At 65.1% G+C, this 57,671-nt stretch carries 46 protein-coding genes (1 of these 46 running past the window's edge); 23 read left to right on the top strand and 23 right to left on the bottom strand.

The window, feature by feature from the left end; genetic code table 11:
• Positions 1 to 612 precede the first annotated feature (612 nt).
• The 5 genes from C9F12_RS19905 to C9F12_RS19925 form a co-directional block, all read right to left on the bottom strand.
• Positions 613 to 3,528: an FAD-binding and (Fe-S)-binding domain-containing protein gene (locus C9F12_RS19905; RefSeq protein ID WP_108449984.1), complete on the bottom strand. Its 2,916-nt coding sequence runs from the start codon at positions 3,526 to 3,528 to the stop codon at positions 613 to 615.
• Between the two features lie 85 nt (positions 3,529 to 3,613).
• Positions 3,614 to 5,677, bottom strand: coding sequence for a hypothetical protein (locus C9F12_RS19910; protein WP_108449985.1), 2,064 nt, complete (start codon positions 5,675 to 5,677; stop codon positions 3,614 to 3,616).
• Positions 5,678 to 5,818: 141 nt separating this feature from the next.
• Complete coding sequence (locus tag C9F12_RS19915; protein ID WP_108449986.1) at positions 5,819 to 6,475, bottom strand: lactate utilization protein C; 657 nt, start codon at positions 6,473 to 6,475, stop codon at positions 5,819 to 5,821.
• Complete coding sequence (locus C9F12_RS19920) at positions 6,472 to 7,902, bottom strand: LutB/LldF family L-lactate oxidation iron-sulfur protein (protein WP_108449987.1); 1,431 nt, start codon at positions 7,900 to 7,902, stop codon at positions 6,472 to 6,474. The genes C9F12_RS19915 and C9F12_RS19920 overlap by 4 nt, the downstream gene beginning before the upstream one ends.
• Complete coding sequence (locus tag C9F12_RS19925) at positions 7,899 to 8,654, bottom strand: (Fe-S)-binding protein (protein ID WP_045992224.1); 756 nt, start codon at positions 8,652 to 8,654, stop codon at positions 7,899 to 7,901. The genes C9F12_RS19920 and C9F12_RS19925 overlap by 4 nt, the downstream gene beginning before the upstream one ends.
• A 428-nt stretch (positions 8,655 to 9,082) precedes the next feature.
• Here C9F12_RS19925 and C9F12_RS19930 point away from each other — a divergent pair, with 428 nt between their 5' ends.
• The 3 genes from C9F12_RS19930 to C9F12_RS19940 are packed head-to-tail and all read left to right on the top strand — an operon-like array spanning position 9,083 to position 13,143.
• Positions 9,083 to 9,859 (top strand): GntR family transcriptional regulator, encoded by a 777-nt coding sequence (locus C9F12_RS19930; protein WP_045992225.1) that lies wholly within the window; start codon positions 9,083 to 9,085, stop codon positions 9,857 to 9,859.
• Positions 9,860 to 9,862: 3 nt separating this feature from the next.
• Positions 9,863 to 11,758, top strand: a complete 1,896-nt coding sequence (locus tag C9F12_RS19935) for an ATP-binding protein (protein WP_108449988.1) — start codon at positions 9,863 to 9,865, stop codon at positions 11,756 to 11,758.
• Positions 11,755 to 13,143: a sigma-54 dependent transcriptional regulator gene (locus C9F12_RS19940; RefSeq protein ID WP_045992227.1), complete on the top strand. Its 1,389-nt coding sequence runs from the start codon at positions 11,755 to 11,757 to the stop codon at positions 13,141 to 13,143. Before C9F12_RS19935 ends, C9F12_RS19940 begins: the two co-directional genes overlap by 4 nt.
• Here C9F12_RS19940 and C9F12_RS19945 read toward each other — a convergent pair.
• The 3 genes from C9F12_RS19945 to C9F12_RS19955 all read right to left on the bottom strand — a co-directional run bounded on the left by C9F12_RS19945 (position 13,107) and on the right by C9F12_RS19955 (position 15,912).
• Positions 13,107 to 13,790 (bottom strand): metal-dependent hydrolase, encoded by a 684-nt coding sequence (locus tag C9F12_RS19945; RefSeq protein WP_045992228.1) that lies wholly within the window; start codon positions 13,788 to 13,790, stop codon positions 13,107 to 13,109. The genes C9F12_RS19940 and C9F12_RS19945 overlap by 37 nt on opposite strands.
• A gap of 152 nt (positions 13,791 to 13,942) precedes the next feature.
• Positions 13,943 to 14,530 carry a gamma carbonic anhydrase family protein gene (locus C9F12_RS19950; protein WP_108449989.1) on the bottom strand — a complete coding sequence of 196 codons (588 nt, stop codon included), beginning with the start codon at positions 14,528 to 14,530 and terminating at the stop codon, positions 13,943 to 13,945.
• 41 nt (positions 14,531 to 14,571) lie between these two features.
• Positions 14,572 to 15,912, bottom strand: coding sequence for a sodium-dependent transporter (locus C9F12_RS19955; protein ID WP_045992230.1), 1,341 nt, complete (start codon positions 15,910 to 15,912; stop codon positions 14,572 to 14,574).
• A gap of 111 nt (positions 15,913 to 16,023) precedes the next feature.
• Here C9F12_RS19955 and prlC point away from each other — a divergent pair, with 111 nt between their 5' ends.
• The 4 genes from prlC (at position 16,024) to C9F12_RS19975 (ending at position 21,911) form a co-directional block, all read left to right on the top strand.
• On the top strand, positions 16,024 to 18,072 hold the full coding sequence (prlC, locus tag C9F12_RS19960; RefSeq protein ID WP_108449990.1) for an oligopeptidase A: 2,049 nt from the start codon (positions 16,024 to 16,026) through the stop codon (positions 18,070 to 18,072).
• Positions 18,073 to 18,132: 60 nt separating this feature from the next.
• Positions 18,133 to 18,381 carry a YheV family putative zinc ribbon protein gene (locus C9F12_RS19965; protein ID WP_108449991.1) on the top strand — a complete coding sequence of 83 codons (249 nt, stop codon included), beginning with the start codon at positions 18,133 to 18,135 and terminating at the stop codon, positions 18,379 to 18,381.
• Between the two features lie 277 nt (positions 18,382 to 18,658).
• A complete protein-coding gene (locus C9F12_RS19970) occupies positions 18,659 to 19,651 on the top strand; it encodes a TAXI family TRAP transporter solute-binding subunit (protein WP_045992233.1) in 993 nt (330 codons plus the stop codon).
• A 73-nt stretch (positions 19,652 to 19,724) separates the two neighbouring features.
• Positions 19,725 to 21,911 (top strand): TRAP transporter permease, encoded by a 2,187-nt coding sequence (locus C9F12_RS19975; RefSeq protein ID WP_108449992.1) that lies wholly within the window; start codon positions 19,725 to 19,727, stop codon positions 21,909 to 21,911.
• Positions 21,912 to 22,157: 246 nt separating this feature from the next.
• Here the strand turns inward: C9F12_RS19975 and metF are convergent, their stop codons facing one another.
• The gene (gene metF, locus C9F12_RS19980) at positions 22,158 to 23,006 is read right to left on the bottom strand and encodes a methylenetetrahydrofolate reductase [NAD(P)H] (protein ID WP_045992235.1); all 849 of its coding nucleotides are present in this window, start codon (positions 23,004 to 23,006) and stop codon (positions 22,158 to 22,160) included.
• A 248-nt stretch (positions 23,007 to 23,254) separates the two neighbouring features.
• Between metF and C9F12_RS19985 the strand changes: the two genes are divergently transcribed.
• Positions 23,255 to 24,184 carry an AEC family transporter gene (locus tag C9F12_RS19985; RefSeq protein ID WP_108131759.1) on the top strand — a complete coding sequence of 310 codons (930 nt, stop codon included), beginning with the start codon at positions 23,255 to 23,257 and terminating at the stop codon, positions 24,182 to 24,184.
• A gap of 35 nt (positions 24,185 to 24,219) precedes the next feature.
• Here the strand turns inward: C9F12_RS19985 and C9F12_RS19990 are convergent, their stop codons facing one another.
• The 6 genes from C9F12_RS19990 to metK form a co-directional block, all read right to left on the bottom strand.
• Positions 24,220 to 24,873 carry a glutathione S-transferase family protein gene (locus tag C9F12_RS19990; RefSeq protein ID WP_045992237.1) on the bottom strand — a complete coding sequence of 218 codons (654 nt, stop codon included), beginning with the start codon at positions 24,871 to 24,873 and terminating at the stop codon, positions 24,220 to 24,222.
• A gap of 270 nt (positions 24,874 to 25,143) precedes the next feature.
• Positions 25,144 to 25,947 carry a UDP-2,3-diacylglucosamine diphosphatase gene (locus C9F12_RS19995; RefSeq protein WP_108449993.1) on the bottom strand — a complete coding sequence of 268 codons (804 nt, stop codon included), beginning with the start codon at positions 25,945 to 25,947 and terminating at the stop codon, positions 25,144 to 25,146.
• A 193-nt stretch (positions 25,948 to 26,140) separates the two neighbouring features.
• On the bottom strand, positions 26,141 to 27,568 hold the full coding sequence (gene ahcY / locus C9F12_RS20000) for an adenosylhomocysteinase (RefSeq protein WP_108449994.1): 1,428 nt from the start codon (positions 27,566 to 27,568) through the stop codon (positions 26,141 to 26,143).
• Between the two features lie 97 nt (positions 27,569 to 27,665).
• Positions 27,666 to 29,636 (bottom strand): NAD-dependent DNA ligase LigB, encoded by a 1,971-nt coding sequence (gene ligB, locus C9F12_RS20005; RefSeq protein ID WP_205254739.1) that lies wholly within the window; start codon positions 29,634 to 29,636, stop codon positions 27,666 to 27,668.
• Positions 29,637 to 29,894: 258 nt separating this feature from the next.
• Positions 29,895 to 30,362: a hypothetical protein gene (locus tag C9F12_RS20010; RefSeq protein ID WP_108449996.1), complete on the bottom strand. Its 468-nt coding sequence runs from the start codon at positions 30,360 to 30,362 to the stop codon at positions 29,895 to 29,897.
• Positions 30,363 to 31,264: 902 nt separating this feature from the next.
• Positions 31,265 to 32,485, bottom strand: a complete 1,221-nt coding sequence (metK, locus tag C9F12_RS20015) for a methionine adenosyltransferase (protein WP_045992242.1) — start codon at positions 32,483 to 32,485, stop codon at positions 31,265 to 31,267.
• Positions 32,486 to 32,856: 371 nt separating this feature from the next.
• On the opposite strand from metK, the gene tkt reads away from it, so the two are divergent.
• Positions 32,857 to 34,848 (top strand): transketolase, encoded by a 1,992-nt coding sequence (gene tkt, locus C9F12_RS20020; RefSeq protein ID WP_108131765.1) that lies wholly within the window; start codon positions 32,857 to 32,859, stop codon positions 34,846 to 34,848.
• A gap of 165 nt (positions 34,849 to 35,013) precedes the next feature.
• On the opposite strand, the gene C9F12_RS20025 is transcribed toward tkt, so the two are convergent.
• Positions 35,014 to 36,066, bottom strand: a complete 1,053-nt coding sequence (locus C9F12_RS20025; RefSeq protein ID WP_045992244.1) for a class I fructose-bisphosphate aldolase — start codon at positions 36,064 to 36,066, stop codon at positions 35,014 to 35,016.
• A 174-nt stretch (positions 36,067 to 36,240) separates the two neighbouring features.
• Between C9F12_RS20025 and C9F12_RS20030 the strand changes: the two genes are divergently transcribed.
• From C9F12_RS20030 to fba, 5 genes are all read left to right on the top strand, one after another.
• A complete protein-coding gene (locus C9F12_RS20030; protein ID WP_045992245.1) occupies positions 36,241 to 36,624 on the top strand; it encodes a CidA/LrgA family protein in 384 nt (127 codons plus the stop codon).
• Positions 36,621 to 37,337 (top strand): LrgB family protein, encoded by a 717-nt coding sequence (locus tag C9F12_RS20035; RefSeq protein WP_045992246.1) that lies wholly within the window; start codon positions 36,621 to 36,623, stop codon positions 37,335 to 37,337. The genes C9F12_RS20030 and C9F12_RS20035 overlap by 4 nt, the downstream gene beginning before the upstream one ends.
• Positions 37,338 to 37,473: 136 nt before the next feature.
• Positions 37,474 to 38,502: a glyceraldehyde 3-phosphate dehydrogenase NAD-binding domain-containing protein gene (locus C9F12_RS20040; protein ID WP_108449997.1), complete on the top strand. Its 1,029-nt coding sequence runs from the start codon at positions 37,474 to 37,476 to the stop codon at positions 38,500 to 38,502.
• A gap of 67 nt (positions 38,503 to 38,569) precedes the next feature.
• Positions 38,570 to 39,733, top strand: coding sequence for a phosphoglycerate kinase (locus tag C9F12_RS20045; RefSeq protein WP_045992248.1), 1,164 nt, complete (start codon positions 38,570 to 38,572; stop codon positions 39,731 to 39,733).
• Positions 39,734 to 39,878: 145 nt separating this feature from the next.
• Positions 39,879 to 40,943, top strand: coding sequence for a class II fructose-bisphosphate aldolase (gene fba / locus C9F12_RS20050; protein ID WP_045992249.1), 1,065 nt, complete (start codon positions 39,879 to 39,881; stop codon positions 40,941 to 40,943).
• Between the two features lie 106 nt (positions 40,944 to 41,049).
• Here fba and C9F12_RS20055 read toward each other — a convergent pair whose 3' ends face one another.
• Both C9F12_RS20055 and C9F12_RS20060 read right to left on the bottom strand, forming a co-directional pair.
• A complete protein-coding gene (locus tag C9F12_RS20055; protein ID WP_108449998.1) occupies positions 41,050 to 42,138 on the bottom strand; it encodes a hypothetical protein in 1,089 nt (362 codons plus the stop codon).
• A gap of 268 nt (positions 42,139 to 42,406) precedes the next feature.
• Entirely contained in the window at positions 42,407 to 43,426 is a 1,020-nt protein-coding gene (locus C9F12_RS20060) for an AraC family transcriptional regulator (RefSeq protein WP_108131769.1), read from the bottom strand.
• Between the two features lie 419 nt (positions 43,427 to 43,845).
• On the opposite strand from C9F12_RS20060, the gene C9F12_RS20070 reads away from it, so the two are divergent.
• The 3 genes from C9F12_RS20070 to C9F12_RS20080 all read left to right on the top strand — a co-directional run bounded on the left by C9F12_RS20070 (position 43,846) and on the right by C9F12_RS20080 (position 46,564).
• Complete coding sequence (locus C9F12_RS20070) at positions 43,846 to 44,367, top strand: 2,4'-dihydroxyacetophenone dioxygenase family protein (protein WP_108449999.1); 522 nt, start codon at positions 43,846 to 43,848, stop codon at positions 44,365 to 44,367.
• A 122-nt stretch (positions 44,368 to 44,489) separates the two neighbouring features.
• Complete coding sequence (locus C9F12_RS20075; protein WP_108450000.1) at positions 44,490 to 45,581, top strand: zinc-binding dehydrogenase; 1,092 nt, start codon at positions 44,490 to 44,492, stop codon at positions 45,579 to 45,581.
• Positions 45,578 to 46,564, top strand: a complete 987-nt coding sequence (locus tag C9F12_RS20080; RefSeq protein ID WP_108450001.1) for a 3-hydroxyacyl-CoA dehydrogenase — start codon at positions 45,578 to 45,580, stop codon at positions 46,562 to 46,564. The genes C9F12_RS20075 and C9F12_RS20080 overlap by 4 nt, the downstream gene beginning before the upstream one ends.
• 42 nt (positions 46,565 to 46,606) lie before the next feature.
• Here the strand turns inward: C9F12_RS20080 and C9F12_RS22675 are convergent, their stop codons facing one another.
• The gene (locus C9F12_RS22675) at positions 46,607 to 46,894 is read right to left on the bottom strand and encodes a DUF4235 domain-containing protein (RefSeq protein WP_162816540.1); all 288 of its coding nucleotides are present in this window, start codon (positions 46,892 to 46,894) and stop codon (positions 46,607 to 46,609) included.
• Between the two features lie 250 nt (positions 46,895 to 47,144).
• Between C9F12_RS22675 and C9F12_RS20090 the strand changes: the two genes are divergently transcribed.
• The 6 genes from C9F12_RS20090 to C9F12_RS20115 all read left to right on the top strand — a co-directional run bounded on the left by C9F12_RS20090 (position 47,145) and on the right by C9F12_RS20115 (position 53,470).
• On the top strand, positions 47,145 to 47,837 hold the full coding sequence (locus tag C9F12_RS20090; protein WP_045992255.1) for an HAD-IA family hydrolase: 693 nt from the start codon (positions 47,145 to 47,147) through the stop codon (positions 47,835 to 47,837).
• A 261-nt stretch (positions 47,838 to 48,098) separates the two neighbouring features.
• Positions 48,099 to 49,169 (top strand): LacI family DNA-binding transcriptional regulator, encoded by a 1,071-nt coding sequence (locus C9F12_RS20095; protein WP_108450003.1) that lies wholly within the window; start codon positions 48,099 to 48,101, stop codon positions 49,167 to 49,169.
• 11 nt (positions 49,170 to 49,180) lie between these two features.
• A complete protein-coding gene (locus C9F12_RS20100; protein WP_108450004.1) occupies positions 49,181 to 50,143 on the top strand; it encodes a sugar kinase in 963 nt (320 codons plus the stop codon).
• Positions 50,144 to 50,343: 200 nt separating this feature from the next.
• Positions 50,344 to 51,321 (top strand): D-glycerate dehydrogenase, encoded by a 978-nt coding sequence (locus tag C9F12_RS20105; protein ID WP_108450005.1) that lies wholly within the window; start codon positions 50,344 to 50,346, stop codon positions 51,319 to 51,321.
• 25 nt (positions 51,322 to 51,346) lie between these two features.
• Entirely contained in the window at positions 51,347 to 52,054 is a 708-nt protein-coding gene (locus C9F12_RS20110) for an HAD-IA family hydrolase (RefSeq protein WP_108450006.1), read from the top strand.
• Positions 52,055 to 52,294: 240 nt separating this feature from the next.
• Positions 52,295 to 53,470 (top strand): acetyl-CoA C-acetyltransferase, encoded by a 1,176-nt coding sequence (locus tag C9F12_RS20115; RefSeq protein WP_108450007.1) that lies wholly within the window; start codon positions 52,295 to 52,297, stop codon positions 53,468 to 53,470.
• Between the two features lie 161 nt (positions 53,471 to 53,631).
• Here C9F12_RS20115 and C9F12_RS20120 read toward each other — a convergent pair whose 3' ends face one another.
• From C9F12_RS20120 to pnp, 4 genes are all read right to left on the bottom strand, one after another.
• Positions 53,632 to 55,173 (bottom strand): sodium:solute symporter family protein, encoded by a 1,542-nt coding sequence (locus C9F12_RS20120; RefSeq protein ID WP_108450008.1) that lies wholly within the window; start codon positions 55,171 to 55,173, stop codon positions 53,632 to 53,634.
• Positions 55,166 to 55,468: a hypothetical protein gene (locus C9F12_RS20125; protein WP_205254740.1), complete on the bottom strand. Its 303-nt coding sequence runs from the start codon at positions 55,466 to 55,468 to the stop codon at positions 55,166 to 55,168. Before C9F12_RS20125 ends, C9F12_RS20120 begins: the two co-directional genes overlap by 8 nt.
• Before the next feature lie 115 nt (positions 55,469 to 55,583).
• Complete coding sequence (locus C9F12_RS20130; protein ID WP_108450009.1) at positions 55,584 to 56,816, bottom strand: MFS transporter; 1,233 nt, start codon at positions 56,814 to 56,816, stop codon at positions 55,584 to 55,586.
• 109 nt (positions 56,817 to 56,925) lie between these two features.
• Positions 56,926 to 57,671, bottom strand: the 3' portion of a protein-coding gene (gene pnp / locus C9F12_RS20135; RefSeq protein ID WP_045992263.1) for a polyribonucleotide nucleotidyltransferase. It continues 1,387 nt past the right edge of the window; only the last 746 of its 2,133 coding nucleotides appear in the window; its start codon lies off the right edge, out of view; the stop codon is at positions 56,926 to 56,928.

Genomic DNA, 57,671 nt, shown 5'->3' on the forward strand with positions numbered 1-57,671 from the left:
ACTTGGCTCAAGGTTCAAACGTCTCGTTTGACGAGTCGCTTGCCTTGATATTTCAGTGACAGTGTCACTGACTCATCGGCAAGCGCCCACATGAATTACCTGATCAAATTATTAAAGAGCGTGCTCTGGGCTCTATAGAGAGCTTAAAGAGCTGCTCTTGCGGCACCCGGCCGGAAGAGCGTCTCGCTTTGCAGCGCCTGCTGGCGCAGCGCCCTGCGAGGAAGGCGTATTCTACAGAATCGAAGCGTTTCGTCAAGGCTTTCTTTTTTTCGCCGTGCAAGCGACGCCTGCAGGACCCAAGAGAAAGCGAAGCGAGCCTGACGCGCATCCTGCGATACCGTCTTGACAACTCCGATCGAGTGGCGAGCATTTTACCGATTTCTCGCTGCCCGTCAAGTGGAGAATTTTTTCGAAGACTTGAAAAAGCCTTTTCAAAACAATCACTTTACCACCCTTCACCGCCTGTGACGTTTGCTCGTCGCCGGCAGCGGATGCGTACTTTACGCATCCCCTCCGCCCTTGGCAATACCCTTATGCAAAAAAGTTCATCGAGCTGTCTTCGGGGCGTCATCGACAGCGGTTCAGGCTTCAGTCACGATCTGGAGCAGGGCCTTACAGCGAGACGGTGCGCTCTTCCGATACGCCCCCTTGAGCAGTCGGCTGACTCGCGCGGTCCAGCAACTCCAGTATGGAGTGATAGGTAAGGCCGGAGTGCTGGGTCATTCCCATCTCGCAGGTTCTCGAATTGGAGACACCAAAGTCACAGCCCGCCACCTGCCCCGACAGATCGCGCAGCGATGAAGCCGTCAGTTCCGGTACGCGCAAGCCCTTGTCGCCGGCAAATCCGCAGCAACTGATACCATCCGGCACCACCACCTCCCTGGCACACGCACGCGCCAGCTCCACGAAGGAGTCGGTCAGCCCCTTGCGATGGCTGGAGCAGGTCACGTGCACCGCCACCTTGCAGTCCAGCGGCGTCACCTCCAGGCGCGGCAACAGGTGGTCATGGGCGAAGGCCACCGGCTCCTGCACCTTCAAGCGCTCATCCAGATGCCCCTCGACCTGCAAGCTGCAAGGACTGGTATCGAACAGCACCGGGAAACGACCGTTCTGGCTCGCGACCAGCAACTCCCGGTTGAGTTCGCGCGCCTTGTGCGTCGCCTCGTTATCCATCCCTTTGGAGGAAAACGCCATCCCGCAACACAGGTGGCCTGGCATTTCGGGAATGATGACGTCATACCCGGCTCTGTCGAGCAGACTCAGTACGATCTCCATCACCGCACGCGCCGAGTCGTCCCGCTTGTCGGCGCCAAACACCCGAGTGGCGCAGGAAGGGAAGTACACCACCGAATCGCGCGGCCCCTCGGGGGACGATGCGCCCGCCGATGGCCGCGACGACTTGAGCACCCGAATCGGGGCGGCGGCAGGTATCGCCGGTATCCACTGTGGGACACGCTTGCCGCTGGCCTTGTGAACACCCTGACTGGCTCGGGCCATCAAAGCGTCGCCGATGATCCCACGCCCCAGGCTGGCCGCACGCAGGCCGCCCCGGGCAATCTTGGTAGCCCCGGAGAAGTGACGCCCGATTCGCCTTGCCAATTCCTGCTTGCCGACATGACGTTCCTGGCGCATGGCGAGCACCATCTCGCCGGTATTGATACCGACCGGGCAGCGCGTCCCGCACATGCCATCGGCGGCGCAGGTGACATCGATATCGTAAAGCGCACTCTGCTCGAAGGCATCGCGACGCTCTCGCTCTTCATCGCTCAACTCATCCAGGGCTGCCAGGCGAACTCGCTCGCGGGTCAGCACGATGCGCTGGCGAGGCGTCAGCGTCAGCTCGCGTGAAGGACACACGGCTTCGCAGAAGCCACACTCGATGCAGCGATCGACGATGGGGTCGGCCTCGGGCAATGGCTTCAGATTTTCGAGGTGCAGCGTCGGGTTGCGCGTCAGCATCACATCGGGGTTGAGCAGATGGCCCGGATCGAACAACGCCTTGATCTGCCACATCAGAGCATAGGCCTCTTCGCCCCACTCCAGCTCCACAAAGGGTGCCATATTGCGGCCGGTGCCGTGCTCGGCCTTGAGCGAGCCACCGAAGTCCACGGCTACCAACTGGGCGACATCTGCCATCAGCGCCTGGTAGCGCTCCTTCTCCCCCGGACGCTCAAAGCCCTGAGGGAAGACGAAATGCAGATTGCCTTCCAGGGCGTGACCAAACAGCAGGGCGTCGTCGTAGCCATGGCGCTTGAACGCCTCGGTCAGGGCGGCGACACCCTCCTCCAGCCGTTCGATGGGAAAGGCCACGTCCTCGATCACCACGGTAGTTCCAAGATCACGCACAGCACCGACGGCGGGGAACAGTCCCTTGCGTACCTTCCAGTAGAGCGCGTAGCTGACCGGGTCTTCGGTGAAGGCGATGGGCTCGAGGGTGGTGATGCCTTCCAGCGCCTGGCCGACCTCCTCGATACGCGCCTCCAGCCGAGGCCCATCCTCCTCGCGGACATCCACCAGCAATGCCGTGGCGCCGTCCGGTAGCTCACGCAGCTGCTCCGGCATGCCCGGCTGCCGCTCCACCGAACGCAGCCCCGCACGATCCATCAGTTCCACCGCCGCCACGCCGGTGCCACGCAAGGCGATGGTGGCACGGCAGGCGCTGCCGAGATCCGGGAAGAAGATCAGGGCGGCGGCCTTGCGTGGCGGCTCCGGCACCGACTGATAGGTAATCCGCGTGATACAGCCCAGGGTACCCTCGGAGCCGATCATCAGGTGGGCCAGGATGTCCACACCGTCACGGAAATCCACCAGGCTGTTGAGCGCGTAGCCGGTGGTGTTTTTCAGGCGATACTTGTGGCGAATGCGCTTGGCCAGCTCGAGATCGGTGCGCACATTGGTCGACAGTCGCTCCAGCCCATCGAGCAGGGCCGCATGGCTTTGACGAAAGGCTGCCACGCTGTCGGCATCGGCGGTATCCAGTACCGTGCCATCGAGCAGCACCATGCGCAGGCTGTCCAGGGTCCGATAAGTATTCTGGGCGGTGCCACAGCACATGCCCGATGCATTGTTGGCGGCGATGCCGCCGATCATGCAACTGGCGATGGACGCCGGGTCCGGCCCGATCTTGCGCCCAAAGGGCGCCAGCAGCTCGTTGGCCCTGGCGCCGATAACGCCTGGCTGCAGGTCAATTCTGGCACCGTCATCGAGCACACGAGCATCGCGCCAGCCACGTCCCAGCTGAATCAGCACCCCATCGGTGATGGCCTGACCGGACAGCGAGGTACCTGCGGCGCGAAAGGTCATCGGCCAGTTGCCCTCGCGGCAGGCGCCAATGACTTCGACAAGCTCCTGTTCGGTCTCCGGCCTCACCACCAGGCTCGGCACCAGCCGATAGAAGCTGGCATCGGTACCGTAGGCCAGCCGGCGCAGCGGATCCTGGACCAATCGCTCGGTGGACAGGCGTTCGGTCAGCATCGCCGTCAACTCGTCGATGGAAATGCTGGGCTTGGTGGTGGTGATGGCCGTCATGGTGCGCTCCCTGTCTGATTATTCGCTATTGCAGCCGTTCAGATACTAAAACGCCACTCCGAAGAGTGGCGTTTGGCGCTAGGGGTTAGCCCCTGACGTCGATCTGGACGATGCCGCCGCCCCCGCCATAGCCGCTGACGGTAACGTCATAGACACCTGGCTCCAGACGGGTTTCGATCAGCGACCCGAGTTGGGTACTGCCACCGTCGTCGTCCTGGAAGAACACGCCCTCACCCTCGAGCTCCAACAGCGTATCCACGGCGTCGGACTGAGTCTCGATGCTGATGACGCCAGCCTCTTCGACCACCAGCTGGTAGTTGAGCCTGCCGCTGGCATCGAGCTGACCGTAGAGGGTCTCGCCGGTGCGAATCTCACCCTCGGAGCGCAGTTCGCCGCTGAAGGGCGTCTGCGACAGGCTCAGCGAGTAGGTGCCGGAGCCACTGAAGCTCCGCGCATCGACACTGTAGGTACCAGCCTCGAGGATCGCGCTGATACGCGAATTGGTACGCGAGCCACCATCGTCATCGCTGGTGTCAATTCCTTCGCCGCGCAGGCCGAGCATGGCGTCGAAGGCGCTGGAGTTCATCTCCAGGGTCACCTCTGCGGCATCTTCCAGGGTGAAGCTGTATTGATTGACACCGCTGGCCCCCACCATGCCGCGCACCGTCTCTCCCTGCTGCAGCTCACCGCTGTTGCGCATTTCGCCATCGAAGGCAGTGACGTCGGTCTCCAGCCGGAACATGCCGGAAGCGACACCCGAGTAGCTCGCCACCTCGATGCGATAGCTACCGGGCTCGAGCACCTCGCTCAGCCGCGAATTGGTACCACCGCCGCCGTCATCGTCGCTGAGCGACACACCGTTGCCCTCAAGATAGAGCTGGGTGTCGAAGGCAGAGGACGACAGTGCAATCGTCACCTCGGAGGGCTGCTCGATGTCCAGTGTGTAGGCATTGGGTTGAAACCCGCCGGCCATGCCCTGCACAGACTCACCTGGCTCGATGGCCCCTTCGTTCTTCAACTCGCCGTCGAAGGGCGAGGTCGAAAGCTCCAGCGAATAGCCGCCGGACTCGCCCCCGTAGCCGCTGACCACCACCCGGTAGTCGCCCGGCATCAGCACGCTGTCGAGATGAGAGTCGGTACCGCTGCCCGAATCATCGACCTCGATATTGGTCTGGCCGCCGCGTACCCGCAGCACGGTGTCGAAATCGCTGGAGGCGAGCGCCAGATTGACGCTGGTGGGCTCGTCGATCTTGAGGCTGTAGGTGTTGCTGGAGGAGGCGTCGGCCAGGGTACCGGTGATGCTGTCACCGGCGCGCAGTGGTCCGGCATTACGCTCGCCGCTGGAAAGATCGGCTTGCTGCATCGACAGACGATAGCCGTCACCGACGCTGACGAAGTCATCCTGGCATTCCACGTCCACGCGTTCCTTGACCGGCTGACCAGGCGTCACACGCACCTCATAGTCACCAGGATCGAGGAACGCCTTCAGGGTCTGCTGGTCATCACCGCAGCGCGCGGCCTTATGCTCGACACCATTGCCACTGAGCACCAGCGATGCGTCAGACGCACCGGCAAGCACCAGAGAGACCTGGCGAGCCTGCTCGAGCGAGAAGCTGTAGCTCGCCGCCTCGCCTCCCAGCGCCCCGACGACGTCCTGGTCGTCGCCCAGCGTCTCGGATGCCTGGGCCTCACTCGGCTTCAGCGAGTAGGGGCCAAAGCCTGCCATGTCGTCGCTGCTGACGACCACCAGCGAGCACCCCTCGGCGGAAGACAGCAACAGCGATGCCGGCGCCTCCTGGGTGCTGCTCGCACCTCCCTGCCACTTGCCGTCTTCGGAATACACCGAGAGGCTGGCGGCAAAGGGTGAATCGAGCCGGTACAGCACACCAGATTCGGCCTCGCCGCAGACCCAGCGACGGTCGTGGCGCGAGCCATCCTTGAGGTTGATCCCGCTTTGCGAGGTCAATTCGCCCTCAATCGCTTCGCCCAGCGCAACATCCGGCGCCTCGACAAACCGCCCGCCCTGGCTACCGCCGTCGTCCTGGCATCCGCTCAGCAAGACCGCCATGGACACCCCGCTGATCACCAGCAACGGGGAAATGGCCTTGCAAAGTGGGCGTTTCGACCCCGGACACTGCTGCTTGGACATGCCTGCCTCCATCAGTTGAATTTCGCTTCCTGCGCCGACAACAGAACATCGTCGGGAACGCACACTATAGCCAACTTGCATGACGCGCGTCAGGACGCAAACCACTCCGATGTCGCAGGTGTCGCACGCGAGCACGGTGAATCAGGCGTCGCGCAGGATGACCACCAGTTCTCTTGGACCGTGTACGCCGTAAGCCAGCGTCTGCTCGATATCCGAGGTCTTGCTCGGCCCCGAGATCAGCAGCGCATTGGTCGGCATGGCGCTCGCCCAGCCTTGCCCGGTGACGACATCGAAGAAGGTGTCTTCGACGCTGTCGGCATCGAGCACGGCGATATGCAAAGGCGGCACCAGGCTCAGCAGACGCGGTTCATCCGGGGTCGGCCACAGCCACAGACTGCCGGTCTCGGCGATGGCGCCACGGGTGGACGTAAGGCCAGCCTCGACGCCGTCGAACAGCTCACGCTTCCAGCCCTCGATGTCACGGTCGGCGTCGACCAGCTCGACCTCATGATCCGCCAGGGCCTCACGGGCCTGCTGCGCTACCGGATGCTCCCGGCCCAGCGCCAGGCGCTTGACGCCTTTGTCCGCCAGCACCCTGGCGAGGGTCTCGGTCCAGCCGGCAGAGTCACAGTGAATCACCTCGCCATGCACCGAGGAGATCCAGTGCTCGAAGCGCTCGAGTCGTTCGTGGCGCGACCACTGGCGCCCGGTGACCACGCCGAAGTCGCTGTCGGGGGCCGACAGCGGTCCGCCCTGGCGATCGCGCAGGCGACCCAGAATGTTGTCTCTGGCACTCATTCGCCCTTCTCCTTGCGATGACGCTTGATCAGCGTGTGAAGTGACGTCTTGGCCGGCTTCGGGGCGCTGCGGTACTGCGTCCAGGGCCCCAGGTGGGACGGCGCCAGCGCACGGAAGCTGCCGGCGACCAGGGTAGCGCCTCGCCAGGCTCCGGGATGGGTAGCCAGCCACTGCCAGCTCTTCCATGCGGCGACCTCCTTGCGCGAGCGCTTGACCCCGGCACCGGGCACATTGCCGACGCCGTCGCCCACGGCCTCACGCCGCAGACGCACCAGCAGGTCCGGAATCGGGATCTTGACCGGGCACACCTCACCACAGGCGCCGCACAGGCTCGACGCCGACGGTAGATCCTTGGTCGCTTCAAGCCCCATGAGGTGCGGCATCAGGATGGCGCCGATCGGCCCCGGGTAGGTGGTGCCGTAGGTGTGACCGCCGACCCGGGTGTACACCGGGCAGTGGTTCATGCAAGCGCCGCAACGGATGCAGCGCAGGGTGTCGAGCAGTTCATCGTCCTGGTAGACCCGCGAGCGACCGCTGTCGACCAGCACCAGATGCACCTCTTCGGGACCGTCGTGTTCGTCGGCCTTGCGTGGCGAGCTGATCATGTTGAAGTAGGTGGTCACGTGCTGGCCGGTGGCAGAGCGCGTCAGCAGGGCGTAGAGCGGCGGCACGTCGGCCAGGTGCTCGACCACCTTCTCGATGCCGGTCACGGCGATGTGCACCGGCGGCGCGGTGGTGGTCAGGCGCCCGTTGCCCTCGTTCTCCACCAGGCACAGGGTACCGGTCTCGGCCACCGCGAAATTGACCCCGGACACCCCGACATCCGCCGTCATGAAACGCTCGCGCAGCTGGGCCCTGGCCGCTGCGGTCATCGCGTCCACGTCGGTGGTGCGCTCGGTCCCGGTGCGCTCGTGCATGATGTCGGAGATTTCGCCAGTATTGAGGTGAATCGCCGGCATGATGATATGAGACGGCGTCTGCTCGTTGAGCTGCACCAGGTACTCGCCCAGATCCGACTCCAGGGCATCGATGCCAGCCTTCTCCAGGTGGGCGTTCAGGTGCATTTCCTCGGACACCATGGACTTGCCCTTGATCACCGAGGACGCACCATGACGCTGACAGATCTCGGTGATCAGCTCGCAGGCCTGCTCGCCATTCTCGGCCCAGTGCACGCGGATGCCATTGGCCTCGCAGTTGGCCTCGAGCTGCTCCAGCAGGTCGGGCAGCTTCGACAGCGCACGTAGCCGGATATTGGCCCCCAGCTCACGCAGGGTCTCCAGGTCCCAGTCGTCGAAGGCCTTGCGCCGCTTGCCCATCAGGCCGTCCATCGCCTTGCGGAAGTTGGCACGGATCTGCGGATTCTCCAGCGCCTCGTGGGCCTGACGATGGAACGCCTGGGGGGTAAAGGTCTGAACAGGCTGGCTCATGAGGTCCTCCGCCACAGATAGGAAGCGATGTGCTCGCCTTCGAGCGTGCTGTCGCGGTGGGCCAGACGCCCGGCGATGTTCATCAGACAGCCACAGTCGGAGGTCACGAAACGCTCGGCGCCGGCGGCTTCGATGGCACGACTCTTGTCTTCGACCATGGCACCGGACACCTCCGGATGGCGCACCGCAAAGGTCCCGCCGAATCCACAGCATTCGCTGGCCCGCTCCTGCTCCACCAGCTCGACCTGGCCGAGCTTGGCCAGCAGCGCGGGGCCGGTCTCGGCGAGGCCCATTTCGCGACGGGCGCTGCACGAGGTATGCATGGCGACCTTCTCCGGCGCGCCTCGATCCTCAAGCGTCAGGTGGCAGACGTGCACCAGGAATTCGGTCAGTTCGAACACCCGATCGGCGACCTCCCTGGCCCTTGCCTCCTCGGGGGTGCCGGCAAACAGCGAGGGATAGTGGGTACGCATCATGCCGCCGCAGGAGCCGGACGGCACGATGATCGGCCAGGGCTCGGGGAACAGATCGAGCTGGGCCCTGGCCACCGCCCTGGCCTCGGTGTGATAGCCCGAGGTGTAGGCAGGCTGGCCGCAGCAGGTCTGGTCGTCGGGGAAGATCACCTCGATCCCTTCACGCTCGAGCAGCCGAACGGCATCGAGGCCAGCCTCGGGATAGAGCATGTCGATCAGACAGGTTCCGAACAGGTAGACCTTGTCGGGGCGAGGGGGATAAAGCTTGACGGCGGTCATCGCGGGGTCCTCAGGGTCAGGCACGGCAGGACGTTGTCGTTGTTCCCGGTATCAATAGCGGCACAACAGAGGCGAGCAGGCTACCGCTGCACGCCTCGTCTGCACCGCCGGAACCGAGGCCCCCGGAGCATCATCGGTCTTGCCAACGACCGCCAGGGATAGAGTTGGAGTAAATTGGTAAAACCAATTGACAACGCCGAATCTAGGCACAGTAGGTTCGCTCTTCCAGAGTGTCAAACCAGACGCCGATTTTTGCTCGGACTTTGCGCTATACTTTGGTCTATGTCTCGACGACCGTGAACGTAACAGGTTGATAATCTGGGAAGAACGAGGATCAGGACAGGCAACAGGACAACCCCGTTTATTGGTAATACCAATTAGTTGTCGTTACACTGGCGGCCTCGTTCCCACGTCGATGATAAACCGCCATGGCCTACCAGCCCGTGCGCCAGCCTCGCCTGGCCGATGTGATCACCGAGCGCCTCGAGGCGCTGATTCTGGAAGGCAGCCTGACCCCCGGCCAGCGCCTGCCCCCCGAACGCGAACTGGCCGAGCGCTTCGGTGTCTCGCGCCCGTCGTTGCGCGAAGCGATCCAGAAACTGGCCGCCCGCGGCCTGCTGGTCAGCCGCCAGGGCGGTGGCACCTATATCACCGAGGCCCTCAACAGCGGCTACAGCGACCCGCTGCTGGAGATGCTGTCTCGCCACGGCGAGTTCCACCTGGACCTGCTCGAATTCCGTGACGCCATGGAAGGCCTGTCAGCCTACTATGCGGCGCTGCGCTCGACACCCACCGACAGGGCGCTGTTGATTCAGCGCTTCGAAGAGCTCGAGACGTCCTTTCTCGGCGAGGACCCCCAGGGTGAGGCCAAGGCCGACGCCGCCTTCCACCTGGCGATCGCCGAGTCCGCCCACAACGTCCTTCTGCTGCACACCATTCGCGGCATCTTCCACCTGCTGGAACGCAGCATCGTCGACAATCTCGCCCATCTGTTCGAGAAGCCGGAGGCACGCCCCCGCCTGATGCAGCAGCACCGGGCACTGCTCGACGCCATCCTCGAGGGGCGCGCCGAAGACGCCCAGGCGCTGGCCCACGAACACCTGGTCTACGTCGAAGAGGGTCTACTCGAGATGGAGCGCGCCGAGACCCGCTCGCAGCGAGCGCTGCGGCGTGCCCAGGTCATGCCGCCGCGCCGGTCGCGCTAGTCGATGCGACGCTGGTCACGCTGGCTGAATCGCCGCACCCTGGCGCTGGCGCTGGCGCTGGGTCTCGCCCTGGTGCTGTGGCAGAGCGCCACCCTGGCCCGCGAGCAGGCGCTGGCCTCGCTCAAGCGTGATGCCGATACCGAACTCAGGCTTTCCGCCACTGGCCTGACCGGTTACCTGTCACGCCACGAATACCTGCCGGAACTGCTTGCCACCCGGGAAACCGTCAAGCGATACCTGAGCGCCCCGGACGGCCAGGACGTGATGCCGCTCAACCGACTGCTCAACCGTTTCCGGAGTACCACCGGCGTCTCCGACATCTACCTGCTCGACGCCGAGGGCACCACCCTGGCGGCCAGCAACTGGCACCGCCCCGACAACTTCATCGGCCAGAACTATCGTTTTCGCCCCTACTACCAGGACGCCATCGCCGGGCACTACGGCCGCTTCCACGGCCTCGGCGTGGTATCGATGGATCGCGGCTACTACTTCTCGGCACCGGTCTGGCTCGACGAGGTCAATCCCGACGCCACCCCGGCCGGGGTGATGGTGGTCAAGGTCCGCGTCGATACGCTGGAGGCGAGCTGGCAGAGTCCGGGGACCAGCCTGCTGGTGGTGGATCAGAACGGTATCGTGTTCATGGCCAGCCAACCCGAGCTGCGCCTGACCTCTCTCACCCCGCTGGCGCCACCGCGCCTGGCCGAGCTGCGCGACTCGCGGCGTTACGCCGATGAAGCGCTGAAACCGAGCGGCCTCGAGGTCCTCGATCACCTCGCCAACGACGCCAGACTGGTGGGCTTCGACAGCGGCCCGCTGGCGTCCGGGCACTACCTTGGCGTCACTCGGGACTTTCCCACCCTGGGCTGGCAGATGCATATCCTCAAGCCCATGGCCCCGGTGATCGAGGCCCAGTGGCAGGCGATGCTGATGGGGGGTGGTCTATACGGCCTGCTGGCACTGGCCGGAGGCATCGGCTGGCAGCGCCACCGACTGCGCCGGGAGCGCGAAGCCTTCGCCGAGCGTGAGCGCACCACCCTGGCGCAAGCCCGCGACGAACTCGAGCGCAACGTGGCCAGCCGGACCCGCGACCTGCTCGCCACCAATCGCCGGCTATCCGACGAAATCGAGGAGCGCCGGCGCACCGAGGCGACTCTGCGCCAGACCCGTGACGAGCTGACCCAGGCCGCCAAGCTGGCGGTGCTCGGCCAGCTCGCCGCCGGCATCAACCACGAGCTCAATCAGCCACTGGCGGCCATCCGCGCCTACGCCGAGAACGCCCGGGGCTTTCTCGCCCGACAGCGCCACGACACCGTCGACGCCAACCTCGGCGAGATCATCGAACTCACCGGCCGCATGGCCGAGATCAGCGCCCAGCTACGCCAGTTCTCGCGCAAGAGCGGTGAGCCGCCAAGCCCGGTGTCGACCCGCGCCTGCCTCGACTACGCCCTGCGCCTGTTCAAGGCACGCCTCGGCGAGCAACAGGTCGAGGTGGTGTTCGACACCCCGGAGGAAGCGCCCTGGGTACTGGCCGACCTGGTCAGACTCGAGCAGGTGCTGGTCAACCTGATCGGCAATGCGCTCCAGGCCATGGCACAGACGCCGTCGCCACGCCTGATACTGGGCGTGGCCGCCGCCGATGGCCGCGTCAGGCTATGGGTCGACGACAACGGCCCCGGCGTCCCCGAGGACCAGCGCCGCCAGGTGTTCGAGCCCTTCTACACCACCAAGGCCCCCGGCGCCGGACTGGGGCTCGGGCTTTCCATCTCCGCACGGATCATCGATGATCTCGGCGGCCGCCTCCAGGCCGGTGTCTCGCCTCTGGGCGGAGCACGCTTTACCATCGAGCTGCCCCAGGCCGAGCACGTCCTCCCGCCCCACGATGAGAGCCACGCCACATGACCGACGAAGCCCCCGTGATGATCATCGACGACGAAGAGCACCTGAGGGTCACCCTGGGCCAGACGCTGGAACTGGCAGGCTATCGACCGCTGCCCTTTCCCAGCGCCGAACAGGCCTTGGCCACCCTGGACCGGGACTTCAGCGGGGTGGTGATCAGCGATATCCGCATGCCCGGCATGGACGGCATGAGCCTGCTCAGAGAGATTCGTCAGCGCGACCCGGACCTGCCGGTGGTACTGATTACCGGTCATGGCGATGTATCCACAGCGGTGGAGGCCATGCGGGAAGGCGCCTGGGACTTTCTCGAGAAGCCGTTTCCCGGTGAACGCCTGGGCGAGGTCGTGCGGCGAGGCGTGGAGAAGCGTCGACTGAGCCTGGAAAACCGCTTCCTCAAGGCCGAGCTCGAGGCCCAGCAGACCGCGCCAGGCCCACGTCTGGTAGGGCGCACCCCGGCGATCAAGCGGCTGTCGTCGATGGTCCAGCGCATCAGTCAGGTCGAGGCCGACGTGCTGCTGTTCGGCGAGACCGGCGCCGGCAAGGACCTGGTGGCCCGCGCGATCCACGAGCGCAGCGCCCGCGGCGGCAAGCCCTTCGTCGCCATCAACTGCGGTGCGGTGCCCGAGAGCACCATCGAATCCGAGCTGTTCGGCCACGAGAAAGGCGCCTTTACCGGCGCGGTGGAGCGGCGCATCGGCAAGTTCGAGCATGCCGCCGGCGGCACCGTCTTCCTCGACGAGATCGAATCCATGCCGCTGGCGCTGCAGGTCAAGCTACTGCGGGTACTGCAGGAGCGCCAGGTCGAGCGCCTGGGCAGCAATACCCCGGTGACACTCGACATTCGGGTGATCGCCGCCACCAAGATCGACCTCAAGACGGCCGCCGAGGCCGGCGAGTTCCGCGAGGACCTGTACTACCGCCTCAACGTGGTGACCCTGATGATTCCGCCGCTGCGCGAGCGCCGCGAGGACATCCCGCTGCTGTTTCACCACTTCGCCGCGGTGGCCGCCAGCCGCAGCGGCATGGAAGCGCCGCCGCTGGATGCGGCCGGCGTCACCGCGCTGCTGGCCCACGACTGGCCCGGCAACGCCCGTGAACTACGCAACCTGGCAGAGCGCTACGTGCTGCTCGGCAGCACCTGCGACTACCGCCTCGACGCCTTGATGGAAGGCGTCGGCAGCGACGGTGGCGAGCTGCCGCTGCCCCAGCAGGTGGAGCTGTTCGAGAAACAGCTGGTCAGCCAGTCGCTGGCCCGCCACCACGGCCGTATCAACGAGGTCTGCGAGCACCTGGGACTCCCGCGCAAGACCCTCTACGACAAGCTCAAGAAGCACGCCCTCAAGCCCGACGACTATCGCCAGCGCCCCGACACCAGCGCCACGCCCTGATCGACCAGCCCCTGCAGCGCGTCCCAGGACGGTAGCCAGGGCGCCAGACTCAGGGTCACGCACAGCATCGCCAGAGAGTTGCCGGGATCGCCCCAGTCAAACGGTTTGAAGGCGGTACCGAAAGAACGTTTCAGTCGCGCCCCGTTCAGATCCACGCTGTAGAGCTCATCGAGCAACAGATGGATGGCGAAGCCAAAGGTCAGGGCGCCGCCGTGGGCCCAGGCCATGGCGTCCGGTGGTGCGAACAGATGGTGGCTGAGCGCCGCGGTCGCCAGGCCGCACATGGCCGCGGCCAGAAGCGAGTGCCAAAGCCCCCGGTGGACGGTGAAGCGGGCAAAGATCGCGCCGGCCACATAGCGCACCGCCAGATAGATGGCGCCGCACACCAACAGCAAGGTGCCGTCGGAGAACCGCTCCTGCAGCATCACCGCGCCAGCCACCACCGCCGGCACCGCCATCAGATTGAAGATCAGCCGGATCGCCTTGGAGCTGTCGGAGTCGATATCGGGGAGGATGCCGCCCAGGGTCGTCAGCGCCAGCATCGGCAGGCTGTCGAGCGCCGACCACAGCCCCGCCTGCCAGCCGCCATGGGCCAGCACCGCGCCGCCGGCGGCGGCCACGCTGAGGTGGGTGCGGAAGTTGGCCATGCCGGGCGGACTCCTCGAAAAGGCATATACTGGATAAATGACCAGATTATCGCCCGGCAGTTCAATAGAAACAATTGGTTGGAAACATACTGGATAAAAAAACACGGACCTGCGCGGGCAGATCCGTGTTCTTCACCACTGCGGCTCTGTCGTCAGCCCTGGGCCGAGACCAGGTACTGATCCTTGAGCTTGACGTAGTTGCCTGCGGTGTAGGGGAAGAAGGCGCGCTCAGAATCCTTCAGCGGGCGCAGCGCCTTGGCCGGGTTGCCGGCGTAGACGTGGCCGCTTTCCAGGCGCTTGCCGGGGGGCACCACCGCACCGGCGGCGATGATCACCTCGTCCTCGACCACTGCCCCGTCCATGACGATGGCGCCCATGCCCACCAGGATCCGGTTGCCCAGGGTGCAGCCATGCAGCACCGCCTTGTGGCCGATGGTGACTTCATCGCCGATGGTCAGCGGCCAGCCGCCTTGATTGAAGTCGCTGGCGTGGGTGATGTGCAGCACGCTGCCGTCCTGCACGCTGGTGCGCGAGCCGATGCGAATCCGGTGCATGTCTCCGCGAATCACCGCCATCGGCCACACCGAACAGTCGTCGCCCAGCTCCACGTCACCCAATACCATGCACTGGGGGTCGATATAGACCCGCGCGCCCAGCCTGGGGCTTACACCCTGCCAGGAACGGATCACCGGATACCCCGGCGTACCATCGTGCGCTTCCGTTGCCACCCTGTCTGCCATCGCTGTCTCTCCTGAAGGTTGTGCGCCGGTCGGTCGCGGCACTACAGCAGACCGCTGAACAGCACCACCAGTACCAGCGGAATCGACACCCAGCGTACCACGGCGCGCCACACGCGAAAGCCATTGGGCCCCGCATCCAGCGCCCGCAGCGCTTCCTGCTCAGGCATCACCCAGGCGGCAAAGATGGCGATCAACAGACCGCCTAGCGGCAGGAAGATCTCCGGCGGAATGGTGCTGACCACGCCGAAGAAGTTCATCTCCCCGATCAGGTGGACGTCGCTCAGACTCGAGAACGACAGCACGCACAACAGCCCCACCAGCCATACGCACAGGCCCACCGCCAGGGCGGCCATGCGCCGCGACAGCCCCCAGCCCACCAGGGTCGAGACCATCGGTTCGGCCAGGTTGATCGATGAAGTCCAGGTCGCCAGCAGCAGCAGCAGGAAGAAAAGTCCCAGCCAGAAGGGACCACCGGGCAGCTCGGCGAAGGCCACCGGCAGGGTCACGAATACCAGTCCTGGACCCTCCCCCGGATCCATGCCCTGGGTGAACACCACCGAGAAGATCGCAATACCGGCCAGCAGCGCCACCAGCACATCAAGCACCGCCACCGCGCCGGCGGCGCCAGGCAGGCTCTGGTGGTCGGGCATATAGGCGCCGTAGGCCATCAGCGCGCAGGCCCCCACCGCCAGGGTGAAGAAGGCATGTCCCATGGCGTGCACCAGCACCATCGGCGTCAGCGCCGAGAAATCCGGGGTGAACAGCCAGGCCATGGCCGGACCGAAGCCGTCCATGGTCACGGCGTGGCCGGCCAGCACGATCAGCAGCAGGTAGAGCGCCGGCATCAGCAGGTTATTGAGGCGCTCCAAGCCCTTGGCCACGCCGGCGGCGACCACCACCATGGTCATCACCAGAAACAGCGTATGGTTGAGCGTCATCCGCAGCGGGTCAGCCAGGAAGGCGTCGAAGCCTGCGCCGATTTGCGGCGCACTCTGGCCTGCGAAGCCTCCGCTGAAGGCCTTGACCATAAAGTCGATGGACCAGCCGGACACCACCGAGTAAAACGACAGGATACAGAACACCGTGAAGGCGCCGAACAGCCCCAGCCACTTCCAGTGGCTCGAGGTGCCGCGCTGACGCGCAAGCTCAGCGAGCGACTGCATCGGGCTGCGCCGACCGGCCCGGCCGATCATGATCTCTGCCATCATCACCGGCAGGCCCAGCACCACCACGAAGCCTACATAGAGCAGCAGGAAGGCGGCGCCCCCGTTCTCCCCGGTGATGTAGGGGAAGCGCCAGATGTTGCCAAGACCGACGGCGGCCCCGGTCACGGCCAGGATAAAGGCGCGGCGCGAACTCCAGCGTTCCAGCGTTTGGTTCATGGTCTTTCGGTGTCCAGATCGAGAAAAACGAAGGCCGCAAGACTAGCACATTGAAACCGCCGGCAGTCGCCCGCATTTACTGAACCATTGTCGAATTCCCGAGAGGTGCCCATGTCCCGCAATCCGCTGCTAGAACGCCACACCCTGCCGCCCTTCGGCGAGATTCGCCCGGAGCACGTCGCCCCTGCGGTGGACGCGCTGCTCGAGGAGCTGCGCGAAGGCGTCGAGAAGCTGGTGGCCGAAGCCGAGCGCGACACCCCCAGCTGGGACAGCCTGGCGGCGCCGCTGGAAGAGATGAGCGACCGCCTGGCCCAGGCCTGGTCGCCGGTATCGCACCTCAACTCGACCATGAGCACACCGGAGCTGCGCGAGGCCCACGACGGCTGCCTCGAGAAGCTCTCCGCCTACAGCACCTGGATCGGCCAGCACGAAGGCCTGTTCCGCGCCTGGCAGGCGCTCAAGGACAGCCCGGCCTTCGCCGAGCTCGACGAGGCTCGCCAGCGTTCGGTGGACAACGCCCTGCGTGACTTCCGCCTGGCTGGCGTCGACCTGCCAGCAGACAAGAAACAGCGCTCGGCGGAAATCCGCACGCGCCTGTCGAGTCTGTCGAGCACCTTCTCCAACCAGCTGCTGGACGCGACCCAGGCCTGGGCGCTGGAACTCGACGACGACCACCGTCTGGCCGGCCTGCCCCAGAGCGCCCTGGACACCCTGGCGGCCAACGCCGAGGCCAAGGGCAACAAGGGCTATCGCATCACCCTGGACTTCCCCAGCTTCTTCCCGGTGCTGAGCTACGCCGAAGACCGCGAGCTGCGCCGTGAGGTCTACACCGCCTTCGTCACCCGGGCCTCCGAGAAAGGCCCCAACGCAGGCGAGTACGACAACGCCCCGATCATGGAAGAGACCCTGGCGCTGCGCCGCGAGATGGCCGAGCTGCTGGGCTTCTCCAGCTACGCCGACTACTCGCTGGCGACCAAGATGGCCGACAGCCCCAGCGAGGTCATCGGCTTCCTCGACGACCTGGCCAGACGGGCCCTGCCCCAGGGCCAACAGGAATTCAGCGAGCTCGAGGCCTTTGCCCGTGACGAGCTGGGGCTCGAGGAACTCGCCCCCTGGGATGTGGGCTACGCCAGCGAGAAACTGCGCGAGGCCCGCTACGCCATCTCCCAGGAGCAGCTACGCCCCTACTTCCCCGCGCCCAAGGCGGTCGCCGGGCTGTTCAGCGTGGTCGAGCGCCTCTACGGCGTGCAGGTCGAGCAGGATCCCGACGCCCCCAGTTACCACGAGGACGTCAGCTTCTACCGGGTGCTCGAGAACGGGCAGCCCATCGCCGGCTTCTATCTCGATCTCTACGCCCGGGAAGGCAAGCGCGGCGGCGCCTGGATGGACGAGTGCCGGGTGCGTCGTCGTCATGGCGTCGAGCTGCAGCTGCCGGTGGCCTACCTGACCTGCAACTTCACCCGCCCGGTGGGCGACAAGCCGGCGCTGTTGACCCACGACGAGGTCACCACCCTGTTCCACGAGTTCGGCCACGGCCTGCACCATATGCTCACCCGCCAGGAGGTGGCCGACGTCTCGGGCATCAACGGGGTGGCCTGGGACGCGGTGGAGCTGCCGAGCCAGTTCATGGAGAACTTCTGCTGGGAGCGTGAAGGGCTGGATCTGATCTCCGGCCACGTCGACACCGGCGAGCCGCTGCCCGACGAGCTGTTCGACAAGCTCACCGCGGCCAAGAACTTCCAGTCCGCCATGGGCATGCTGCGCCAGGTCGAGCTGTCGCTGTTCGACTTCCGCCTGCATCTGGAGCCAGCAGCGCCGTCTGCCGCCGACATCCAGGCGCTGCTGGACGATGTCCGCGCCAAGGTCTCGGTGGTACCGCGGGTCGAATTCAACCGCTTCCAGAACAGCTTCGGCCACATCTTCGCCGGTGGCTATGCGGCGGGCTACTACAGCTACAAGTGGGCCGAGGTGCTGTCCGCCGACGCCTGGAGCGCCTTCGAGGAGGCCGGCACCTTCGACGCCGAGACCGGCGCTCGCTTCCGCCGCGAGATCCTCGAGCAGGGCGGTGCCAGGGATGCCGCCGAACTGTTCAAGGCCTTCCGCGGCCGCGAGCCGAGCATCGAACCGCTGCTGCGCCACAGCGGCATCCGCGCCGCCTGACCATCCGTCTCGTCGACGCCCCCGCCGACAGCGGGGGCGTTGCCATTTGTGGAGACCGACATGACCGTCAAGAAACGCTTTATCGCCGGCGTCGTCTGCCCCCGCTGCGCCGCCATGGACCGTATCCGCGCCTGGGAGCAGAATGGCGTGCGCTACCGTGAGTGCGTCAGCTGCGACTTCTTCGAACAGCTGCCGATCGAGGACGACGTGGTCGAAGAGCTCGCCACACGGGTCAACCGGGAGTCCGAAGCCCCCGCCACTGAAGAGATCCAGCCGGTTCGCATTCTCGACCCCGGCAAACGCCACTGATTCAGCACGCGACGCTTTTACGCTCAAGGGTGTGCGGATATCCGCACACTCTAATTCGGCAAACGTGCGAAACTTCGGACAAAGGCCTTGTCGACATTTTCGACCAATGTCTAAAGCCTCTTTAATAACCAACTGATTTACAGATAAATCCTTGGGTCGGGCACACCCCTTGCGATACCTCTTGCGTTGACCGACGTCCGGTCAGGCTCGGTCTTGGCGTCTAGGCTTGAGACCGCAGCACGATAACCACAACGTCCATCGCATTGGGAGACATTGCATGAGCACCTCTACCCGGCTCCTCACCGGCGTCCTCGCCACCACCTTCGCCGGCACCCTGCTGGTGTCCGCTGCCGCCCAGGCAGACCGTGAAGACTGGCCTGAAAGCTTCACCGTGGGCACCGCGAGCCAGGGCGGCACCTACTTCGTCTACGGCTCCGGCTGGGCCAACCTGGTCGCCGACCAGCTCGGTCTGTCCGGCGGCGGCGAAGTCACCGGTGGTCCGACCCAGAACCTGGCGCTGGTGCACGGCGGCGACGTGGCCTTCGGCCTGACCACCATGGGTCCCGCCTCCGACGCGGTGAACGGCAAGAGCCCGCTGGCCCCCGGCGTGAAGATGGACAACGTCTGCGCCATGTTCCCGATGTACGAGACCCCGTTCTCCATCACCGCCCTGTCCGACAGCGGCATCACCTCGATCTCCGAGATTCCCGACGGCGCTCGTATCGGCTTCGGCCCGGCAGCCTCCACCTCCGACACCTACTTCCCGGCCATCCTCGAAGAGCTGGGCGTCAACTTCGATCGCCGCAACGGTGGCTGGTCTGACCTCGGCGGGCAGCTGCAGGACGGCCTGCTCGACGTGATCGCCTTCGCCGCCGGCATTCCGATCCCCGCGGTCAGCCAGCTCGAGGTGCAGACCGACGTCAACATCGTCGAATTCACCGAGGAAGAGCAGCAGCAGGTCCTCGACAAGTTCCCGGTCTCGGCCTTCCAGATCCCGGCCAGCACCTACACCACCCTCGAGGAAGACGCCCGTGCGGTGTCCATGTGGAACTTCGCCATCGCCGGCTGTGACCTGCCCGAAGACTTCGTCTACGAAGTCACCAAGCTGACCATGGAAAACAACGACAAGATGCTCGACGTGCACCGCAGTGCCGCGACCACCATTCCCGAGAACATTCAGTACAACACCGTGCTGCCGTTCCACCCCGGCGCCGCGCGCTGGTACGAGGAAAACGGCTACGAGATCGATCCGTCCATGATCAAGCAGTAATCAGGATCACCCGCCCGCGGCCAGTCCGCGGGCGGGCACCCGGCCGGTCGTCCGTTTCTCAAGGTATCGTTCCATGACCCACACCCCAGATTCTCCCCGCGACGAGGATGCGGCCGACGCTTCGGTCGAACCCATCGTCGCCTCGGGCGTCGACGACGAAGCCGTCGAACCCAATCGCCGTGTCTTCCAGGGCGGCAAGTGGTGGCTGTTCGGCGTACTCGCCGTGGCCTACACCGTCTTTCACCTGGTCTCGCTCAATATCTACCCCATCGAGACCTGGTCGTTCCGCATCATCCATATCGCCGGCGCGCTGATCCTCGGGTTCGGCCTCTACACCGGCTCGCGCTTCGTCGAGGACGGTCAGGACGGTGCGCCGCGCTGGGCCAGCGTGATCGCCCTGGCGTTGCTGCTGCCCGCAGGCTACGCCCTGATCCAGGTGGTGCTGATGCAGCAGACCATGGCCGGCGGCGCCATGCGCATCGAGCCGGCCATCGAAAACTGGCACTACGGCGCGCCGCTGATCCTGGCCACCGTCGGTGCCATTGCGCTTTCCTGGTTTCCCCGTCAGGCCCGCCACCAGTTGCTGTTGGCCGACGTCGTGTTGATGGTCTGCGCCGCCGCCGTGGCCGGCTACCTGCTGGTGGTCTTCAACAGTCCGCTGCGCGCCTCCACCGGCACCTCCTTCGCGCCCATGGGCATCAGCTGGGCCGCCATCTCCGGCTCGCTGCTGATCCTCGAGCTGACCCGCCGCGTTGCCGGTCTGGCACTGGTGGTGATCTCCGCCATCTTCCTGACCTACGTCTTCATGGGCCCCTGGCTGCCGGGCTTCCTCGGCTATCCGGGACTGTCGCTGGGGCGCTTCTTCAGCCAGGTCTACACCGACGCCGGCATCCTCGGCCCGACCACGGCGGTGTCCTCCACCTATATCATCCTGTTCATCATCTTCGCGGCCTTCCTGCAGGCCTCCAAGGTCGGTGACTACTTCGTCAACTTCGCCTTCGCCGGCGCCGGTCGCGCCCGTGGCGGCCCCGCCAAGGTCTCGATCTTCGCCTCCGGCCTGATGGGCATGATCAACGGCACCAGCGCCGGTAACGTGGTGTCCACCGGCTCGCTCACCATCCCGCTGATGAAGAAGGTCGGCTATCCGGCCAGAAGCGCAGGCGCCATCGAGGCGGCCGCCTCCACCGGTGGCCAGATCATGCCGCCGATCATGGGTGCCGGCGCCTTCATCATGGCCGAGATCACCGGTATTCCTTATACCGAGATCGCGGTGGCCGCGCTGATCCCGGCGATCCTGTACTTCGCCTCGGTCTACTTCATGGTCGACTTCGAGGCGGCCCGCAAGGGCATGCGCGGCATGCGCAAGGAAGAGATTCCGCAGTTCTCCAAGCTGATCAAGCAGGTCTACCTGTTCGCCCCGATCATCATCCTGATCACAGCGCTGTTCATGGGCTACTCGGTGATCCGCGCCGGCACGCTGGCGACCGCCTCCGCCGCGGTGGTGAGCTGGCTGTCACCCCACAAGATGGGCATTCGTTCCATCCTGCGGGCCCTCAGCCTGGCCGGCACCATGTCGATCCAGATCATCGCGGTGTGTGCCTGCGCCGGCCTGATCGTCGGCGTCATCGCCCTGACCGGCGTCGGCGCGCGCTTCTCGTCGCTGCTGCTGGGCCTGGCCGGTGTCAGCCAGCTGCTGGCGCTGTTCTTCGCCATGTGCATCTCGATCCTCTTGGGCATGGGCATGCCCACCACCGCCGCCTACGCGGTAGCCGCCTCGGTGGTCGCCCCGGGCCTGATCGACATCGGCATCCAGCCGCTGGTGGCGCACTTCTTCGTGTTCTACTTCGCGGTGGTCTCGGCAATCACCCCGCCGGTGGCGCTGGCCTCCTACGCGGCGGCGGGTATCTCCGGCGACAACGCCATGGGCACCTCGGTGGCCTCGTTCAAGATCGGTCTGGCAGCCTTTATCGTGCCGTTCATGTTCTTCTACAGCCCGGCCATGCTGATGGAAGGCGACTGGCCCCAGATCCTGCGGGTCGGCACCACCGCCACCATCGGCATCATACTGCTGGCGGCCACCGTCCAGGCCTGGTTCTTCGGACCGGTGAAGGCCTGGCAACGGCTGGTGATGCTGATCGGCGCCCTGTGCCTGATCTACGGCGGCATCGTCACCGACCTGGCGGGGCTGGCCATCGCCATCGGCCTGTTCGTGATGCAGCGCGCCAGCGGAGGCGGCACCCGCAGCGCCACCGCAGGCTGAACCCTGGCCCCTTTTAACTCCGCACCTTGAGCCCCGCTCTCTGGCCCCGCCCCATGGCGGGGCTTTTTCGTGCCTGGGGCTCCCCCATGACGACGGCCGCCCGCCGTTGGCCTGCCCGAACCGCCAGGCGTTTTCGTTTTTCTACCCTCCCCCAGAACGACGACGGCCCCGCACAGGGCGGGGCCGACGTTCTTGTTGTTGTGGTCGCGACTGGCTAGCGCGACCCGTCCAGCGTTGTTGTTGGTGTCATGAGCGGCCGGTGATGTTGTCGACGATCTTCAGCGTCGGCTCGGCCTGGTTGAGGGTGTAGAAGTGCAGCCCCGGGGCGCCGCCGTCGAGCAGGCGCTGGGCCAGACGCGAGATCACCTCTTCGCCGAAGTCGGCGATGGCGGCGCTGTCATCACCGTACGCCTCGAGCTGCTTGCGAATCCAGCGCGGGATCTCGGCACCGCAGGCGTCGGAGAAGCGCGCCAGCTTGGAGTAGTTGGTGATTGGCATGATGCCGGGGATGATCGGTGCTTCCACGCCAAGCTGACGAGCCCGCTCGACGAAGTGGAAGTAGGCGTCGGCGGTGAAGAAGTACTGGGTGATCGCCAGGTTGGCACCGGCATTCATCTTGCGGGCAAAGTTCTGAAGATCCGCCTCGAAGCTCGCCGCCTGGGGGTGAGACTCCGGATAAGCCGCCACCGCGATCTCGAAGTGATCGCCGGTCTCCTCACGGATGAACTCCACCAGCTCGTTGGCGTAGCGCAGCTCGCCGATGCCGCCCATGCCGGAAGGCAGGTCACCGCGCAGGGCCACCAGGCTGTTGATGCCCTGGGCCTTGTAGTCGGTCAGCAGCTCGCGCAGCTGGGCCTTCTCGCTGCCGACGCAGGACAGGTGCGGCGCGGTGGTGATGCCGCACTCGCGCACCGCATTGACGGTGGTGATGGTGCGATTCTGGGTGGAACCGCCGGCACCGTAGGTGACGGAGAAGAACCGCGGGTTGCGCTCGGCCAAGAGATCCCGGTTGCGCATCAGCTTCTCCCGCCCGGCGTCGGTATTCGGGGGGAAGAATTCGAAACTGATGCCCAGCGGGTGCTCTTGTGCGCTCATCTCGGGGTCCTCGTGAAGCGTGTCGGGCTACCGCAAATCGGCGGCCGTAAAGGTGATGGGTGCCATTGTGACGACTCAGTCTCACCCCGACCAATGAAAGTTTCGCGGGTAAACTTCAATTCTCTTCATATAAGAAAAGGGAATCTCATAACCACCTGTTCTAAAAAATGACCTCGGCAGCCGGCCCGGGCTGACACCGGCGCGCCCAGACGGCATGATACGGGGCCTGGCACCCAAGGATGATGAACATGGCCGTCGACCCGACCTCGCTGATGGGCCCCCTGTGGACCCTGCTCGCCTTTGTCGCCCTCGGCGTCCTGTCCGCCAGGCGGCTCAAGGTCGACCCTCGTCCCATCGCCACCCTGCTGATCTACCTGATCGCTCCGCTGACCTTCTTCCGCGCGCTGGTACTGGGCGGTCCGACGCCGGTCTACCTCGCCCTGACCGCTGCCCTGTTCGTGATCGCAAGCCTGGTGGCCGTGCTCATCAATCGGCTGGGAAAGCGCTGGCTGGGGGATGAGGAAGGCTCGGTGCTGGCGTTTTCTGCCGGTACCGGCAACACCGGCTACTTTGGTTTGCCGGTGGCGCTGGTGTTGCTGCCCCCCTCCGGCGTCACCCTGTACCTGTTCTGCGCACTCGGCGTCACCCTTTACGAGTTCACCGTCGGCTTCTATCTGAGCGCCCGCGGCCGCTTTACGGTGCGCGACAGCCTGCTCAAGATCGCCAGGCTGCCGCTGATCTACGCCTTCCTGGCGGCGCTTTTGGTGGAAGGGGTCGGCATGACGGTGCCAGCGGCGGTGACCGATGCCATGTCGGTGTTTCCGGCAACCTACACCCTGCTCGGCATGATGATCATCGGCATGACCCTGGGCCGAGTTTCTGTGCGCTCGCTGGATGGGCGCTTTATCGGCGCCTGCGTGGCGGTGCGTTATGCGCTGTGGCCACTGCTGATGCTGGGCGCCGTCCTGTTGCTCAAGGCCACCACCGGGCTGTCACAGGACATGGCGCTGGCGCTGCTGTTGATCGGGGTGGTGCCCATGGCCGCCAACGTAGTGGTGGTGGCCATGGAGCTCGGCATCGCGCCCGAAAAGGGCGCCCTGGCGGTGTTGATCACTACACTGGCCGCGCCGCTGGTGATCCCGCTGTACCTGAGCGGGATGCTTGGACTGGTGCAGTAAAGCTGAAAGGCGAAAGTCGCTAGCGCCGAGAGTGACTAGCGGGGAAACACGGGCGCGACCAATACCGCCTTGCCGGAAGGCCGCGATCTCAGACGCTCCACGTAGGCTCGGGCATTTGGCGCCGCCTCCATCAGCGAGGCGGCGGGCGGCGTGGCCTCCAGATAGTCGAGCATCGGCGCCGCCAGGGCATCGGCCAGGGTGAAGCCATCACCGACGAGAAAGTCTCTCCCCGCCAACTGGTGCTCCAGGATGGCCAGTATCCGTGCCACCTCCGGGGCCGCCTCGCGAACCCGGTCTTCCCTCACCTCGCCATTGGGCCCCTTGGGAAAGACCAGTTCCAGCAGGTAGCGCCGCACGATGGCCTGGTCGGCCTGGGTGGCCAGCGCAGCACACCACTGGTCCACCTGGGCCCGCGTCCAGTCATCCCTGGGTAGCAGGTCTGGCCCATCGAAGGCGCCCTCCAGGTAGCGGCAGATGGCAACGCTCTCGTACAGGCGTCGTTCGCCGTGAATCAGCACGGGAATCTTGTCGAAGGGATTGAGCGCCTTGAACTCCGGTGAATGCAGCTCGACACGACGTCCTTCGACCTCCATCCCGACACTGTGCTCGATGCCCTTCTCGTGACACACCAGCATCACGCTGCGCACGAAGTTCGAGAACGCGGGACCCACGATATGTACGCTTGCCATGCCAACCTCCTGGTTACCAGACGAAAAACCGCCGGCGCTTACCGATACATACGCCGACGTGTGTGCGCGTCGCGCTCGTCTTGCAGCATGGCCGCTGGCAGCATGAGTTCAACAACTTATTTTTACGCCGCAGACGACGCCACATGGCAGGCACGGTCAATGACCCGCGGCTGAAGAAGAAATTGCGGGTGGCCAGCAGAACGCTGGCGAAGGCCAGCGCCCCGCCCGTTAGACAAATCGAAGTGGTGAAGGAAGGCTCAAAAGCGCTCCTCAGGCCCCCGCCAGGACGCCCTCGGGGCAGGCGCGGGGCATCGAAGGCTCGGCCTCGATCACCTGCCCTTCCCAGTCGATCAGCGCCAGGCTGCCGTCGGGGCGCTCGATCAGCGCCGTGCAATGCTCCACCCAGTCACCGTCGTTGCAGTAGAGCACGCCATCTTGGGCACGAAATCCGGCCTTGTGGATATGCCCGCCGACGTAGCCATCGAGTCCTTCCCGGGCCGCCTGGTGGATGGCCGCCTGCTCGAACTGTTCGACATAGCGCTGGGCCGCGCCGATGCGCCCCTTGACCGCCGCCGCCAGCGACCAGTAAGGCAGGCCCAGCAGGCTGCGCGCCTTGTTGCACCAGCGATTGAGCGACAGCACAAACTGATGCATGCCATCACCCAGCGCCATCAGCCAGGGGGCCAGGCGCACATGGGTATCGAACTCGTCGCCGTGACTGACCAGCAGACGGCGACCATCGGCGGTCTCGTGGATCGCCCGGCGCTCGATGCGCACCCGGTGCATACGGATGCCACACAGCTGACGCAAGGCCGCGTCGTGGTTGCCGGGGATGTAGATGATCTCGCATCCGCCCTTGGCCAGGCGCAACAGTCGCCCCACCAGACGCTGCTGCTCCGCCGGCAGTGACGCCCGACGGTGCATGGCGATAAGGTCGATCACATCCCCTACCAGATACAGGCGCTCCGGGCGCACGCGGCGCAGCAGCCGCGACAGCAAGGCGGCCTGGCAATCCCGGGTGCCGAGGTGAAGATCGGAAATGAACAGGGTACGAGCGGTCAGTGATGTGGCCATGGGCAGTCTCCTGTGACGCCCACCCAGCCTGTCCTGTCCCGGTGACACTGCCATGGCGCGGCCATGACGAAACGATGACCGGTGCCGCCCCCTGCCCCGCTATTCCCCAGGCTCGCCCCAGGCTGACTACCCAGCCCTGATTCCCTGCCCCGATCAAGGCTGGCGGGGCGCACAGCCCCCTATCCGGCAAGCCTCAGTAACGATAGTGATCGGGCTTGTATGGCCCCTCCACCGGCACTCCGACGTACTCCGACTGGGCCTCGGTCAGCTGAGTGATCACGCCGCCAAAGCCCTCCACCATGTAGCGCGCCACCTCTTCGTCGAGATGGCGTGGCAGCACCGTGACATCAATCATGCCGTCGCGTTCGTCGGCGCCCAGCTCGGCAAAACGCCGGGCGTACAGGTGCATCTGCGCCAGCACCTGATTGGCGAAGGAGCCATCCATCACCCGCGAGGGGTGGCCGGTGGCGTTGCCCAGGTTGACCAGACGCCCCTCGGCCAGCAGGTAGATCACATTGCGGCTGTCGGGATCGTACGTCTGCCCCGGCCCGGCGTCACGGTAGATCTTGTGCACCTGGGGCTTGACCTCCTCCCAGAGCCATTGCTTGCGCATGTAGGCGGTATCGATCTCGCTGTCGAAGTGGCCGATATTGCAGACCACCGCGCCATTCTTGAGAGCGCCCAGCATGGCGGCGTCACAGGCGCCGATATTGCCGGTGCAGGTCACCACCAGGTCGGTCTTGCCGAGCAGTTCGAGATCGAGACTGTCGACGCCACGATTGACACCGCCGCGATAGGGAGAAACCACCTCGAAGCCATCCATGCAGGCCTGCATGGCACAGATCGGGTCGATCTCGGCGACCCGCACGATCATGCCTTCCTGGCGCAGCGAGGCCGCCGACCCCTTGCCCACGTCCCCATAGCCCATCACCAATGCCTGCTTGCCCGCCAGCAGGTGATCGAGCCCACGCTTGATGGCGTCATTCAAACTGTGACGGCAGCCATACTTGTTGTCATTCTTCGACTTGGTGACGGCGTCGTTGACGTTGATGGCCGGCACTTTCAAGGTGCCTGCCCTGAGCATCTCGAGCAGTCGATGGACACCGGTGGTGGTCTCTTCACTGATGCCGTGGATGGCGTCAAGCTTGTCCGGATGTCGCTCGTGCAACAGCAGCGTCAGGTCTCCGCCATCATCCAGCACCAGATTGGGGGTCCAGCCGTCGGCGCCATCCACCGTCTGCTCGATACACCACCAGAACTCGTCCTCGCTCTCGCCCTTCCAGGCAAATACCGGGATGCCTGCTGCGGCGATGGCCGCGGCGGCGTGGTCCTGGGTGGAAAAGATATTGCAGGACGACCAGCGTACGCTCGCACCAAGGTCGACCAGGGTCTCGATCAGCACCGCGGTCTGAATCGTCATATGGATACAGCCAGCGATACGTGCGCCCTTCAGCGGCTGGACCTCACGGTACCGGGCCCTGAGGGACATCAAGGCCGGCATCTCGCTTTCGGCGATGCGAATCTCGCGGCGCCCCCAGTCGGCCAGGCCGATATCGGCGACCCGGTAGTCACCCTGACGCTGAGCCCACTGCGCCCTTTGCGAAGCCTCGGTCGGAGTCATGCTCGCCTCCTGCTGGTTATCCAGCCTTCACTATAGGAGTCACCATGGCGGACTCGCCAACCAGGGCGCTGCGCCGATCTCTAGCCGGGCGCCAGCATCACTTTTCAGTCGAGTCGCTGAGGGGGGAAGCTGGTGCGCGGTGTGAGAGACTAGCTGGAGAGCGGTTCGAAGGGCTATGCGAAGGGCTATGCGAATGGCCATGCGAAGGGCTAGCTGAGCCCGGCGTGGCAATCGAACGTGTCGCGTCATCGTCGAAGGCCCCGACGAAGCCAGCAATACCGGCGTCGGCCAGTTGCCGCGCCAGGGCGTCGACCTCGGGATGCGATAGAAACGCGCGCCAGCGCCTGGCGCCGACATCACCGACGCCGGGGCGGTGGCGCCAGCCGGCTGCGTCCAACGCAGACAGCGTGCGCCAGGAGTCGTGCTCGGAGATACCCCCGGCCGAGGGCGCTCCCAGGGCGCTTAGCCACCGCGGGAAGCCGCGATGGCTGGTCTCGGAGAAGGCAACACCAAGACGCTCTGCGGTGACCTTGCCGATGCCGCTTGCCTGGGCCAGTCGCTCTGGCGACAGTTCCCGCCAGTCCAGCAACCCCGCCACCAGGCCAGCGTCCACCAGCGCCTTCCAGGTGCCTTCCCCGACGCCGTCGAGATCCAGCGCCGATGAATCACTGAGCCAGGCCAGGCGAGCCAGAAACTGCTGCCGGCAGCCCGGGGTCGGGTGCCAGCAACTCAGCAGGTGAAAGTCCGATTCCGCGGGAACCTCGAGGTCAAGCCTCTCGGCTGCGCGCCAGGCCACCCCCTTAAGCTGAGGGATGATCAGCCCGGCCAACTCGATGATCACCTGATCGCCGGGCCGCAGATCCCACTCACGCCAGCGTGACAGGCTCCCCAGGCTGACCTGGCTCAGCCTGCGTCCATCCACCTCCACCGGCACAAGCCGGGCCACCGGGGTGATGCGACCGCTACGACCAATGCGGAACGCTATGTCGGCTACCTCCGCCAGGGCCTCTCGCGGTGGATACTTCCAGGCCAGTGCCCAGTGCGGCGGCTCGGCCTGCCAGGTCACACCGTCGGGCCTGCGCCCACGCCGTAGTACCACGCCATCGGTGGCGAAGGGCAGCGGCGAGCGATACCAGCGCTCGCGCCAGGCGGCGGCGTCCTCCTGGGATTCAACAGGGTGGGTGTATCGCGATATTTGACCCAGGCCCAGGCGCTCGAGCCCTGACAGTCGCTCCTCGAGCGCCCGCGGCCCCATCGGCCAGGACCAGACGAACAGACCGATACGCTGGCCCAGCGCAGGGGACAACTCATCGCGGGCAAGCCAGCCGGCCACATGGGAGCGTGCCCCTGCCCCGCCATCCCGCTGCTGGACATGATCTTCAAGGCGCTCATACAGCTCACCCTGAAACACCAGACCATCGCCGTCGGCAAGCGACTGCCAATCACCTGCCAGGCGCTGGGGAATCGACGGGATGACCGCGGCATGGCGTGTCCAGTCCTGGCCGGTCCGCCCGTCCCCACGACTGTACACGCCCGCCAGGCGGCCTTCGTGATAGACAAGGCTGACCGCCACGCCATCTACCTTGGGCTGAATCCAGACATCGGTAGCGCGGTCGGCCGGTGCCGCAGGCGGCGAGCCTGGACCTTCAGTCACCAGCCAACGCTGCACCTCGGCAGCGTCCTGCGCCTTGCGCAGCCCAGTATGCGCCACAGGATGGCGCTGCCAGGGGATGGCACTATCCGCTGTCGGCGCGGAAGCCCTATCCTTGAAGTCCGCCACCTCGAGCTCGGGAAAACAGCGCTGGAGTTCGCGCCACCGACGTTCGGTCTGGTCGAACACATCATCGCTGACCGGCGAGCTGCCGTCCTTTCGGTAGGCCTGCTCCCACTGCCGCAGGTGGCTGGTCAACTCGGTGATGCGACTGGACGCCGTGCTCGCCGTCCAGTCAGGACAGTTGGCGTTGGCGTTGGCGTTGGCGTTGGCGTTGGCGTTGGCGTTGGCGTTGGCGTTGGCGTTGGCGTTGGCGTTGGCAAAGGAAAGCAGGACGATAAAGCCAACGAGCAGCAAGACTCGCCACTTTCCTGCAGACAGGCGTGGAAAAGGGAACGTGAGTGGCAAGGCGAGTTCCTGACATGACGCGGGACGTCCGACCATCTGGCCCTCCTTGGCCACAACCGAAGGCCCCGACCGAACGGCACGGCCAAAAGGTTCAGTGCTGCTGGCGACGCTTTCTAAGGTGGCGATCGGTACGCCGTACCGACCACCAGGTCAGCACCAGCAACGGCGAGGTAATAGCGACGCCGAGCAGCACCTGTTGACCGATGCTCATAATCGAATATCTCCCAAGGGTTCGCTCTCGAACATCGTTGCATCATGCCCCAGGCACGAAAGGCGCTGCGTCGACAGCACAAAGGCGGGCACGCTCAGTGCAATGACGATGACGGCGGTCAAGAGTCCCTGGTGCTGAAGCAGAATCATCATGATGGCGGCGGCAGTCACCAGGAACGTTGCCAGTGCGGCGGTAGCCTCCAGCGCCAGCTTGGTCATGAATAGCTCACGATACTGGAGATAATCATCGTCACCTTCCGGCGATACCACGTCATGGGAGTATCGCCCTCCAGCCTCGGTGGTCCCGTCATCGCCAGCCCCCTTGCGCGACGGCGACTCCTTGCGCCAGAGTTCCTGCTGTGACGCCAGCCTGGTTCGCGAGCAGGTCGGGTCCGCGTGAAGACGCTGAAAGTGCCCCTGATGATGGCGCTGATAGAAGTGATAGTGGTGCCTTGCTTCGCCCATCTTCTGATCCCCCTGTCGTTGCTACCGTCTTGGCGCAGCGCTCATGTCCCTGATCCTGTCTCACCCGCACATCGGCTCTTCTTCGTGCCGCCCGGGGCACCAGCCAGTATTCCTGTCACGGGCGCTATGGCCTCTTTCCATCGTGCCGACCACACCATCGTGCCGGCCACACTTCAATCGTGGCCAAGACATGTGCTTCCACGAACCGCCTTCTGTCCAGCGCCCCAAATGCCAAGGACATGGATATATACCGACGTCCAACTCACACAGGCCATATATGCCTGTCGCCGAAAGCGCCTCTTTCCTGACATCTTTCAGGCGGCTCGCCGGCGTTTTTTATCGCTAATCATTCTCACGTTCTGGCCGCCTTCCAACCGCTTTCTAACCGTTTTTCCGGCGACGTGGGCGTCACTTTCCCGTGCAGGCCACTTGGCCGCCGATGGTTTCTCGAACAGCGGTTTCTCGACAGCGGTTTCTCGACAACGATCTGGCGATGGACAACGACACATCGAACCTTTGACTATAAAGAACCAACGACCATCACTGGCTGCCTGACAGATGATGACGAGCTGATGCGATACCGCGCTGCCGACTAAGCGGCATCTGCATCCTGTCTCCATCTAATATTAGCCGTGAGCCAAAGGCTTCTCCGCCCGCATGCGCGGATATGAAAAGGAATGAGATGATGTCGCCGTTTGACGCATAACCCGGCGACAAAGAGGTAGGCAAAGACGCACAATCACCACCAGGTCACCAGAAGACTTGCGACCGCTCTGCCAACGTCTCTTCGCACATTCGCGGCCCCCCCGCCGCCACAATGCGACAAGGCCCGCCTGGCGAACCAGGCGGGCCTTGTCATGTCGGCAGGCGCGGACACCGTGCCGATACTGTCGGATGAGGGCTCAGATACCGGCGGCGGCGCGCAGAGCGTCGGCCCGGTCGACCTTCTCCCACGGGAAGGCGGTAAAAGTCTCGGTGTGGATCTCGCCTTCGGTATCGGTCCAGCTATAGCTGGTCTCGAAGGGCTCACGGCCAAAGTGACCGTAGGCTGCGGTCAGCTGATACATGGGATGCAGCAGATCCAGCATGCGAGTAATGGCATTGGGGCGCAGGTCGAAGTGATCGCGCACCAGCTCGACGATACGTTCGTCATCGATACGACCGGTGCCGAAGGTGTTGATCGACACCGAGGTCGGCTCGGCGACACCGATGGCGTAGGACACCTGGATCTCGCAACGCTCGGCCAGTCCCGCCGCTACCACGTTCTTGGCCACGTAGCGGCCGGCGTAGGCGGCGCTGCGGTCGACCTTGGACGGGTCCTTGCCGGAGAAGGCGCCACCACCATGTCGCGCCATGCCGCCGTAGGTGTCGACGATGATCTTGCGCCCGGTCAGGCCACAGTCACCCACCGGGCCGCCGATGACGAACTTGCCGGTCGGGTTGATGTGATAACGCGTGCTGTCGGACAGCCACTCCGCCGGCAGTACCTGCTCGATGATCTCGCGCTGGACCATCTGGCGCAGCTGCTCCTGGTCGATGTCCGGATCATGCTGGGTGGACAGCACCACGGCATCGACCGCGCAGGGCTTGCCGGCATCGTCGTAACGGAAGGTCAGCTGGCTCTTGGCATCGGGACGCAGCCAGGGCAGCAGGCCACGCTTACGCAGCTCGGCCTGGCGCTCCACCAGCCGATGGCTGTAGTGGATCGGCGCCGGCATGTAAGAGTCGGTTTCGTTGGTGGCATAGCCGAACATCAGGCCCTGATCACCGGCGCCCTGATCCTCGGGCTTTTCGCGATCGACGCCCTGGGCGATTTCGACGCTTTGCTTGCCGATCAGGTTGAGCACCCCGCAGGTCTCGCCGTCGAAACCGACGTCGGAGGAGGTATAGCCGATATCCATGATCACCTTGCGCACCAGCTCCTCGAGATCCACCCAGGCGGAGGTGGTGATCTCGCCGGCCACGATGGCGACACCGGTCTTGACCAGGGTCTCGCAGGCCACACGGGCATTCTTGTCCCGCGCGATCAGGGCATCGAGCACGGCATCGGAAATCTGATCGGCAATCTTGTCCGGGTGTCCTTCGGACACGGACTCGGAGGTAAACAGGGAGTATTCGCTCATGGCGTCCTCGACCCTCTGTAGGATAATCGGCAGGCGGGCCTGGCAAGATGGAAACGGGAGCGACCGTGATCGACGATCGCACTATGCAGATTCCGCGTGGACCTGGCGGGACGAAATTCTACACGCTCGACCGTCCGGTTCCTAGCGACAGGCCGGGCCATGGCAGACCCTGCCAGGCATGGATCAAGTCCCCGGCATTTGATGGATATGTCATTTCCGGCGACAATATGTCCCCGATCGATCCGCGCCGCCCCTCCCGCCCTCGTTGTCCACAGGCACGACAGGCGGCGCCTATCCTTGACGCCGCTGCGCCGCCCCCACCGGGCAGGCCAACGTCAGATTGCCACTTTGCCCCAGGCGAGGAGCCCTCAATGCCGTCCCGTTTCGAACTGGCCAACGCCATTCGCGCCCTTTCCATGGATGCCGTCCAGAAGGCCAACTCCGGCCACCCCGGAGCCCCGATGGGTATGGCCGATATCGCCGAGGTGCTGTGGAACGACTACCTCGTTCACAACCCTGACGATCCCAAGTGGGCCGATCGCGACCGTTTCGTGCTGTCCAACGGCCACGGCTCCATGCTGCTGTACTCCCTGCTGCACCTGTCAGGCTACGACCTGGGTCTGGAAGAACTGCAGAACTTCCGCCAGCTCCACGCAAAGACCGCTGGTCACCCCGAGTACGGCTACGCTCCCGGCGTCGAGACCACCACCGGCCCCCTCGGCCAGGGCCTGGCCAACGCCGTCGGCATGGCCATGGCAGAGCGCACCCTGGCGGGTCAGTTCAACCGCCCGGGCCACGAGATCGTCGACCACTACACCTACTGCTTCCTCGGCGACGGCTGCCTGATGGAAGGCATCTCCCATGAGGTCGCCTCGCTTGCCGGCACCCACCAGCTCGGCAAGCTGATCGCCTTCTACGATGACAACGGCATCTCCATCGACGGCGAGGTCGAAGGCTGGTTCACCGACGATACCGCCAAGCGCTTCGAAGCCTACGGCTGGCACGTGGTACCGGCGGTGGACGGGCACAAGCCCGAGGAGATCAAGGCCGCCATCGAGATGGCCCGCACCCAGCAGGATCGCCCGACCCTGATCATCTGCAAGACCGTCATCGGCTTCGGCGCCCCCAACAAGCAGGGCAAGGAAGAATGCCACGGCGCGGCACTCGGCGAAGAGGAAGTCGCAGCGGCGCGCAAGCAACTCGACTGGCCCCACGCGCCCTTCCATATCCCCGAGGATATCTACCAGGGCTGGGACGCCTGCGAGCGTGGCCAGAAGCACCAGGCCGACTGGCAGGCTCGCTTCGAGCGCTACCAGCAGGAGCACCCGGAGCTGGCCCGCGAATTCCTGCGTCGCCAGAAGGGTGAATTGCCGAGCGAGCTCAACAGCGAAGCGCTGGTCGAGGCCGCCCAGGAGAAGGGCGAGTCCGTGGCCTCACGCAAGGCCTCGCTGAACTGCCTCAACGAGCTCGGCCCGCAACTGCCGGAGCTGCTGGGTGGCAGCGCCGACCTGGCGCCTTCCAACCTGACCTTCTGGAAGGGTGCCGAGGCCATCAGCGCCGAAGCAGCAGGCGGCAACTACCTGCACTACGGGGTACGCGAGTTCGGTATGGGCGCCATCATGAATGGTATCGCCCTGCACGGCGGCTTCGTGCCCTACGGCGCCACCTTCCTGATCTTCATGGAATACATGCGCAACGCCGTGCGCATGGCGGCGCTGATGAACCAGCGCGCCATCTTCGTCTACACCCACGACTCCATCGGTCTGGGCGAGGACGGCCCGACCCACCAGCCGATCGAGCAGCTGACCAGTCTGCGTACCACCCCGAACCTGTGCACCTGGCGTCCCTGCGATGCGGTCGAGACCGCAGCCGCCTGGGCCCACGCGGTCAAGCGCAGCGCCGGCCCCACCGCGCTGGTACTGTCCCGTCAGGGCCTGCCTCACCAAGAGCGCAACAAGAGCCAGCTGGCCAACATCCAGCGCGGTGGCTACGTACTCAAGGACAGCGAAGGCACCCCTGAGCTGATCCTGATCGCCACCGGCTCCGAGGTGACACTGGCCATGCAGGCCGCCGAAACCCTGGAAGCCGAAGGCAAGCAGGTGCGCGTGGTATCGATGCCGGCCACCGACGTCTTCGACAGCCAGGACGCCGACTACCGTGAGTCCGTCCTGCCGCGCAGTGTTCGCGCCCGTCTGGCCATCGAGGCAGGCCATCGCGACTACTGGAGCAAGTACGTGGGCCTCGACGGTGACACCATCGGCATGTCCAGCTTTGGCGAGTCGGCCCCGGCGGGCGACCTGTTCAAGCACTTCGGTTTCACCGTGGACAACCTGGTGGAACGCGCCAAGGCGCTGCTGGGTTAAGTCCAGCGCGGGCCGGCACGCCCGGCCTGTTGCGACCGAAAGCGTGACCAGCAGAAACGAGCAGGGGCACGGCTTAGGCCGTGCCCCTGCTGTATCTAGCGACCTTGATGGTCGGCCTAGGCGGCCTGATCCTCTATCCTGCGCGGTTGTTGAGGCAGGCTTGGATCAGGCGATGGTGACATCCGGCGCCAGATAGACGTCCTGAATGGCGTTGAGCAGGCTTACCCCGTCGCGCATCGGCTTCTGGAAGGCCTTGCGCCCGGAGATCAGGCCCATGCCACCGGCCCGCTTGTTGATCACCGCGGTACGCACCGCCTGGGTCAGATCGCCTTCTCCGGTGGAGGCACCGCCGGAGTTGATCAGCCCGGCACGCCCCATGTAGGCGTTGGCCACCTGATAGCGGGCCAGATCGATCGGGTGATCGCTGGTCAACTCGCTGTAGACCTTCTCGTGGGTGTTGCCGAAGCCGATGGTACGATAGCCATCGTTGTTCTCGGGCAGCTTCTGCTTGACGATGTCCGCCTTGAGCGTCGCCGCCAGGTGGACCGCCTGACTGGTGAGGTCGGAGGCCACATGATAGTCGGTGCCCTCATGCTTGAAGGCCGGGTTACGCAGATAGGCCCACAGCACCGTCACCATGCCCAACTCGTGGGCGCGCTCGAAGGCCGCGCTGATCTCTTCGATCTGGCGACGGCTCTCGGGGGAACCGAAGTAGATGGTCGCACCCACGGCGACGCACCCCATGTCGAAGGCCTGGTCGACCTCGGCGAACAGGGTCTGATCGTAGATCGCCGGATAGGTCAGCGTCTCGTTGTGGTTCAACTTGAGCATCATCGGGATGCGGTGGGCATAGCGGCGCGCCACCGACGACAGGCCACCCAGGGTAGAAGCCACGGCGTTGCAGCCGCCCTCGATCGCCAGCTCCACAATGTTGGCCGGATCGAAGTAGATCGGGTTGGGTGCGAAGGAGGCGCCAGCGGAGTGTTCGATCCCCTGATCCACCGGCAGGATGCTGAGGTAACCGGTGCCCCCCAGACGGCCATGGTTGAACATCGTCTGCATGCTGCGCAGCACCGCCGGCGAGCGGTCGGAGTCCATCATCACCCTGTCGACGAAGTCCGATCCCGGCAGGTGGAGTTGCTCCTTGGCGATACCGCGACATTCATGAGTCAAAAGGTCCTCTGCCTCGGCACCCAGCCAGCTGGCAATATCACTCATCATCAATCTCCCTGTCATGCCCGACCCCGTCGGGCGGTAGGCGAATAGTCAGTCTACACAGGGTAGCGGATGACGCGCTGCAACGAGAGCCCCTGCTGACCAAGGCACCATGAGTCGGCACAATGGCTCAATTCCCCTGGCCCCGGCCAGTGACAATGACCCAAGAGGATTGCAATGTCCGTGTTACGAGGCTTTTTATGGCTTTCGCTGTTGTGGCTGGTCGGCGACCTGGTGGTCAGCCTGGGTGAACTGCCGCTGTCCCCCGGCGTCGTCGGACTGATGCTATTGACTGGTGTCTTCGTACTACGAGGCCGCATGCACGAAGACGTGGCAGCGGCGGCACAGCCGCTGATCATGCTGCTGGCGATGCTGATCATGCCCGGCGTGGTCGGGGTGTTCTGGGTGCTCGACCAGATCTCGGGGCACTGGCTCGCCGTGGGGCTGGCGCTGACCCTGGGCACCCTGCTGAGCGTTGCCAGCACCCTGTGGCTGATGCGCCGCCTGCTGCCGGCGACGCCCTCCGAGGCGACCACCACCGCCCAAGGAAAGACCTCATGAACCTCGCCGTGGTCGATCACCTCGATACCCCAATGCTGGCCATCGCCCTGTCCATCGGCGCCTACTTGGCCGGCATGGCGCTGTTTCGGCGGCTCGGCTCTCCCGGCTGGTGCCCGCCGGTACTGCTGGCCTCGTTGCTGCTCGCCGCGACGCTCAAGGCGGCCGGCATCGCCTACGTCGACTATCGCCAGGGCGCCCAGTGGCTGATGCTGTTGCTGGGCCCGGCCACGGTGGCCCTGGCGGTACCGCTCTACCAGCAGATGCACCACATACGCGCGTTGTGGCGGCCGCTGCTGGTCTGCCTGCCGGTGTCGACGGTGCTGGCCGCCTGCTATGCGTTGCTGATCGCCTGGGCACTGGGGGCGCCGCCGGAACTGCTGGCCTCGCTGGCACCCAAATCGGTGACCGCTCCCATCGCCATGGGCATCACCGAGCGCCTGGGCGGCTCCGTGCCGATCCTGATGGGGGGATTGTTGATCACCGGCGTCGCGGCCACCGCCTGCGTCAGCCTGTTCGGCCGGCTCTTGAAAATCACCGATCAGCGCCTGCTGGGGCTGGCACTGGGCATCAACGGCCACGCCATCGGTACTGTGCGCGCCTTCGAGCTGGGCCCCACCGCCGGTGCCTTCGCTTCTCTCGGCATGACGCTGACCGGGGTGTTGACGGCGCTGATGATGCCGCTGGCCTGGCGCCTGGCCGGCATGCTCGGCTGAACCGATTCAGCTTTATTTTTATGCTACCTGCGCGGTTTTATGCCCAGTGTGACGCCGCTGGAGCCGCGACGCGCGGGGCGATTTGAGATAGACTTTCGCGCCTGTGTCCATCCCTCCGTGGAGAGTATCGAGCCCCATGGCCCAGCGTATTGCCATCAATGGCTACGGCCGCATCGGCCAGTGCGTCCTGCGAGCCCTCATCGAACGCAACGACCCCAGCTTCGAGGTGGTGGCGATCAATGAGCTCTCGGGACTCGATACCATTACCTACCTGACTCGCTACGACACCACCCACGGACGCTTCCCCGGCCGGGTGGAAAGCCGCGACGGCCATCTGATCATCAACGGGCATGCGATCCGGGTGCTGTCCGAAGAGGACCCTGACCGCCTGCCCTGGCGGTCACTCGGCATCGACCTGGTGCTGGAGTGCTCCGGCAGCTTCAAGGATCGCGCCACCGCCGAGCGCCATCTCGCGGCAGGAGCCGGCCGGCTGTTGTTCTCCCAGCCGGCAGAAAGCGACGTCGACGCCACCATCGTCAGCGGCATCAATGACGACGACCTGACGCCCGACGCCCGGGTGGTCTCGGCAGCGTCCTGCACCACCAACTGCCTGGTGCCGATCCTGACCGTGCTCGACGAGGCGCTGGGCATCGAGCACGGTGTGACCACGACCATTCACTCGGCCATGAACGACCAGCCGGTGATCGATGCCTACCACCAGACCGATCTGCGCCTGACCCGCTCGGCGATGCAATCCATCGTGCCGGTGGACACCGGCCTGGCCCGAGGCATCAATCGCCTGATGCCGCACCTGGCGGAGCGCTTCGAGTGCCTCCATGTACGGGTGCCGACGATCAACGTCTCGGCCATGGACATGTCCATCTGCGTCAAGCGCGATACCTCGGCCAGCGAGGTCAATCGACTGCTGCGCGAGGCCAGCGAGTCACGGCTTCCTGACCTGCTGGGGTATACCGAGGAGCCCATGGCGTCCATCGACTTCAACCACGATCCCCGCTCCGGTATCGTAGACGCCACTCAGACGCGGGTGGCCGGTGGCCGCCTGCTCAAGCTGCTTTGCTGGTTCGACAACGAATGGGGCTTCGCCAACCGCATGCTGGACGTGGCCGGGCGCCTCGCCAGCCTTCCCCGGGTTCCCGAGCGATGACACCGCCACTGACCAGCCGTTGCCATTCGCTGTCTCCCTCAGACTTTCCAGACGAGGATCTGCCGACATGAACGTGCGCAAGATGACCGATCTCGACCTCAAGGGTCAGCGGGTACTGATTCGCGAAGACCTCAACGTACCTGTCAAACACGGCCAGGTGACCAGCGATGCCCGTCTGCGCGCCAGCTTGCCGACCATCAAGGCAGCTCGCGACGCAGGTGCCAAGGTGCTGCTGATGAGCCACCTAGGCCGCCCCACCGAAGGCGAGCCGGCCGACGAGTTCACCCTGGCACCGGTGGCGGCCTACCTCGGTGACCTGCTGGACTGCCCCGTGCGCCTGGTGACCGACTATCTCGAGCAGGAACCGAGCCTGGAAGACGGCGACGTGGTACTGCTCGAGAACGTGCGCTTCAACCAGGGCGAGAAGAAGGACGACGAAGCCCTGGCCAAGCGCTACGCCGAGCTGTGTGACGTCTTTGTGATGGACGCCTTCGGTACCGCCCACCGTGCCCAGGCCTCGACCCACGGGGTGGCCCGCTTCGCACCGACCGCCTGCGCGGGCCCCTTGCTGGCCGCCGAACTCGATGCCCTGGAAAAGGCGCTGGCGACTCCCAGGCGCCCGATGACCGCCATCGTCGGCGGCTCCAAGGTCTCGACCAAGCTCGAGGTGCTCAACGCCCTGTCCGAGAAGTGCGACCAGCTGATCGTCGGCGGCGGTATCGCCAACACCTTCATCGCCGCGGCGGGTCACAACGTCGGCAAGTCTCTTTACGAGGCCGACCTGGTGGACAAGGCCAAGGCGCTGATGGCCAGGGTCGAGATTCCGCTGCCCACCGATGTGGTCGTGGCCACCGAGTTCTCCGACTCCGCCGAAGCCGTCACCAAGCCGGTGGACCAGGTCGCCGACAACGAAATGATCCTCGACATCGGCCCGGATACCGCCGCCCGCCTGGGCGACATGCTCAAGAGCGCCGGCACCATCCTGTGGAACGGCCCTGTCGGGGTGTTCGAGATCGACCAGTTCGGTGGCGGCACCGAGGCCCTGTCCAAGGCCATCGCCGAAAGCGACGGCTTCTCCATCGCCGGCGGCGGTGACACCCTGGCAGCCATCGACAAGTACGGCATCGCCGAGCAGGTGTCCTACATCTCCACCGGAGGCGGCGCCTTCCTCGAGTACGTCGAGGGCAAGGAACTGCCGGCGGTCAGCGCCCTCGAGGCGGCCGCTCGCTGAGGTTTGCCGAAAAAGCAGCGGCGCTCGCCGGTGCTTTCTACCAAGCCTAAGCCCCGGGGCCGGCCATCGCCGGCCCTTTGACAACCCAAGCGACATGGGCGCGACAGCATCGCGCTCTCGACCTCTTCAAGAATCAGGTACCTCCATGGCACTCGTCAGTATGCGCCAATTGCTGGACCACGCCGCCGAACATGGCTACGGCGTGCCGGCCTTCAACGTCAATAACCTCGAGCAGGTTCGCGCCATCATGGAAGCCGCGGACGCCACCGATTCCCCGGTGATTCTGCAGGCCTCCGCCGGCGCCCGTAAATACGCCGGCGCCCCCTTCCTGCGCCACCTGATCCTGGCCGCCGTGGAAGAGTTTCCGCATATTCCGGTGGTCATGCACCAGGACCACGGCACCAGCCCCGCTGTGTGCCAGCGCTCGATCCAGCTCGGCTTCTCCTCGGTGATGATGGACGGCTCCCTGGGCGAGGACGGCAAGACTCCGGCAGACTACGACTACAACGTCGACGTCACCCGCCGCACCGTCGAGATGGCCCACGCCTGTGGCGTCTCGGTAGAAGGTGAGCTCGGCTGCCTGGGCAGCCTGGAAACCGGCATGGCCGGAGAGGAAGACGGCATCGGCGCCGAGGGCAAGCTGAGCCACGACCAGCTGCTGACCGACCCGGAAGAGGCCGCCGACTTCGTCAAGGCCACCGGCGTCGACGCCCTGGCCATCGCCATCGGCACCAGCCACGGCGCCTACAAGTTCACCCGTCCGCCCACCGGCGACACCCTGTCGATCCAGCGTATCAAGGAAATCCACGAGCGCATCCCGGATACCCATCTGGTCATGCACGGCTCCTCCAGCGTGCCCCAGGAGTGGCTCGAGGTGATCAACGCCAACGGTGGCGCCATCCCCGAGACCTACGGCGTCCCGGTGGAAGAAATCGTCGAGGGCATCAAGCACGGCGTGCGCAAGGTCAACATCGACACCGACCTGCGTCTGGCCTCGACCGGTGCGGTACGTCGCTTCCTGGCCGAGAACCCGGCAGAGTTCGACCCGCGCAAGTTCCTCAAGCTTACCGTCAGCGCCATGAAGGACATCTGCATCGCCCGCTACGAAGCCTTCGGCACCGCCGGCAACGCCAGCAGGATCAAGCCGATCAGCCTGGAAGGCATGTTCGAGCGCTACGCCCGAGGTGAACTTGATCCAAAGGTGAAGTAAGCGTCGATCAGGTTCCCGCAGCGGTAACGCAAAACGCCCCATGCCGGCAAGGCTTGGGGCGTTTCGTTGTGCGCCGCTGGTACAACACCAAACCGCTCGTCAGGTGTCAGCAGGTAGACTCTTCCAGCCGTCGCCGCAACGGAATATTGGCCTCCGTGCGGGCCGAGGACACCGGTAGCTCGGCGCGAATGTCCTCGATGGCATTGAGCAGCGGCTCCAGCGCGGTGAGATGGCGCGGAGCACGCAGTCGCCTTTCAAGCGCCCGATAAACCTCATCGGGGTCTTCTCCCGGCGCCTGGCTCGAGGTAAAGGGAGCGCGCAGTGCGGGAGTCGCCACCGAGACCGGCTCGAATAACCGCGCGTAGGGGTCTTCGCCGGACCAGGTCAGACACAGCAGATGATCCCGGGTGACCTGAACGTTCAGTTCCGGATAACTGCGGGCAAGACGCACGAGACAGTCAACGACATCATCGGTAAGAAACGCCGCCAGGGCGTCATGTTCCGCCGTGCAGGCGACGAAGTAGCGAGAAAAGGCGCCCTCTCCCCAGCGTTCGCCGGTGGAACCGTGGTGCAACAGTCGCCACTTGCCCTCTCGCGGGTTGCAAAGATCCACCGCCGCCACCTCGAAGAGATCGCAGATCAGGCCGTTGCGATGATAGGTCCGACGGTCCTTGTCCATGCCCTCGTCATAGGCGAAGCGATAGACCCAGTATTCGCCACCGACGCGCTCATCAGCAGCCCTGCGGCAGTACTCAAGCTCGCCATTGTCCGCATAGGTACGCTGAAAGTCGGTGATCTTTCGCCGGAGCGTCGTCAGCATCGCATCAAGATCGACATCGGGCTCGGCCAGTCGAAAGTCGAGCTCCGCCGCACGCCGCACCAACAGTCGCAGGAAGGCGGCCACCCGCTCGGTGGCGTGCCAGTCGAAACCCAGCAAGGCTGCCCCGACCAGCGCCAGCGGAATCAGCCACGGCCAGGAGAGCCCTCCCGCCAGGGTGATGATAAAGCCGAGCGTGCCCAGCAACAGGCAGAGAAGCCCCAGCGCCAGAATCGTGGAGGAAGGACGCGGATTGAGCGACACGTCCTCGTCCCGGGCGCGATCCAGGATCTGGATCAGCGACTCCCGTGATCTGGCCGCTTCCGCGGCATGCTGCTCGCGGCGCGTAAACCGATATGCCTTCCATAGCGGCGTCATCGTCGCGCCTCTCCTTCGCTCATGGTGATAGCTCTCTTGATGGCAACCTTGATGACAGTGATGTCAGCAGCAACAAGTCTAGTGTCCACCAAGACCTGGGCGCCCCTTGGCATGGCCACATCAGGGGTACACGGGCCGTCCCCATGGAGAGTGAAACACATCCTTCGGACCACACCCGGCTGCAGCTGTGCTGAAGCGATAACCTAAGCGCACTTCAGCGCAATCGCCTCGCGCCCACCACCCGGGCTGCCGACTCGAAGACCAGCGCCTAACCTGCGCCGTTCGATCTCCGCCGCTGGTGCTGGCGCCAGCGACTCGGCGCAACCCCAAACCAGCGGCGACAACCTCGCGTCAGCGCGCTCAACTCGGAGTAGCCCAGCAGATTCGCGATATCGGTCAACGGCAGCGACGTTTCCCGAAGATAATGAATCGCCAACTGCCTGCGGACCTCATCGACCAGATCCTGGAAACATCGCCCCCTGGTGGCCAGACGTCGCTGCAGCGTTCTCGGGTTCAGCGCCAGTCGCCTGGCGATGTCATCGAGTCCAGCGCCCCCCTGCCCCAGCTGCTGACGGATTTGCCACGACACTTCATCGACCAGATCTTGAGGGAGTTGTTCCGGCCGATAGGTCAGATACTGCTCCATCAAGCGATGCAGACGTCCGTCGGCGGTCACCAGAGGACGCTCGAGGTCGGAACATTCCAGCAGCCAGCCATCGGAAGGGCTGTTGAAGGTCGGCACCACCCCCAGCAAACGTTGATACAGGAGCGCAGGCACGCTGGGGGACGTCGCCAGATAGATGGCCCTGGGACGCCACTGCGGCCCCAGCAGCAACGACAGCAGGCGCTGGCCGACGCCTACCGGCAACTCGCTGATCTGGCGACCGGGAGCCGCCCCGCCCCCCACCATGGTGTAGCTGAGAAAGGCTTGGCGGGGGCCACGTTCGATGTCGATGACCGCACTGCTCGAGTGGGCGGAAAAGTGATCTGCCAGCGCCTCCAGCGCCAGGCCGACCGTGGCGGCATTCTGAATCAGGTAGAGCAAGGGTCCGAAGATATCGACTCCCTGGTACTGGCCGAACTTCAGGCCGAACAGCGAATCTCCGGATGCTTCGGCACAGTTTTCGAGCAGCATCGCCAGACTCGAGAACTCGATGATGCTTTCCGGCGACTCCAGCAACGAGAGCGATAGTCCCACCCTGGCAAGCTGGGCCTCGGGGTCGATGCCCTGCTGGCGCGCGAAGTTGGCGAAACCGTGCAGTGACGACGCTCGCGAATAGTCGGCCATGCTCTCTCCCTCAGCCTGACTTCCTTACCACCTACGTTGCTCGGATGCTGATTCTCTCTTCAATTTTCGAAGCGGTTCATCGTTTTCGAGGCGGTTGATCCTGGGGCTCTTGCCTCCAGCGCGCTTGGCCTAGGCGCTGTCCGAAAAGTCGACGAGCGAAGGTTAGACAAGGCAAAAATCGGTGAGAAAGCGCAGTTTACGGGGTGTAAATGAGCATTTTGATCCGATTTTTAACGCCGTATTACCGAGCGCAGGCACTTTTCAGACAAGCCCTAGCCCTCTCCATCTAAGGTCTAGCCCTAAGTGTCGTGCAAGGTCAAATCCTTGTCATCAAATGTCAAATCGGAGGATGTCTGGCAGACGAGGATGATGCTTCGAAGACGTTTCTTTGATCCATCCACGACAAGAGCGACAACAAGATGCCATTTCCTTTCCAGATTTCGACCCATGATGCCCTGTTGACCCTGGATACCCAGGAACTCCCCATCTATGAAGACGCGCTGCCAGGCATCCCCGGCGTCGACGTCCAGCCGCTGTTTCTCGACCCGCACAACGGCGTCTGGGTGCTGCGGGTGAAGTTCAAACCCGGTGTGGTGCTGCCCAAGCACTACCACACCGGTACGGTGCACTTCTTCACCCTGTCGGGACGCTGGCACTATCTCGAGTATCCCGATCAACCCCAGACCGCCGGCTGCTACCTGTACGAGCCCGGCGGCTCCATCCATACCTTCGCCACTCCCGCCGACAATGACGGGATCACCGACACCTTCATGGTCGTCGAGGGCGCCAACGTCAACTTCGATCAGCAAGGCAACTATCTGGGGCTGATGGACGCCAGCAGCATCATGGGGCTCATCGATGCGCTGATCACCGAGCGCGGCCTCGACCCGGCGCGCTATGTCACGCCTCCCCAACCGCACTACACCGACGCGCCGCGCTAGCCCGCCAAGATCACGCCTCCACGCGGCGTCAATCGACAAGACTCCCTACAACAATTGCGCTCGGTATGTGTCCCGCCAGGCAGGTGCCGCGGGGCCCGTCATCGACGCCAAGGAGATTCCCCATGCGCGCGATCGTCCTGCGCAACGAGCGACTCGGCCTCGAGTCACTGCCCGACCCGACGCCGGAAGCGGGAGAAGTGCTGGTCAAGACCCTGGCCTGCGGTATCTGCGGCAGCGATCTGCACATGGCAGATCACTGTCACGATGCGCTGGCGGGGCTTCGCAAGGGCCGCGTTCCAGTAGCCTTCGAACCGGACCAGGGCGTGGTCTTCGGCCACGAATTCTGTGCCGAGATCCTCGACCACGGCACCGGCAGCGACAAGCGATACAAGGCCGGAACCCGCGTCTGCTCGGTGCCCTACGCGGTCAACGCCCAAGGCTTTCATCACATCGGCTATGCCAACGCCTACCCCGGCGGCTTCGGCGAGCTGATGCGCCTTCAGGAACACAGTCTGCTGGAGGTGCCCGGCGATTTGCCCAGCGAACTGGCGGCACTGACCGAGCCACTGGCCATCGGCCGCCACGCCGTCGCCAGAGCCCGGCTCGCCGGAGGCGAAGTGCCGATCGTGATCGGCTGCGGTCCGGTCGGCCTGTCGGTGGTGATGGCGCTGAAGGCGGCCGGCTTTGGCCCGGTGGTGGCCACCGACTTCTCCCCCCATCGGCGCCAACTGGCCGAGTGCCTGGGTGCCGATATCGTTGTCGATCCGGCCGAACGTGCCCCCTTTGATTGCTGGCTCGAGGCCGCAGAAGCGCCACAGGGCTTCGACATGTACGGCCCCACGGCAATGCTGTCGATCGGCGCTCAGCCCAGGCCTTGCGTGGCCTTCGAGTGTGTCGGCGTGCCCGGTCTGATCGCCCGAACCATGCTCGACCTGCCACCAAGAAGTCGGCTGGTGGTGGTCGGCGTCTGCATGCAGACCGACCAGATCGAGCCGATCGTCGGTATTGGCAAGGAGCTGGACCTCAGCTTCTCGTTCGGCTACCGCCCCGAGGAGTTCGCTGCCACCCTCACCGACCTCGCCGACGGCCGCCTCGACGCCGCCCCCTTGATCACCGACCGCGTCACCCTCGACGGGGTCCCTGCGGCCTTCGAGACGCTTCGCCATCCCGGAGATCACGCCAAGATTCTGATCCAACACGGAGACAGAACATGACCCCGAGCCTTTCCTCTTCTCTCGAAAATGGACCACACAGGCTGTGCGTGCTGGGTGGCGGCGTCCTGGGTGGCCAGATCGCCTGGCACAGCGCCTTCAAGGGCAAGAGTGTCATCGTCTATGACATCGACGACACGGCGCTGGAGCGCTGCCGCGCAAGCCATGACCACTACGCCGGCATCTATCAGGCCGACGTGGGCGCCAAGCCCGAAGCCATCGCCGCCACCCGCGCGCGGCTCGCCTACACCAGCGACCTGGCCGAAGCGGTGGCCGACGCCGAACTGGTGATCGAAGCCGTACCCGAAGATCCCGAGATCAAGCGCCAGCTGTACCGGACCTTGTCACCGCTGCTCGGCCCCGAGACCCTGATGGCAACCAATTCCTCGACCCTGCTGCCCGCCGACTTCGCCGATGACAGCGGACGCCCGGAGCGCTACTGCGCGCTGCACTTCGCCAACCTGCTGTGGATCATGAATGTGGCCGAGGTGATGGCTCACCCACGCACATCACTCACTACCCTGGAGTCGGTTACGCGCTTCGCCATCGACATCGGCATGATCCCCATCCCGGTCGAAAAGCCGCGCAACGGCTATCTGATCAACAGCTGGCTGGTGCCACTGCTGACAGCTTCCCTGACCCTGCTGCGTGAGGGCGTCGGCAGCGCCGAGATGATCGACCGCACCTTCATGAAGATGTGGAGCTCTGCAGCGGGGCCCTGCGGCATGATGGACATCATCGGCATGAAGACGTGCTTCGACGTCAGCCACCACTGGGGAGAGGTCAACGACAACGACGAAATGCGGGCCAACGCCGACTTCCTCCATCAGCATTTTCTTGCCAGCGGAAAGCTCGGTCTGCCCAGTGGCGAAGGCTTCTACCGCTATCCCGCCCCCGCCTACTCCCAGAGCACCTTCATGGCGGTCCCCGACCACAGCGAAGCAGGTCACATCGCGGCCCAGGTGCTCAAGGGCATGGCGGGTTGACCCAGGAAGGGGCGGTGGGCGACGCCCCTTGCTGTAGTGTGATCAACGCTTGCCGGGCAGCAGCCTGGTAGAGCGCCCGCCCTTGCGGGTCTTGTCCAGCGCCTTGCGCCCGGCGCTACGGCCCACTACGCGGGCCACGCCGACCATCACGCCGGTGGCGGCTCCCCACAGGATCGCCTCGCGCCACTCGACGTCGTCGCGATCCGGATTTTCCGGCGGTTCCTTGTCCGATACCTTTTGATAGGCACGCTTGGCGGCCTTGCGTGACATCACGCTGGCCCCCACCGCGGCCGCGGACCCCACGATGGACCACAGTGTCTCTTCTTTCATGAGTACCTCCTTGAACCATGGCCGGGGCCATCCCGCCCCGAGAATGTGGTGTTTCGAACACCGCTGTGTTTCAGCATAGCGAAGAGGTCCTCGCCGCCTCAAATCCCCCATTTCCGCACCGCAATAGTGCGGACTGCGCAGCGTGAAAAAACAGTGTTCAAAAATTGTGGTTTTCGACTTCGAACACAGGCAGACTCCGCAGAAATCTGCAACACTGTTCGATAACGCAACGAATCGCGAGGTCGCCTCCATGGCTCGCCCCCTCTGCCTGCTGTTCGACTGTGACGGTACCCTGGTGGACAGTGAACCCCTGCTGGCCGCCGAGATGGCCGTCAGCCTCTCCGCCGCCGGACTGCCGTTCCGGGCCGAGGACTATATGGGCGACTTTCGCGGCGCGCGCTTTCGCAATATCGTCGCCACCCTCGAGGCACAACATGGTCAGGTCGATCCGGACCACCTCGAGGTGCTGGAAGCGAGCATGCGCGCCAACCTCAACCGCCGCCTGGCCACCGACCTGACCCCCATCGCCGGTGCCACCGAGGCCCTCGCCGCGCTGTCACACTACCCCATGGGCGTGGTTTCCAACGGCCCCGAGAACAAGGTGCGCACCTCACTTGCCACCGTGGGCCTGACCGAGGTGTTCGGCAATCGCCTGTTCAGCGGCTACACCGCCAACTGCTGGAAGCCGGACCCCTGCCTGTACCTGCATGCCGCCAGCATCATGGGCTTCGCCGCCGAGGACTGCATCGCCATCGATGACGCCATCGTCGGAGTCAACGCGGCCCTGGCCGCAGGCATGACCGTGGTCCACCTCAATCGCTTCGCCGATGCCGAAGAAACACCCGAAGGCGCCCACATGATCACCAGCATGTTCCAGCTGCCGACGGTCATCTCACGGCTGCAGAAGGATCGCGACAGACACGCCATGCTCTCCAGCGGTTAGCGGCCGCCACCGTTTCCCCGAATGCCCGACAACAGTCGGGCCTTTTCATTGATGTGCATCACCTCAAGACCTTTGTCTAAGGCACGCCCGGTTGCCGGCTCGGGCTCGAAGCACCTAAGCTTGCTAGCCAATGGGAACGTTCCCATGACGTATTTCACCGTTCTGTCGCTCTCGCATCGCCCTGCCTGCTCTGCTGAACTCGTCAGGGCATGCTGGCGACACTAGTCAACGGGCGTTGCCAATCCATCCAAGAGCCCATCCATGAACGACCGCCCTCGACCCGCCACCATCCTCGAAGTCGCCCGCCAGGCTGGCGTCTCCAAGACCAGCGTCTCGCGCTACTACAGCGGTGAGCGAGAACGGCTGTCCGGGGCCATGCGCGAGCGTATCGTCGCTGCCGCCACAGCGCTGGGCTACCAGCCCAACCCCATGGCCCGGGGCCTCAAGGGAGGCCCCTCCGGCCTGGTCGGCATGCTGGTGGCCGATATCCGCAATCCTTTTTCGGTGGCGATCATGCATGGCGTCGAACAGGCCTGTCGTCAGGCGGGACTGTCGTTGATGGTGTGCAACAGCGATAACGACCTCGAGCAGGAGCGCCAGCAGCTGGCGCTGCTGTCGTCCTACCGTATCGAGGGCCTGGTGGTAAACGCGACCGGCCGCCACAGCGACGCCCTCGCCCAGCTGGCCGACAGCGGCACGCCGTTGGTACTGCTCGATCGCAGCCTCGCCGACGTCCATGCCGACGAGGTAGGGCTCGACAACGACGCCGCCATCGACATGGCCATCGCGCACTTGCGCGAACAGGGCTACGGGCGCCTGTTGTTCATTACCGAACCGCCGGCCCAGGCCAGCTCTCGTCAAGCTCGTCTGGAGCGCTTCAACCAGCGCTGCCGTGACGGCTCGCTATCCGGCGACACCCTGGTCATCGAGCTTGGCGATCGCCAACGCCTGGACCAGGCATTGGCTCGATTTGTCGATAGCGCAGGCGATTCCCGCCCGGCGATCCTCTGCGCCAATGGCCAGGTAACCCTGGCACTGACCCGACGCATGAAGGCCCTCGGCTACCTCCTGGGAGAGATCGGGCTGATGGGCATCGACGAGCTAGAGTGGTGTGACCTGACCGAACCGGGCATCACCACCCTTGCCCAGCCCACCGGTGCCATCGGTCAGGCCGCCGTCGACTGCCTGCGCGCCCGTGCCGTCGGGCCTCGGCAGGCGCCGCAGCGTGCGACCTTCGCCCCGACGCTGACGGCAAGGGGCTCCACCCAGCCCGCTGCCACCCCTTCCGCCACTGCGGAGCCTTCCTCAGTGTCCTCTTCGTCTTCCACCTAAGAGACCTCCTCATGAACCAGAACACTCCTGACATCCTTACCTTCGGCGAGGCCATGACGCTGTTCGCCGCCGACGCCCCTGGCGACCTGGCCGAGGTCGAGCGCTTTTCGCGCAGCTGTGCCGGCGCCGACACCAACGTGGCCATCGGCCTGTCACGGCTGGGCTTCAAGGTGGGCTGGCTCAGTCGGGTCGGCGAAGACTGTTTTGGCCGCTACCTGCGTGCGAGCCTGGAGCGCGAAGGCCTCGACTGTCGCCACCTGATCACCGACGCCGAGCACGCCACCGGTCTGGTGTTCAAGGAGCGCGCGGTGGGCGGCGCGGATCCCCGAGTCGAATACCGTCGCCACAACAGCGCCGCCAGCAAGCTGTCGCCGGCCGACGCCCAGGACGTCGACTTCAGCACCCTGCGCCATCTGCACGCAACCGGCATCCCGCCTGCGTTGTCCGCCAGCTGCCGTGAACTCTCGCAGTTTCTGCTCGAAAAGGCCCGCCAGCATGGCACCAGCGTGTCCTTCGATCCCAACCTGCGTCCGACCCTGTGGGCCAGCGAAAGCGAGATGCGCGACACCCTCAACGGCCTGGCCGCCCAGGCCAACTGGGTGCTGCCCGGTCTGTCCGAGGGCCAGTTGCTGACCGGCCAGACCAGCGCCCACGATATCGCCGGCTTCTACCTGGATCAGGGCGCAGACGCCGTGGTGATCAAGCTAGGCCCGGAGGGCAGCTACTACCGCGGCACCCTGACAGGGCAAGACGAAGCCTTCACCGTGGCCGGCGTCCCGGTGGAGACGGTGGTTGATACCGTCGGCGCCGGGGATGGCTTCGCCGTGGGCTTCGTCAGCGCCATGCTCGATGGTCTCGATCCACGCCAGGCGCTCAAGCGCGCCAACCTTATCGGCGCCGAGCAGGTCCAGGTACCGGGCGACATGGAAGGGCTACCCGACCGCAGCCGCCTGAGCCAGCTCGAAGACGCCTGATCCGTAGACGCAACGATGGCCCACCGAAGGAAAGCCTGCGGTGGGCTCCGATCCAGGCCAGCCTCCTGCGTTGGTACTCCCACCTCCCAGGGCAGGCCAACAAGACAGACTCCCCCCTGTTGTGCGACAAAGGTCCATTCTCGTTGCAACAATAGCGACAACGACAGATACAACGACAGCTACACCAACAAGAGCTCCCCATGACCAAACGCATCCTGGTATTTCGCGAGATCAACCAAGAGCAGCTCGACGCCCTACGCGAGGAGTTCCACGTGGACTACCTGCCGGGCGTCTCGCATACCGAGGACCCGGCCTTTGTCGACGCTCTGTCACGGGCTCACGGTCTGGTTGGTTCAAGCCTCAAGATCACCTCCTCGCTGCTCGACAGGGCGCCTAACCTCGAGGCTATCGCCAGCATCTCGGTGGGCTACGACAACTATCCCCTCGACGAGCTGACCCGCCGCGGCATCCTGTTGTGCAACACCCCTGACGTCTTGACCGAGACCACCGCCGATACGGGCTTTCTGCTGATCATGAGCACCGCACGGCGAGCCGTCGAACTGGCCGAGCTGGTCAAGCAGGGCAACTGGAAGGAAAGCATCGGCAAGCCGCTCTATGGCAGCGACGTCCACGGCAAGACTCTGGGCATGGTCGGCATGGGCCGTATCGGCGCCGCCGTCGCCCGCCGCGGCGCCCTGGGCTTCGGCATGAAGATCCTCTATACCAAGGCCTCACCCAAGCCTGAGCTCGAGCGAGAACTCGGCGCCCAGCGCCGCGAGCTGGAAGAGCTGCTCGAGCAGGCCGATTTCGTCTGCGTCACCGTGCCGCTCTCCCGCGAGACCGAAAAGCTCTTTGGCGCCGCCGAGTTCCAGCGCATGAAGCCCGGCGCCATCTTCGTCAACCTGGCCCGTGGCAAGGTGGTTGACGAAGCCGCCATGATCGCGGCGCTGCAAGACGGCACCCTGCATGCCGCCGGCCTCGACGTCTACGAGCAGGAGCCGCTGCCCGCAGACTCACCGCTGCCGCACATGGCCAATGTGGTCGCCCTGCCCCATATCGGCTCGGCCACCCACGAGACCCGCACCGCCATGGCCCAGCGCGCGGTGGACAATATCCGCCTGGCGCTCCAGGGTGAACGCCCGCTGAGCCCGGTCAATGACGAAGTACTGAAGCGCTGATTCCCCCTCTTCCCGCGAGGTATCCATGTCCGACACCACCGCCCCCCTCTGCCTGCTGTTCGACTCCGACGGCACCCTGGTCGACAGCGAGCCGCTGCTCGCCCGGGCCATGGCCGAGACCTTCCCCGACTTCGGCCTGCCGTTCACGCCCGAGCAGTACATGGAGGAGTTTCGCGGCGTGCGCTTTCTCGACATCGTGCTCGAACTCGAGCAACGCTTCGGCGCCCTCGATGACGCCCGGCGCGACGTCATGGAGGATCGCCTGCGGGACAATATGGCCGCGCGCATGAAGGCCGAGCTGACCCCGGTTCCGGGCATCCCGGAAGCCCTTGCAGCGCTTTCCGGCCACCCCAAGGCGGTGGCCTCCAACGGCCCGCTGGCCAAGATCCGCCTGGCCATGGCAACCAGTGGACTGGCGCCGCACTTCGGCGACAATCTCTACAGCGCCTACGAGTTGCAGGTGTGGAAGCCGGACCCCGGGTTGTATCTCGCCGCCGCCGAAGGCATGGGCGCCGAACCGGAGAACTGCGTGGTGATCGACGACGCTGCGGTAGGGGTGGAAGCCGGACTCAAGGCCGGCATGCAGGTCATCCACATCAACCACTTTCCCGACGAGGAGCACACCCCGGAGGGCGCCATCGCCATCACCCACGCCAGCGAACTGGTGACAGCCATCGAGCGCTTGAACCTGGAGCGGCGAGGCCACCAGCGGGGCGTCGCCGCCACCGAGTGACCGGGCCAGGGCGCTGCGAGACACTCGTCCAGGCCCCCCAGGCCAACCGGTGGTCTTTTCGCCACTCTTTGCTACTTTAGCGATCGTCGGTGCTCTATGCGCGATTGACCACAACGGCTCGCGAATTGATCTTGATCGCTATACTAAAGTCCCCCGTCGAAACCGGGCATACAGGGATTGCCGCGTTGCACAAGGCTCCCTATGCTGACGGGACAGCCCCTTAAAGTCAGGAGACACTCCATGCAAGAAGTGGTGATCGTTGCTGCACGCCGTACCGCCGTTGGCGCCTTCGGTGGCTCCCTCGCCGGCATTCCCGCCAGCGACCTTGGCGCCGCCGTGATCAAGGACGTGCTGGCACAGACCGGCGTCAAGCCGGAACAGGTCGACGAGGTCCTGCTGGGGCAGGTGCTGACCGCAGGTGTCGGCCAGAACCCCGCCCGTCAGGCGTCCATCAAGGCAGGCCTGCCCGACGCCGTGCCCGCCATGACCATCAACAAGGTCTGTGGCTCCGGCCTCAAGGCCCTGCATCTGGGCGCCCAGGCGATCATGCTCGGCGACGCCGAGGTGATCATCGCCGGCGGTCAGGAAAACATGTCGGCTTCCCCGCACGTGCTGCCCAATTCACGCAACGGCCAGCGCATGGGTGACTGGAAGGCCATCGATACCATGGTCCATGACGGCCTGTGGGACGCCTTCAACAACTACCATATGGGCATCACCGCCGAGAACCTCGGCGAGAAGTACGGTGTCACCCGCGAGGAGATGGACACCTTCGCCGCCGCCTCCCAGCAGAAAGCCGCCGCCGCGATCAAGGAAGGCCGCTTCAAGGGCCAGATCGTGCCGATCGAGATTCCCCAGCGCAAGGGCGACCCGGTGGTCTTCGACACCGACGAGAACCCCCGCGAAGTGTCCGCAGAAAAACTCGGCACCATGCGTCCGGCGTTCAAGAAAGACGGCAGCGTGACCGCCGGCAACGCCTCCTCGCTCAACGATGGCGCCGCCGTGGTCATGCTGTGTTCCGCCGACAAGGCCAAGGAGCTCGGCCTGGAGCCGCTGGCACGCATCAAGGCCTACTCCAACGCCGGCGTCGACCCGGCGATCATGGGCATCGGCCCGGCCCCGGCCACCCGCCGCTGCCTCGAGAAGGCTGGCTGGAGCATCGATGAGCTGGATCTGGTCGAGGCCAACGAGGCCTTCGCCGCCCAGGCCATCTCGGTCAACAAGGAACTCGGCTGGGATACCGACAAGATCAACGTCAACGGCGGAGCCATCGCCCTTGGCCACCCGATCGGCGCCTCCGGCTGCCGCGTGCTGGTGACCCTGGTCCACGAGATGATCGCCCGCGACGCCAAGAAGGGCCTTGCTACCCTGTGTATCGGTGGCGGTCAGGGCGTGGCGCTCGCCATCGAGCGCTGATCGGCGTCTCGACGCAAGAGGGCGCTGACCGACAGGCCCTCGCCAATCAAGCACTTGCGAAGTAAGCACTGCCCAGATAGGCCCCTGCCCAGCAGGGGCCTTTTTCATGCCACGTTGAGCGCCCCCCAGGACGCGCTCGCTGTCGCCTCGGGCGCCAGGGCTCACACCCCGTTGTCTACCGCCCTTCCTCTTGTCGCTCGGCCATGACGCTCTTCCCGGTGGGCTCCCCACCGCTTTTCCGCCCAGGCGGGCGCCGCCAGTCGGAAGAAGCGCTCGACCACGGCACGATCGGTAGGGGCGCTTGCCAGGCTCGTCACGACGAACACCGGCAGGTTGACCAACAGCCCCCAGAAGCCGGCATGGATGCCCAGCGGATGCGGCCACAGGGTGATGCAGGCCACCGTCACCACAAAGCCCGCGAGGATGCCGGCGGTCACGCCGCGAGCGTTGGCCCGGGGCCAGAAGAACATGCCGATGAAGGCTGGCAGCACCTGGGAGGCGAAGCCGAGACCGATCAGCAGGATCATCACCAAGCTCCCCGGCTCGGCGATCGCCAGCGGCGCAATCACCAACGCCATCAAGGGCACGATCAAGCGCTTGGCCCAGCGCCCGGCACGCTCATCGCTGAAGCCGGCCCAGGGCCCTATCACGTCGCGGCTGAGGCTCAGCGCCACCGAGTGGATAAAGGGCTCGGACGAGGACATCGAGGCGGCCAGGGTGCCGGCGCCGAGCAGCCCTACCAGCAGCACCGGCAAGTTGGCCATGGCGTACTCGAGCACCACGGTATCGGCACGCTCGAGCCCCGGCAGGGCGAAGACGCCGATAAAGCCCACCGTGACCAGCGGCAGGATTACCAGATAGTAGCTGGGCAGCCAGGTGGCAGAGAGCCGCAGGGTGCGCGCCGAGGTGGCGCTCATCCACTGGGTCCACACCGGCGGCATGAACGACAGCATCGAGACGATGATCGAGGTGGTCCAGAAGGCAAAGCTCATGTCGCCACCGGCGCCGGGAAGGGTCAGAAACGCCGGGCGCTCGGCGAGGGCCTGACGGTACACCTCGTCAAATCCCCACTGACCGGTGGCGCTGTGGGTGGCCCACAGACCGACGGACCAGGCCACCGCGAACATCAATATGCCCTGGAAGACGTTGGTACGACCGATGGCCCGCTGTCCGCGCAGGGTGAGATAGACCGCAATGGCGCCCAGCACGATCACCACCCCCAGCCAGATCGGGATGCGCCCACCACTCATCACGTTGAGGATGTAGGCCGAGCCGATGGTCTGCAGCACCGCGTAGGCCAAGGAGCCGATCGCCATCACCAGCGCCGCCAGCGCACCGAGCCCCGGGCTCTGGTAACGATCGGCGATGGCACTGGCCTGGGTAACATGGCCGAAGTGGGCACCGAAGGCCCACACCCGGGGGCCGAAGTACCAGGCCACCAGTGCCAGATAGCCCAGGTAGACCACCACGTAGAACACCGGCACGCCCTTGGCGTAGGCCCAGCCCGGCGCCCCCATGAAGGTGTAGGCACTGACGCTGCCGGCGGCGATCAACAGATACAGTGTGACCGGGCCCATGCTGCGCCCGGCCACGCCCCACTCCTCCAGCGCGTTCGACGAGCGCCCGGCGCGACCGCCCAGGCCGATGACCAGGGCCAGCAGGACGTAGCCCAGGGTCAGACTCAGCGGCAACCACTCACTCATCGTCGACCTCGCCCTCTCCCACCTTTCCGATCCTTGTGCGCGTATCGCCATTGCCAGCGTGCTCACCGGCTTCGTCCTGACCTCGATGGAGCAGACGGTTGCCCAGCAGCATCGTCAGCGTACAGCCAACCAGGATCAGGTAGCTCCAGGCCACCAGCGCCGGCAGGCCCAGCACCAGCCGCGCTTGATTGACCAGCGCGATCACGGGCCAGATACCCGCAGCAAAGACGGCGACGGCCGCCACCAGCACCAGCCAGCCACGCAGGCTCGCTGGCACAACAAGGGAAGAAGACATCGAGGCTCCTCGACTCACGGTAAGTCCATCATCAAACAACAAGAACGAAAGCGAGCCGAGGTTACCCTCTGCCACGACTCGCCATAAGGGCTGACGCCCTGCGCCATGCCCGGGATCAAGTCCGCGACGTCGTCCCGGGCGGCCTGGTTTCCTGCCGGCTGACCACCCGCGCAGGGGTCACCGCGATCAGCAGCGCCGCCGCCACGAACAGCCCTCCCGCCGCCAGCAGCACCGCCGATAGCCCGAGCGCATCCACCACCTGGCCGCCGGACAGGGCGCCGAGGCCGATCGACAGGTTGAACACGAAGGCCATCATGGCGGTGGCCGCCTCGGGATTGGTGGCCGAGCGCAGGATCCAGGTCTGCAGGCTGACCGAGATACCGCCGAACACCAGCCCCCACAGCATCAGCAACACCGTGGCGCTGAACGGGCGGATACCCAGCCAGGGAAAGGCCAGGGTCGTGGCCGCCAGCACCAAGGGTATCAGCAGCACCGTGAGGTAGGGCCGGCGACCGGCGAGGCTACCGGCAATGAAGTTGCCGGCGAGCCCCGCCGCGCCGAACAGCAGCAACAGGCGAGAGACATCGCCCAGCGCTACCCCGCCAAGACGCTGCAGGATCGGGCTGACGAAGGTGTAGGCGCCAAAATGGCCGACCACGATAAGCGCGGTCGCCAGGGCGCCGATGCACACGCCGGGCACCCTGAGCTGGCCACCAAGACTCGCCAGCCGTACCGGCTTGCGGGCGGGCAGGCTCGGCAACAGGTGCCACAGGCCGATGCACACCACCACACTCAGGCCGCCGAGGGCGGCGAAGGCGGTGCGCCAGTCACTGACATCGCCCAGCCAGGTCCCCGCCGGCACCCCCAGCACCGTGGCAGCAGCGACACCGCTGAAGATCAGCGACATCGCCCGCGGCACCTGCTCGAGCGCCACCAGTCTGCCGGCGAGTCCGCCGGCGATGGCCCAGAAGCCACCGATGCAGCAGCCGATCAGCACCCGGGTGGCCAGCAGCCAGCCAAAGCTGTCCATCAATGCACCGAGGACACTGGCCAGGGCCATCAAGGCCATCAGCCCGGTCAGCAGGTAGCGGCGATCGAGGCGCCCCACCGCCACCGGCAACAGCGGCGCGGCGAACGCCGCCACGACGCCAGGCACGGTGATCATCAAACCCGCCTTGCCCTCGCTAACGTCCAGCGAGGAAGCGAGCTGGGACAACAGCCCGATGGGGAGCTGCTCGGCGGTCACCAGCAGAAAGATGCCGGCCATCACACTGACCACGGCCCACCAGTCGCGGCGACGGGTGGTGGCCTTGGCGGGCGCGGCCGAAGAGGAATCGAGTTGCGTCATGTCCATCTCATTACCGCCCGCTGATCGCGCCGACAGGCCGAGATCAGCGGGACACACACAAAAACGCCCCCGTGGCGTCAGCGACGGGGGCGTCAGACACCGAGTGCGATCAGATCTCGGTTTCGGCTTCCTCGGCTTCGAAGGCAGCCTTCTCTTCTTCGGTCATTTCCTTGATCGTCAGCTTGACGCGATTGCGGTTGTCGATGTCGAGCACCTTGACCACGATCTCGTCACCCTCATTGAGGTAGTCACGCACGTCATTGACGCGCTCGGGCACGATCTGGGAGATGTGCACCAGGCCGTCGGTACCCGGCATGATGTTGACGAAGGCGCCGAAGTCGGCGATACGCACCACCTTGCCACGGTACAGCTTGCCGATTTCCGCCTCGGCGGTGATCGCCAGCACGGTATCGATGGCCTTCTTGGCGGCCTTCTTGTCCTCGGCGTAGATGCGCACGGTGCCGTCGTCGTCCAGATCGATGGAGGCGCCGGTGTCGTCGCAGATCTTGCGGATGGTGGCGCCACCCTTGCCGATGACGTCGCGGATCTTGTCCGGGTCGATCTTGATGGTGGCCATGGAGGGCGCGTTGTCGGAGACCTCGGCACGGCTCTCGGCGATCACGGTGTTCATCTGCTCGAGGATGCTGATCCGCGCCTCATGGGCCTGGTTCAGGGCCGTTTCCATGATCTGCTCGTCGATGCCCTCGATCTTGATGTCCATCTGCAGGGCGGTGACACCCTCGGCGCTGCCGGCCACCTTGAAGTCCATGTCGCCGAGGTGATCCTCGTCGCCGAGGATGTCGGTCAGCACGGCGTAGCCGTCAGCGTCCTTGACCAGGCCCATGGCGATACCCG

It is taken from the genome of Halomonas sp. BN3-1, from assembly GCF_003056325.1.
Taxonomy (GTDB): Bacteria; Pseudomonadota; Gammaproteobacteria; order Pseudomonadales; family Halomonadaceae; genus Halomonas; species Halomonas litopenaei.

Bases quoted from the DNA above. Each gene is read 5' to 3' on its own strand.
- C9F12_RS19905 (WP_108449984.1), bottom strand. From the start codon at position 3,528: ATGACGGCCATCACCACCACCAAGCCCAGCATTTCCATCGACGAGTTG.
- C9F12_RS19910 (WP_108449985.1), bottom strand. From the start codon at position 5,677: ATGTCCAAGCAGCAGTGTCCGGGGTCGAAACGCCCACTTTGCAAGGCC.
- C9F12_RS19915 (WP_108449986.1), bottom strand. From the start codon at position 6,475: ATGAGTGCCAGAGACAACATTCTGGGTCGCCTGCGCGATCGCCAGGGC.
- C9F12_RS19920 (WP_108449987.1), bottom strand. From the start codon at position 7,902: ATGAGCCAGCCTGTTCAGACCTTTACCCCCCAGGCGTTCCATCGTCAG.
- C9F12_RS19925 (WP_045992224.1), bottom strand. From the start codon at position 8,654: ATGACCGCCGTCAAGCTTTATCCCCCTCGCCCCGACAAGGTCTACCTG.
- C9F12_RS19930 (WP_045992225.1), top strand. From the start codon at position 9,083: ATGGCCTACCAGCCCGTGCGCCAGCCTCGCCTGGCCGATGTGATCACC.
- C9F12_RS19935 (WP_108449988.1), top strand. From the start codon at position 9,863: ATGCGACGCTGGTCACGCTGGCTGAATCGCCGCACCCTGGCGCTGGCG.
- C9F12_RS19940 (WP_045992227.1), top strand. From the start codon at position 11,755: ATGACCGACGAAGCCCCCGTGATGATCATCGACGACGAAGAGCACCTG.
- C9F12_RS19945 (WP_045992228.1), bottom strand. From the start codon at position 13,790: ATGGCCAACTTCCGCACCCACCTCAGCGTGGCCGCCGCCGGCGGCGCG.
- C9F12_RS19950 (WP_108449989.1), bottom strand. From the start codon at position 14,530: ATGGCAGACAGGGTGGCAACGGAAGCGCACGATGGTACGCCGGGGTAT.
- C9F12_RS19955 (WP_045992230.1), bottom strand. From the start codon at position 15,912: ATGAACCAAACGCTGGAACGCTGGAGTTCGCGCCGCGCCTTTATCCTG.
- prlC (WP_108449990.1), top strand. From the start codon at position 16,024: ATGTCCCGCAATCCGCTGCTAGAACGCCACACCCTGCCGCCCTTCGGC.
- C9F12_RS19965 (WP_108449991.1), top strand. From the start codon at position 18,133: ATGACCGTCAAGAAACGCTTTATCGCCGGCGTCGTCTGCCCCCGCTGC.
- C9F12_RS19970 (WP_045992233.1), top strand. From the start codon at position 18,659: ATGAGCACCTCTACCCGGCTCCTCACCGGCGTCCTCGCCACCACCTTC.
- C9F12_RS19975 (WP_108449992.1), top strand. From the start codon at position 19,725: ATGACCCACACCCCAGATTCTCCCCGCGACGAGGATGCGGCCGACGCT.
- metF (WP_045992235.1), bottom strand. From the start codon at position 23,006: ATGAGCGCACAAGAGCACCCGCTGGGCATCAGTTTCGAATTCTTCCCC.
- C9F12_RS19985 (WP_108131759.1), top strand. From the start codon at position 23,255: ATGGCCGTCGACCCGACCTCGCTGATGGGCCCCCTGTGGACCCTGCTC.
- C9F12_RS19990 (WP_045992237.1), bottom strand. From the start codon at position 24,873: ATGGCAAGCGTACATATCGTGGGTCCCGCGTTCTCGAACTTCGTGCGC.
- C9F12_RS19995 (WP_108449993.1), bottom strand. From the start codon at position 25,947: ATGGCCACATCACTGACCGCTCGTACCCTGTTCATTTCCGATCTTCAC.
- ahcY (WP_108449994.1), bottom strand. From the start codon at position 27,568: ATGACTCCGACCGAGGCTTCGCAAAGGGCGCAGTGGGCTCAGCGTCAG.
- C9F12_RS20010 (WP_108449996.1), bottom strand. From the start codon at position 30,362: ATGGGCGAAGCAAGGCACCACTATCACTTCTATCAGCGCCATCATCAG.
- metK (WP_045992242.1), bottom strand. From the start codon at position 32,485: ATGAGCGAATACTCCCTGTTTACCTCCGAGTCCGTGTCCGAAGGACAC.
- tkt (WP_108131765.1), top strand. From the start codon at position 32,857: ATGCCGTCCCGTTTCGAACTGGCCAACGCCATTCGCGCCCTTTCCATG.
- C9F12_RS20025 (WP_045992244.1), bottom strand. From the start codon at position 36,066: ATGAGTGATATTGCCAGCTGGCTGGGTGCCGAGGCAGAGGACCTTTTG.
- C9F12_RS20030 (WP_045992245.1), top strand. From the start codon at position 36,241: ATGTCCGTGTTACGAGGCTTTTTATGGCTTTCGCTGTTGTGGCTGGTC.
- C9F12_RS20035 (WP_045992246.1), top strand. From the start codon at position 36,621: ATGAACCTCGCCGTGGTCGATCACCTCGATACCCCAATGCTGGCCATC.
- C9F12_RS20040 (WP_108449997.1), top strand. From the start codon at position 37,474: ATGGCCCAGCGTATTGCCATCAATGGCTACGGCCGCATCGGCCAGTGC.
- C9F12_RS20045 (WP_045992248.1), top strand. From the start codon at position 38,570: ATGAACGTGCGCAAGATGACCGATCTCGACCTCAAGGGTCAGCGGGTA.
- fba (WP_045992249.1), top strand. From the start codon at position 39,879: ATGGCACTCGTCAGTATGCGCCAATTGCTGGACCACGCCGCCGAACAT.
- C9F12_RS20055 (WP_108449998.1), bottom strand. From the start codon at position 42,138: ATGACGCCGCTATGGAAGGCATATCGGTTTACGCGCCGCGAGCAGCAT.
- C9F12_RS20060 (WP_108131769.1), bottom strand. From the start codon at position 43,426: ATGGCCGACTATTCGCGAGCGTCGTCACTGCACGGTTTCGCCAACTTC.
- C9F12_RS20070 (WP_108449999.1), top strand. From the start codon at position 43,846: ATGCCATTTCCTTTCCAGATTTCGACCCATGATGCCCTGTTGACCCTG.
- C9F12_RS20075 (WP_108450000.1), top strand. From the start codon at position 44,490: ATGCGCGCGATCGTCCTGCGCAACGAGCGACTCGGCCTCGAGTCACTG.
- C9F12_RS20080 (WP_108450001.1), top strand. From the start codon at position 45,578: ATGACCCCGAGCCTTTCCTCTTCTCTCGAAAATGGACCACACAGGCTG.
- C9F12_RS22675 (WP_162816540.1), bottom strand. From the start codon at position 46,894: ATGAAAGAAGAGACACTGTGGTCCATCGTGGGGTCCGCGGCCGCGGTG.
- C9F12_RS20090 (WP_045992255.1), top strand. From the start codon at position 47,145: ATGGCTCGCCCCCTCTGCCTGCTGTTCGACTGTGACGGTACCCTGGTG.
- C9F12_RS20095 (WP_108450003.1), top strand. From the start codon at position 48,099: ATGAACGACCGCCCTCGACCCGCCACCATCCTCGAAGTCGCCCGCCAG.
- C9F12_RS20100 (WP_108450004.1), top strand. From the start codon at position 49,181: ATGAACCAGAACACTCCTGACATCCTTACCTTCGGCGAGGCCATGACG.
- C9F12_RS20105 (WP_108450005.1), top strand. From the start codon at position 50,344: ATGACCAAACGCATCCTGGTATTTCGCGAGATCAACCAAGAGCAGCTC.
- C9F12_RS20110 (WP_108450006.1), top strand. From the start codon at position 51,347: ATGTCCGACACCACCGCCCCCCTCTGCCTGCTGTTCGACTCCGACGGC.
- C9F12_RS20115 (WP_108450007.1), top strand. From the start codon at position 52,295: ATGCAAGAAGTGGTGATCGTTGCTGCACGCCGTACCGCCGTTGGCGCC.
- C9F12_RS20120 (WP_108450008.1), bottom strand. From the start codon at position 55,173: ATGAGTGAGTGGTTGCCGCTGAGTCTGACCCTGGGCTACGTCCTGCTG.
- C9F12_RS20125 (WP_205254740.1), bottom strand. From the start codon at position 55,468: ATGTCTTCTTCCCTTGTTGTGCCAGCGAGCCTGCGTGGCTGGCTGGTG.
- C9F12_RS20130 (WP_108450009.1), bottom strand. From the start codon at position 56,816: ATGACGCAACTCGATTCCTCTTCGGCCGCGCCCGCCAAGGCCACCACC.